The 57,671-nt window shown below is 52.8% G+C and carries 52 protein-coding genes (1 of these 52 running past the window's edge); 23 read left to right on the forward strand and 29 right to left on the reverse strand.

From position 1 onward, the window contains the following. Positions 1–177 precede the first annotated feature (177 nt). Positions 178–486, forward strand: coding sequence for a hypothetical protein (locus tag ACTQ3R_RS09995; protein ID WP_441779102.1), 309 nt, complete (start codon positions 178–180; stop codon positions 484–486). Positions 487–821: 335 nt separating this feature from the next. Here ACTQ3R_RS09995 and ACTQ3R_RS10000 read toward each other — a convergent pair whose 3' ends face one another. Next, positions 822–1,511: a helix-turn-helix transcriptional regulator gene (locus tag ACTQ3R_RS10000; RefSeq protein WP_441779103.1), complete on the reverse strand. Its 690-nt coding sequence runs from the start codon at positions 1,509–1,511 to the stop codon at positions 822–824. Next, on the reverse strand, positions 1,472–2,080 hold the full coding sequence (locus tag ACTQ3R_RS10005) for a hypothetical protein (protein ID WP_441779104.1): 609 nt from the start codon (positions 2,078–2,080) through the stop codon (positions 1,472–1,474). Before ACTQ3R_RS10005 ends, ACTQ3R_RS10000 begins: the two co-directional genes overlap by 40 nt. A 282-nt stretch (positions 2,081–2,362) precedes the next feature. Here ACTQ3R_RS10005 and ACTQ3R_RS10010 point away from each other — a divergent pair, with 282 nt between their 5' ends. The 3 genes from ACTQ3R_RS10010 (at position 2,363) to ACTQ3R_RS10020 (ending at position 7,239) form a co-directional block, all read left to right on the forward strand. Further along, positions 2,363–3,859 (forward strand): alanine/glycine:cation symporter family protein, encoded by a 1,497-nt coding sequence (locus tag ACTQ3R_RS10010; RefSeq protein ID WP_441779105.1) that lies wholly within the window; start codon positions 2,363–2,365, stop codon positions 3,857–3,859. 87 nt (positions 3,860–3,946) lie between these two features. Continuing rightward, positions 3,947–5,911: an oxidoreductase gene (locus ACTQ3R_RS10015; RefSeq protein ID WP_441779106.1), complete on the forward strand. Its 1,965-nt coding sequence runs from the start codon at positions 3,947–3,949 to the stop codon at positions 5,909–5,911. A 119-nt stretch (positions 5,912–6,030) separates the two neighbouring features. Continuing rightward, entirely contained in the window at positions 6,031–7,239 is a 1,209-nt protein-coding gene (locus ACTQ3R_RS10020; protein ID WP_441779107.1) for an MFS transporter, read from the forward strand. A 95-nt stretch (positions 7,240–7,334) separates the two neighbouring features. Here the strand turns inward: ACTQ3R_RS10020 and ACTQ3R_RS10025 are convergent, their stop codons facing one another. Next, positions 7,335–8,018 carry a Crp/Fnr family transcriptional regulator gene (locus ACTQ3R_RS10025; RefSeq protein ID WP_441779108.1) on the reverse strand — a complete coding sequence of 228 codons (684 nt, stop codon included), beginning with the start codon at positions 8,016–8,018 and terminating at the stop codon, positions 7,335–7,337. Between the two features lie 300 nt (positions 8,019–8,318). Between ACTQ3R_RS10025 and ACTQ3R_RS10030 the strand changes: the two genes are divergently transcribed. From ACTQ3R_RS10030 to ACTQ3R_RS10075, 10 genes are all read left to right on the forward strand, one after another. Next, on the forward strand, positions 8,319–9,566 hold the full coding sequence (locus ACTQ3R_RS10030) for an aminotransferase class V-fold PLP-dependent enzyme (protein WP_441779109.1): 1,248 nt from the start codon (positions 8,319–8,321) through the stop codon (positions 9,564–9,566). 13 nt (positions 9,567–9,579) lie between these two features. After that, positions 9,580–9,978 carry a VOC family protein gene (locus ACTQ3R_RS10035; protein WP_441779110.1) on the forward strand — a complete coding sequence of 133 codons (399 nt, stop codon included), beginning with the start codon at positions 9,580–9,582 and terminating at the stop codon, positions 9,976–9,978. A 14-nt stretch (positions 9,979–9,992) separates the two neighbouring features. Continuing rightward, complete coding sequence (locus ACTQ3R_RS10040) at positions 9,993–10,451, forward strand: RidA family protein (protein WP_441779111.1); 459 nt, start codon at positions 9,993–9,995, stop codon at positions 10,449–10,451. Beyond that, positions 10,432–11,178 (forward strand): hypothetical protein, encoded by a 747-nt coding sequence (locus tag ACTQ3R_RS10045; RefSeq protein ID WP_441779112.1) that lies wholly within the window; start codon positions 10,432–10,434, stop codon positions 11,176–11,178. Before ACTQ3R_RS10040 ends, ACTQ3R_RS10045 begins: the two co-directional genes overlap by 20 nt. After that, a complete protein-coding gene (locus ACTQ3R_RS10050) occupies positions 11,159–11,527 on the forward strand; it encodes a hypothetical protein (RefSeq protein WP_441779113.1) in 369 nt (122 codons plus the stop codon). Before ACTQ3R_RS10045 ends, ACTQ3R_RS10050 begins: the two co-directional genes overlap by 20 nt. A 57-nt stretch (positions 11,528–11,584) precedes the next feature. Next, positions 11,585–13,135 carry an ABC transporter substrate-binding protein gene (locus ACTQ3R_RS10055; RefSeq protein ID WP_441779114.1) on the forward strand — a complete coding sequence of 517 codons (1,551 nt, stop codon included), beginning with the start codon at positions 11,585–11,587 and terminating at the stop codon, positions 13,133–13,135. 102 nt (positions 13,136–13,237) lie between these two features. Next, positions 13,238–14,167 carry an ABC transporter permease gene (locus tag ACTQ3R_RS10060; protein WP_441779115.1) on the forward strand — a complete coding sequence of 310 codons (930 nt, stop codon included), beginning with the start codon at positions 13,238–13,240 and terminating at the stop codon, positions 14,165–14,167. A gap of 12 nt (positions 14,168–14,179) precedes the next feature. Next, positions 14,180–15,064, forward strand: a complete 885-nt coding sequence (locus ACTQ3R_RS10065; RefSeq protein WP_441779116.1) for an ABC transporter permease — start codon at positions 14,180–14,182, stop codon at positions 15,062–15,064. 16 nt (positions 15,065–15,080) lie between these two features. Next, positions 15,081–16,160, forward strand: coding sequence for an ABC transporter ATP-binding protein (locus ACTQ3R_RS10070; protein ID WP_441779117.1), 1,080 nt, complete (start codon positions 15,081–15,083; stop codon positions 16,158–16,160). 3 nt (positions 16,161–16,163) lie between these two features. Continuing rightward, on the forward strand, positions 16,164–17,117 hold the full coding sequence (locus ACTQ3R_RS10075; protein ID WP_441779118.1) for an ABC transporter ATP-binding protein: 954 nt from the start codon (positions 16,164–16,166) through the stop codon (positions 17,115–17,117). Positions 17,118–17,271: 154 nt separating this feature from the next. Here the strand turns inward: ACTQ3R_RS10075 and ACTQ3R_RS10080 are convergent, their stop codons facing one another. Further along, positions 17,272–18,504 (reverse strand): aminopeptidase, encoded by a 1,233-nt coding sequence (locus ACTQ3R_RS10080; protein WP_441779119.1) that lies wholly within the window; start codon positions 18,502–18,504, stop codon positions 17,272–17,274. Positions 18,505–18,686: 182 nt separating this feature from the next. Between ACTQ3R_RS10080 and ACTQ3R_RS10085 the strand changes: the two genes are divergently transcribed. From ACTQ3R_RS10085 to ACTQ3R_RS10120, 8 genes are all read left to right on the forward strand, one after another. Then, positions 18,687–20,078, forward strand: a complete 1,392-nt coding sequence (locus ACTQ3R_RS10085; RefSeq protein ID WP_441779120.1) for an MATE family efflux transporter — start codon at positions 18,687–18,689, stop codon at positions 20,076–20,078. Between the two features lie 13 nt (positions 20,079–20,091). After that, positions 20,092–20,469 carry a hypothetical protein gene (locus ACTQ3R_RS10090; RefSeq protein WP_441779121.1) on the forward strand — a complete coding sequence of 126 codons (378 nt, stop codon included), beginning with the start codon at positions 20,092–20,094 and terminating at the stop codon, positions 20,467–20,469. A 522-nt stretch (positions 20,470–20,991) separates the two neighbouring features. After that, on the forward strand, positions 20,992–22,650 hold the full coding sequence (locus ACTQ3R_RS10095) for a peptide ABC transporter substrate-binding protein (RefSeq protein WP_441779122.1): 1,659 nt from the start codon (positions 20,992–20,994) through the stop codon (positions 22,648–22,650). A 79-nt stretch (positions 22,651–22,729) separates the two neighbouring features. Next, a complete protein-coding gene (locus tag ACTQ3R_RS10100; protein ID WP_441779123.1) occupies positions 22,730–23,665 on the forward strand; it encodes an ABC transporter permease in 936 nt (311 codons plus the stop codon). Continuing rightward, complete coding sequence (locus ACTQ3R_RS10105; RefSeq protein ID WP_441779124.1) at positions 23,658–24,713, forward strand: ABC transporter permease; 1,056 nt, start codon at positions 23,658–23,660, stop codon at positions 24,711–24,713. Before ACTQ3R_RS10100 ends, ACTQ3R_RS10105 begins: the two co-directional genes overlap by 8 nt. Before the next feature lie 11 nt (positions 24,714–24,724). Further along, positions 24,725–25,738 carry an ABC transporter ATP-binding protein gene (locus tag ACTQ3R_RS10110; RefSeq protein WP_441779125.1) on the forward strand — a complete coding sequence of 338 codons (1,014 nt, stop codon included), beginning with the start codon at positions 24,725–24,727 and terminating at the stop codon, positions 25,736–25,738. 4 nt (positions 25,739–25,742) lie between these two features. Continuing rightward, positions 25,743–26,684, forward strand: coding sequence for an ABC transporter ATP-binding protein (locus ACTQ3R_RS10115; RefSeq protein ID WP_441779126.1), 942 nt, complete (start codon positions 25,743–25,745; stop codon positions 26,682–26,684). Positions 26,685–26,724: 40 nt separating this feature from the next. Then, on the forward strand, positions 26,725–27,594 hold the full coding sequence (locus ACTQ3R_RS10120) for a DUF4438 domain-containing protein (RefSeq protein ID WP_441779127.1): 870 nt from the start codon (positions 26,725–26,727) through the stop codon (positions 27,592–27,594). Between the two features lie 119 nt (positions 27,595–27,713). Here ACTQ3R_RS10120 and ACTQ3R_RS10125 read toward each other — a convergent pair whose 3' ends face one another. The 10 genes from ACTQ3R_RS10125 to ACTQ3R_RS10170 form a co-directional block, all read right to left on the reverse strand. Next, positions 27,714–29,501, reverse strand: coding sequence for a PrpR N-terminal domain-containing protein (locus ACTQ3R_RS10125; RefSeq protein ID WP_441779128.1), 1,788 nt, complete (start codon positions 29,499–29,501; stop codon positions 27,714–27,716). A gap of 137 nt (positions 29,502–29,638) precedes the next feature. Then, on the reverse strand, positions 29,639–30,844 hold the full coding sequence (locus tag ACTQ3R_RS10130; RefSeq protein ID WP_441779129.1) for an aminotransferase-like domain-containing protein: 1,206 nt from the start codon (positions 30,842–30,844) through the stop codon (positions 29,639–29,641). Between the two features lie 45 nt (positions 30,845–30,889). Continuing rightward, on the reverse strand, positions 30,890–32,188 hold the full coding sequence (locus tag ACTQ3R_RS10135; RefSeq protein ID WP_441779130.1) for a dicarboxylate/amino acid:cation symporter: 1,299 nt from the start codon (positions 32,186–32,188) through the stop codon (positions 30,890–30,892). Between the two features lie 54 nt (positions 32,189–32,242). Then, on the reverse strand, positions 32,243–33,337 hold the full coding sequence (pdxA, locus tag ACTQ3R_RS10140; RefSeq protein ID WP_441779131.1) for a 4-hydroxythreonine-4-phosphate dehydrogenase PdxA: 1,095 nt from the start codon (positions 33,335–33,337) through the stop codon (positions 32,243–32,245). Between the two features lie 50 nt (positions 33,338–33,387). Next, positions 33,388–34,299 (reverse strand): 4-hydroxy-tetrahydrodipicolinate synthase, encoded by a 912-nt coding sequence (dapA, locus tag ACTQ3R_RS10145; RefSeq protein ID WP_441779132.1) that lies wholly within the window; start codon positions 34,297–34,299, stop codon positions 33,388–33,390. A 28-nt stretch (positions 34,300–34,327) separates the two neighbouring features. Continuing rightward, on the reverse strand, positions 34,328–35,488 hold the full coding sequence (locus tag ACTQ3R_RS10150) for an iron-containing alcohol dehydrogenase (RefSeq protein ID WP_441779133.1): 1,161 nt from the start codon (positions 35,486–35,488) through the stop codon (positions 34,328–34,330). Then, entirely contained in the window at positions 35,482–36,756 is a 1,275-nt protein-coding gene (locus tag ACTQ3R_RS10155) for a four-carbon acid sugar kinase family protein (protein WP_441779134.1), read from the reverse strand. The genes ACTQ3R_RS10150 and ACTQ3R_RS10155 overlap by 7 nt, the downstream gene beginning before the upstream one ends. 376 nt (positions 36,757–37,132) lie before the next feature. Further along, positions 37,133–37,819 carry an MgtC/SapB family protein gene (locus ACTQ3R_RS10160; RefSeq protein WP_441779135.1) on the reverse strand — a complete coding sequence of 229 codons (687 nt, stop codon included), beginning with the start codon at positions 37,817–37,819 and terminating at the stop codon, positions 37,133–37,135. A gap of 26 nt (positions 37,820–37,845) precedes the next feature. Continuing rightward, a complete protein-coding gene (locus tag ACTQ3R_RS10165) occupies positions 37,846–38,826 on the reverse strand; it encodes a lipoate--protein ligase (RefSeq protein WP_441779136.1) in 981 nt (326 codons plus the stop codon). 339 nt (positions 38,827–39,165) lie between these two features. Then, positions 39,166–39,765 carry a GDSL-type esterase/lipase family protein gene (locus ACTQ3R_RS10170; protein WP_441779193.1) on the reverse strand — a complete coding sequence of 200 codons (600 nt, stop codon included), beginning with the start codon at positions 39,763–39,765 and terminating at the stop codon, positions 39,166–39,168. A gap of 218 nt (positions 39,766–39,983) precedes the next feature. Between ACTQ3R_RS10170 and ACTQ3R_RS10175 the strand changes: the two genes are divergently transcribed. Further along, on the forward strand, positions 39,984–40,802 hold the full coding sequence (locus ACTQ3R_RS10175; protein ID WP_441779137.1) for a sugar phosphate isomerase/epimerase family protein: 819 nt from the start codon (positions 39,984–39,986) through the stop codon (positions 40,800–40,802). A gap of 64 nt (positions 40,803–40,866) precedes the next feature. Here ACTQ3R_RS10175 and ACTQ3R_RS10180 read toward each other — a convergent pair whose 3' ends face one another. From ACTQ3R_RS10180 to ACTQ3R_RS10250, 15 genes are all read right to left on the reverse strand, one after another. Continuing rightward, complete coding sequence (locus tag ACTQ3R_RS10180) at positions 40,867–41,958, reverse strand: LacI family DNA-binding transcriptional regulator (protein WP_441779138.1); 1,092 nt, start codon at positions 41,956–41,958, stop codon at positions 40,867–40,869. 166 nt (positions 41,959–42,124) lie between these two features. Continuing rightward, positions 42,125–43,447 carry an alkaline phosphatase family protein gene (locus ACTQ3R_RS10185; RefSeq protein WP_441779139.1) on the reverse strand — a complete coding sequence of 441 codons (1,323 nt, stop codon included), beginning with the start codon at positions 43,445–43,447 and terminating at the stop codon, positions 42,125–42,127. Positions 43,448–43,488: 41 nt separating this feature from the next. Beyond that, the gene (locus ACTQ3R_RS10190) at positions 43,489–44,973 is read right to left on the reverse strand and encodes an FGGY family carbohydrate kinase (protein ID WP_441779140.1); all 1,485 of its coding nucleotides are present in this window, start codon (positions 44,971–44,973) and stop codon (positions 43,489–43,491) included. Between the two features lie 32 nt (positions 44,974–45,005). Next, a complete protein-coding gene (locus ACTQ3R_RS10195; protein WP_441779141.1) occupies positions 45,006–45,626 on the reverse strand; it encodes a DUF624 domain-containing protein in 621 nt (206 codons plus the stop codon). A gap of 28 nt (positions 45,627–45,654) precedes the next feature. Continuing rightward, positions 45,655–46,710, reverse strand: a complete 1,056-nt coding sequence (locus tag ACTQ3R_RS10200) for a ComEC/Rec2 family competence protein (protein ID WP_441779142.1) — start codon at positions 46,708–46,710, stop codon at positions 45,655–45,657. A 90-nt stretch (positions 46,711–46,800) separates the two neighbouring features. Further along, positions 46,801–48,210, reverse strand: a complete 1,410-nt coding sequence (locus tag ACTQ3R_RS10205; RefSeq protein ID WP_441779143.1) for an extracellular solute-binding protein — start codon at positions 48,208–48,210, stop codon at positions 46,801–46,803. 87 nt (positions 48,211–48,297) lie between these two features. After that, positions 48,298–49,431 carry a GNAT family N-acetyltransferase gene (locus ACTQ3R_RS10210; RefSeq protein ID WP_441779144.1) on the reverse strand — a complete coding sequence of 378 codons (1,134 nt, stop codon included), beginning with the start codon at positions 49,429–49,431 and terminating at the stop codon, positions 48,298–48,300. A gap of 216 nt (positions 49,432–49,647) precedes the next feature. Beyond that, complete coding sequence (locus ACTQ3R_RS10215; RefSeq protein ID WP_441779145.1) at positions 49,648–50,571, reverse strand: carbohydrate ABC transporter permease; 924 nt, start codon at positions 50,569–50,571, stop codon at positions 49,648–49,650. Beyond that, positions 50,481–51,383, reverse strand: a complete 903-nt coding sequence (locus ACTQ3R_RS10220; protein WP_441779146.1) for a carbohydrate ABC transporter permease — start codon at positions 51,381–51,383, stop codon at positions 50,481–50,483. The genes ACTQ3R_RS10215 and ACTQ3R_RS10220 overlap by 91 nt, the downstream gene beginning before the upstream one ends. Positions 51,384–51,435: 52 nt before the next feature. Further along, complete coding sequence (locus ACTQ3R_RS10225) at positions 51,436–52,572, reverse strand: GNAT family N-acetyltransferase (RefSeq protein WP_441779147.1); 1,137 nt, start codon at positions 52,570–52,572, stop codon at positions 51,436–51,438. A 167-nt stretch (positions 52,573–52,739) separates the two neighbouring features. Further along, entirely contained in the window at positions 52,740–53,489 is a 750-nt protein-coding gene (locus tag ACTQ3R_RS10230) for an SDR family NAD(P)-dependent oxidoreductase (protein WP_441779148.1), read from the reverse strand. A 54-nt stretch (positions 53,490–53,543) separates the two neighbouring features. Further along, positions 53,544–54,914, reverse strand: coding sequence for a dihydrolipoyl dehydrogenase (lpdA, locus tag ACTQ3R_RS10235; protein ID WP_441779149.1), 1,371 nt, complete (start codon positions 54,912–54,914; stop codon positions 53,544–53,546). Between the two features lie 12 nt (positions 54,915–54,926). Next, positions 54,927–56,513, reverse strand: a complete 1,587-nt coding sequence (locus tag ACTQ3R_RS10240) for a 2-oxo acid dehydrogenase subunit E2 (RefSeq protein ID WP_441779150.1) — start codon at positions 56,511–56,513, stop codon at positions 54,927–54,929. Between the two features lie 18 nt (positions 56,514–56,531). Further along, entirely contained in the window at positions 56,532–57,602 is a 1,071-nt protein-coding gene (locus ACTQ3R_RS10245; RefSeq protein WP_441779151.1) for an alpha-ketoacid dehydrogenase subunit beta, read from the reverse strand. Beyond that, on the reverse strand, positions 57,593–57,671 hold the end of the coding sequence (locus ACTQ3R_RS10250; RefSeq protein WP_441779152.1) for a thiamine pyrophosphate-dependent dehydrogenase E1 component subunit alpha. Its footprint extends 911 nt past the window's final position; the window shows 79 of its 990 coding nt (coding positions 912–990); its start codon lies beyond the right edge, outside the window — the gene reads right to left on this strand; it ends in the stop codon at positions 57,593–57,595. The genes ACTQ3R_RS10245 and ACTQ3R_RS10250 overlap by 10 nt, the downstream gene beginning before the upstream one ends.

Here is a 57,671-nt window from a genome sequence, read left to right on the forward strand (position 1 = left end):
GAACGGATGGACGGCGCTTCACGCCGTTTGGAATGGAACGGCTACGCCGTTTGCGTTGGAATGGGCGCACCGTTCCTCCGGAACGGGCGCTCCGTTTGACTGGAATTCGCAGCACTGAAGAAGACTCCCTCTGAATCTCAGCTGAAAACCATCACTTTGATCGTGAATGTCGGCTTTATGTTCACTTCCACCGCTCTGGCCCTTGCCTCCAGCAGTATCCTGGGACTGCTGAACTCCGTGTATGCGTTCCTGGCCGCCTCTTGTTTTGTCCCCTTTGTGGGCGGCGTGCTTTGGAAGCGCGGTAACGCAACGGGTGCAGCTGCCGCCTCCATTGCCGGTGTTGTGACGGTAGTCGTGACGAACCTGGGCGTCGTACTGCCCGGCTCCGGAATCATTCCCGGCGCTATTCTTCCCATCATCCCCTCCGCAATTGTCTATGTAATTGTCAGTCTGTGCACCAAGGCCCCCGCTGCCCAGGAGGTATGATTTCATAGCCCCTCTGTCTGCTCAGCATACCAAACATCAATAAAATGGGCACCGGAAATCAATTCCGGTGCCCATTTCCCCAAATATACAAGAAAGAGCAGCCAATCCTGCGGTCTCCCCCATCAGCCCTCTCATTCGGCTTATCGATGCGGCCAATATGTATTGGATCAGCCGGCACGCCCCTAAGCAAAATAAAGCTTTCAAGATACCATCGCCGCCTGCGCTGCTGTCAGCTTATTTTCTTCCAAACGGACTCTAGTCTCTCCCTGGCCCCTGGGTCCGGCAAACCTACCGTCTGCGGCACACTGGCCGCTCAGAAATCCCCCTGCACATTTTTATCCCGCATGTACCATGCAGGTTCTGTATTCTTTTGGCGTCATCCCCGACAGTTTCTTAAAAATCGTACAAAAATAGCTATAGCTATTAAATCCAACCTCGGCCGCAACCGCTTCCACCGGAAGATTATATTCCAGCAGCAGTTGCTGGCTCTTTTCCACCCGAAATTGGGTTACATACTCGGTCAAAGTCATCCCAAAATGCTTTTTGAACACTTGAGTAAAATAGCTGGAACTGAAATGAAACGTCTCCGCAATATCTTGCAGACGAATATTCTGTCTATAATGCTCCGCAATATAGGCTTTGATAGAAGCTTCCAATTCACAGCTTCCACTTATAGTATACCGCTCCAGACAATAGGACACCTGCTCACAAAAGGCAGAAAATAAGGCTTGTATGCCTAAAAAGAATGGACTGGACAAAATCTCTTCCGAAGCATGGCGGGAAATCCCCTCCACCGTCCCTTCCGGAATGCCGCACTCCAGACAGTGGCTTTCCAGCCGGCAGATCAAGCGAATCACTTCAATGCGAACGCGTTGCGGCAGAAACTGCGCTTCATTCAGATCACGAAACAGAAGATCGACCCGCTGCCGCATTAAGCTGTGGTCATGTTGACTGATGGCAGCCAGCAAACTGCTGTAATGGCTCTTCATATCAATGGGGGCCGCAGAAGCATCGATCGTCTGCACACATAAATCGGCGCCCTGCCCACAATAAAAGCTGCGATTGAGCGCTTGCTCAACCTGGACATACATAGCAGGAAAATGGGACAGTTTGGTACACCGTCCGCTGGTGCTGACCGATAGGGTATATGAAGTATGAAGGTAGACCCTGCGTCGGATTTCCGAGACAAAAAACCCAGAAAGTCTTCCACCGGCTCAAGTGGAAGTTCCTCCAGGCACAGAAAGCAAATGACCCGGTCCGAGTTAATTAAATTTGCCGCAAACCCAGGCACCTGAAGATTTTCCAAGCAGGAGCGGATGGTATTGACCACCAAATCCTTTTGAAAAAATTCCCTTGTAATCTCCAACTGTTTGGAAATGGCCAAATAGTCATCAATCTGAATTAAAATAAAATAATTTGGTAAGGTATCCATACCCACCGTCTGCAGCGCCTCCTGAATCCGGTCTGGGCGGACATTGTCATAGATCAAACTGTACGCCAATTCCCCGGAAAACAGATCCAACGACGTAAAATCCCACTTCCAATAGGAAAGCTGCTGCTCAATTGTGGCCGGGAGGGAAAGTAACGAGCTCACTGATCTTACCTCCAGACAAAAAAGAACAATTTTTTGTCCCATCATACCACAGCAGATCGGTCTCATCAAGATAAACACCGTCAACTTATATAAATTTCTTCGAGATATATTGAGTAAAATTATATTATTTTTCGTTAAATCAAAATATATTATAATTTGACAAAAATTTTTTGAATATTCACCCCCTCCTAAATGCAGTATACTTGCGTCACCGAATTCGGAAAAGTTATACCCCTGTGAACGGAAAACCTAACACCTGCGCAATCATTTAGGAGGGATTTTGTGAACGCTTTTCTGAGTGCATTTGACAACATTACAGGCGCAATTGTCGGTATTGTGTGGCATGACAATATCTGTTGGGTTCTGCTGGCCATCGGTCTGTTTTTTACCATAATGACGCGGGGCGTACAGTTTCGCTGTATCCCGCAAATGTTCAAGCTGCTGTTCCATTCCGACGATTCCAATCAAGAACGAGGCATTTCGAATTTACAGGCTCTTATGTTGGCTGTGGGCGGCCGCGTCGGCACCGGCAACATTGCCGGCACGGCAACGGCGATCTTTATGGGCGGCCCCGGTGCCATTTTCTGGATGTGGATGAGTGCTATTCTGGGCGCTGCCTCCGCTTTTATCGAGTGTACCTTGGCGCAGATCTATAAGACACGCAAAGAGGACGGTACGTACATTGGCGGACAGGCTTATTATGCCGAACGTGCCATGGGGATCAAGTGGTTTGGCACTGCCATGGCGGTAATTCTGGTAATGAGCAACGTATTCGGAAACCCCTGTGTCCAGTCCAACACCATATCCACCGCAGTAGCAAACGCCTTTCATATCCCGGCATGGATCGTGGGTCTCATGATTGCCGTGGCCATGGCGCTGATTATCTTCGGCGGTATCCGCCGTCTGGCTGATTTGGCGGGCAAAATTGTTCCGGTGATGTGCATTGTTTATCTGGTCATTGCGGTAATCCTCATTGGCGCCAATCTTTCCCGGCTGCCTGGCACCATTGGCCTCATTTTCTCTTCCGCCTTTAATCCCCGCTCCGCATTCGGCGGCATGATGGGCACCGCCCTGGTCTGGGGCGTGCGCCGGGGCATTTATTCCAACGAAGCCGGTCAGGGCACCGGCACCGCTCCCGCCGCCGCGGTGGATGCGGATCATCCCTGTGATCAGGGTCTTGTTCAGGCCCTGTCCGTCTACATTGATACCCTGGTGGTGTGCACCATTTCCGCCCTTTGCATGCTGTGCACAAACTGCTACAACGTCCTTGGTTTAGACGGAAACATGATGGTGGAGTACCTCCCCGGCCTGCCTGATGGCATTCCATATGTCCAGAGCGCCATCGCCTCTGTCCTCCCCCTGGGCGAAATCATCGTGGCCTTCCTCATCACCACCTTTGCCTTTACCTCTCTTATGAGCTATTACCTGGAAGCCGAGATCCATATCACCTATTTGGCTTCCAAGCTGCCCAGCGCCGTTCAAAAGACCATTTTGAATGTTCTGCGTCTGTGTTTCCTCTTCATGGTGTTTATTTCCAGTTCCTGGCCCATTACCAGAGTCTGGAATATTACGGATATCGGCGGCGGTATTCTGACCTGGGCGCACCTCACATTGATCGTCATCATCTGCGGACCCGCGGTAAAGGCTCTGCGAAGCTATGATAAGCAGCGCAAAGCGGGCATTGAACATCCCGTTTTCGACCCAGTGGCTCTGAACATCAAAAACGCCGATTTGTGGGTACAAATCAACAAGGAAAAGGGTCGCTCCCTTCAGCAGTAACCATACCTTGCTTTTCTGCGCGTTTCCTACATAACTTGCGGGTTTGGCCCAATCCCAAGGCACAGCATATTCAGGAGGATTTTTGTTATGAACACCTACTTTCCACATTTGTTTTCTCCCTTGAGAATCCGAAATGTGTATATTAAAAACAGAATCGAGTCCGCTCCCATTGACCACAGCGGCGTGTCTCCCTTTTACACCCGCGAGGCCTTTGAGCACTATGGCCGAATCGCACGAGGGGGGGCAGCCATAGTAACCCTGGGTGAGGCAGGCGTCCACAGTCTCACTGACCATGCACACCCCACCATGCCCCACCTGGACGACACCAATACCCTGTCCTCTTTGATCCAGGCCATTGATTCTGTCCATCGCGGAGGCGCCCTGGCGGCAGTGGAACTGACCCACGCCGGTTGTCGGGCCAAGGGGGAATTTTTGGCCCCCGGCGGCTATGTCATCGGCCCCAGTGCCATGGAGGCAAACCTCTATGGCGATCCGGTCATCGAGATGGACGAGGACATGATGAACATGATCGCGGATGCCTACGCCGACGCAGCTTTTATGGCACAATTTGCCGGCTGCGACGTTATCAACATCCACGGCGGACATGGCTGGCTTCTCAATCAGTTCCTCTCTGATTTGAATAATCACCGCACGGACAACTACGGCGGCTCCCTTGAGAACAAGGCCCGCTTCCCTCTGATGGTGGTAGACCGGGTACACCAAAAATGTCCTAACTTAATTTTGGAGTATCGTCTCAGCAGCGAAGAGGACACCCCAGGCGGCATGAACATTGACGAGGTTGTGGAATTCTGCAAATTGCTGGACGGCAAGGTGGACATCATCCACGTCTCTGCCGCTACCTTCCACGACACCAATACCGCGGCCCGCATGTTCCCAACGGTCTTTTATCCCAGAGGCTGCAACGTAGAAAACGCGGCCAAAATCAAAGCTGTTTTGAAGCATTCCCTGGTTTCTGTGGTCGGTGGTTTAAACGATCCTGCCCACATGGAACAGATTTTGCGGGAGAAAAAGGCGGACCTGGTGTTGGCTGCCCGCCAAATGCTTGCCGATCCTGAGTGGCCCAGAAAGGCCAAAGAGGGAAACGCAGATAAAATCATCAAGTGCATCCGCTGTGAGGAGTGCATCAGTGCCGGCTTTATCCCCCATGTTCCCTTTGACATCGGCGTACTGCGCTGCACCGTCAATCCAATCCTGGGCCGGGAATATGAAACGACCCGCTCCGAAGCCCCCATCCGCCGCAGCAAGAAATTTTTAATTGCCGGCGGAGGCCCTGCCGGTATGGAAGCGGCGATCACCGCTGCTCGCCGGGGGCATCAGGTGGTTTTGTGTGAGATGAGCGGAGAATTGGGGGCCAACCTGGGATACGCTAAAGAGATCTCCTTCAAAAAAGATATTGTGGAATTTTTGGACGGAATGCGCGCCAATGTGGCAGGCGAAGCAAATATCGAAGTTCGCCTTCATACCGAGGTAACAGAGCAGCTCATCCGCTCCGAAGCACCTGACGTGCTGATCGTAGCCTGTGGTGCTGAGCCCATTATCCCCCCCATCCCCGGCATTGACCGGCCAAATGTACATCACATCACAGATCTATTCAAAAAGGATCTTTCCGTGGGCCAGAAGGTGGTCATCATTGGCGGCGGGCTGGCCGGCTGTGAAGAGGGGCTGGGCCTGGCACTGGGCGGCAAAGATGTGTCCATTGTGGAAATGAAGGATGCTCTGGCCAAGGACGCACCTTACATCCACTGGCGCCATCTCCTGCAGAAGCTGGAGGAATCGGTCCACTCCTATTGTTCCGCCAAAGTACTCTGCGTGGAGGAGCGCGGTGTGAAAATTCAAAACGCCCACGGAGAAGAGCAGCTGTTGGAAGCGGATACCGTTCTCATTGCTGCAGGTATGAAAGCAAACAGCGCCAAATACGATCCTTGGAGTGAACTGGTGGATGAAATGATATTTGTCGGTGACAGCCGAAAGGCCGGCAAAATTTTGGAAGCCATGCGCACCGGTTATTGCGCAGCCGCGTGTATCCCCTAATGAAATAGTTTGGGAACCCTCTTTCCAAGTTTATTTATTTGGCAAAGCAGTCTCTCATTCCCTCTTCTGAGAGCTGCTTTGCCACCTTATTTTGACGTTTCAATCAGGAGGAATCGTATATGAATCGCCCGTGGTTGGTAACCATTACCTCCATTTTGGCGGGAATTTCCATTGCTGCGGCACAAAACAAAGTCGTTCCCTGTCTGGGAGTGCTCCAGGATGTCTTTGCCATTGATAAAGCTTCTGCGGGCTGGCTATCCTCTGTGTTCAGTGTCATGGGAATTCTGATGGCGTTTCCAACAGCTATGCTCACCCGCTGGTTGGGCGCCAAACGCGCCTGTGTCCTCTCTTTGTCCGCGGCCATAACCGGCGGAATCATCGGCCTGTGGGCCAGCACGTTCCCGCTCCTTCTCATCAGCCGCATGATAGAAGGATTTGGCGCTGGAATGATCGCTGTGGCAGTCCCGACCATCATCGCCCACTGTTTTCCCATAGAAAAGCGCGGACTTCCCACCGGGATCTGGTCCTCTTGGCAGTTCGTGGCCCAGGCACTGTGCTTTTTTTTCGCCCCAGCCATTCTCCAGCGTTGGGACTGGCACGGCGTCTGGTGGGCGGGGATAATATTCTGTGGAGCCATGGGCATTGCCAGCCAGCTCATCATTCATCTGCCCCAGGAGGGCACCCAAAATACCCCGCAGCGCACGCAGGAACCTCCTGCCGCTTCCATCCGCCGGGTGATGGTCCAGCTCCCCGTTTTAGCCACATGTATGGCTATGTTCTGCTTCTGCTTTGCATGCTTTGGATTTGTTACCTGGGCCCCCAGCTGCTGGACGGAACAGCTGGGCTTCACCTCCACACAGGCAAACTGGCTCATCAGCCTGTTTGCCATGATCTCCATTCCCGCTGTCATCATTGCCGGTGGGCTTATCGACCGGGTATCTCGCAAAAAGATGGGCGTTATTTCCTGCTGGGGATATGGGATCATGGCCGGCGCCGCATTTTTTATGCCAAGCCCCATTGCTATGCTTCCATTCGCCCTCATCTATCCGTTTTTCGAGGGCGCTGCTTCCACCTGCCTATGGACCATGATCTCACAGGCACCCCGCAATGCTCAGGACCTCCCAACCGCCATCGCGCTTTTTAACCTGGCCAGCAACTGCGGCATGCTCCTGGGCCCTCCGGCCGCCGGCAGCATCATTCAGTGTCTGGGGTGGCACGCACTGTCTGCAGTTCTGATTTTTGTTATGCTGGCAGGCGGTCTATGTTTTACTTACATACAAAGCGCGTCCTCTTCCTGTCCTCAAACTGATGGGACAAACTCCCAGTAACTCTCCTTTTTTGCGTATGATAAAAATCGTGGATCGGGCCACAGCACATCTGCCGCCCGATCCACATCAGCATTTTCTTTTCTGTTTTGCTCCCCTTATGGCTGCCAGCTGTCCGCCGTCAGCTTGCACAGTGCGTCCATATCACAGATCACAACATGGCTTTTTTTCCTCATAATAATGCCCTTTTGGCTTAAAAACTGAAAGGCTTTGGTAACCGTGACGCGGCTGGTATGAAGAAGGTTTGCCACATCCTGATGGCTGAACCGAATGGAAATTTCTACTCCCTCGGCAGATGGAATCCCATACTCCTGGGAAATATCCAGCAAGGCCTGGGCAATGCGCTGCAGGGAGTCATAAGAAGATTGTGATAACAGCCGCTTGATCAGTAAGGAATTCTTTCTGGAAATGATTTGCAGGACACATTTGGTCAATTCCGGAAACTGTTCCAGCTTCGCCTGAAATTCGTGCAGAGGAATGGCATAGATTGTAGAATCTACAATTGAGACCGCAGAAGTTGTATGAGGAATTTCCAACAAACTGGAATGCTCTCCAAACAGTGCCCCCTGTTCTGCGATATAGAGCTGCTGCTCAATGCCGGACTGTGAATATGTAGTGATGCATACACGTCCCTCTTTTACCACATAAACGCTGCGCGGCATATCCCCTTGATAGAAAATCGGCTGCTTCCTGCGCAGATGAACCACAGCCTGATTTTCCACTAATGGGTGCAGTAAATTGGGGTCCAGGCGAAGCCATGGAGAAAAACCGTCAAAATTCATAAACTTACTCCTATCACAGTCGCGTTCCGGCTATATGCACGGAACATCCAAATGAGGAAAGTTGTATAATTTCTAATTCATGTCGTATATAATATCACACTAAACTATAAATAAGAAGAGTTTTTTTCACCTGTAATTTTAAATAAATTCGCCCTTTGACGAAAAAATATTTTGTGCACAAAGCTGAAAACTGTAAATTATTTTACAGAACCCAAACCTGATCTATGCTATTTTAAATCCACAGACGACAAGAGAGGTTGAACACCACTGATTTCAAAAAAATTACAGGAGGAAACGAATATGTCTGTAGATTTTGAGGCAATCAGAAAGCGCGAGTGGCCCGTATTGGAGACCATGACATTTTTGGATGCAGCCTGCGTCAGCTTCGCTCCCCAGCGCACGGTACAGGCACTGAAAGATCTGGCGGACTTCTCCGCTCGCCAGGACGAGGCAAACTCCAGTGCCCACCATATCGCTATGGATGCCAAGCGGCACAAGGCCTATGAAGAGGCCCGCAAGCTCCTGAACGCAGACCCCGAGGAGATTGCTCTGGTGGAAAGCACCTCTCACGGCCTGAACATCGCTGCCAACGGTATTGAGCTTCAGGACGGTGACAACATCATCACCACCAATCTGGAGTTTATCCAGGTGGCCCTTCCCTGGTGCGTTATGCGCAAGGAGAAGAACATTGAGATCCGCGTAGCCAAAACCGCTGACACCCGCTTCACCGCCGAGGACTTTGCAAAGCTGTGTGATGACCGCACCCGGCTGATCGTCCTGTCCACCGTAGAGTGGTGCAACGGCTGGCGGATGGATTTGAAGGAAATCGGTGATTTCTGCAAGTCCAGAGGCATTTTCCTGGTGGTGGACGCCGTCCAGGAGCTGGGCGTCAACAAGCTGGATACCAAACAGTTCCATGTGGATATTCTCACGGCCGGCGGACATAAGTGGCTCAACTCCCCCTTCGGCACCGGCGTGCTGTACATCAACAAGGAGACGCTGCCCAAGCTGAAGAGCGTGTATCACGGTTACCTGAACACCAAGGAGCCCCCCGAGGGCTGGGGCGGCTATTGGGAGAATCCCGCTGCCTCCTCCGTCAACGACTGGGAGTTTGACATGACCGCCCGCAAGTTTGAGATCGGCGGCACCTCCAACTATCCCGGCGCTGTGGCTCTGGGCGAGTCTCTGGCTCTGGTCAATGAGATCGGCATTGAGAACATCCAGGCCCGTGTGGAGGAGCTGAGCGCATACTGCATGGAGCAGCTGGAGGCCATCGGAGCCACCATTATCACCCACAAGGATCCCGGACGCCGGGCCGGCATTGTAATTGCCCGGATCTTTGAGGATCTGGATACCGAGCGGGCCATTCTGAAGAAGCTTCACGCCCAGAACATTTTTGTGGCCCACCGCTTCACCGATTATGTGGGCGGCTTCCGTATTTCCTGCCAGTACTTCAACAATCATCAGGATATCGACAACCTGGCCGCCGTCCTGAAGAAGCTGATTGCGGAAGTAGGCCGCGCCCCCGATTACAAAAAGCCCTGGTAAAGGAGGACTTTCAATGGCAAAGCTGGATTTAACATCCAATATTACGTTCCTGTACTTTAACGACCTTCCCAAGGCCAAGGAATTCTTTTCCGAGACGCTGGGACTGAGCGTAGCCTATGATCCAGGATGGGCCTGCGTCTATCATCTGAAGGATAAATCCTTCCTGGGCGCGGTGGACAACGCTTCCGGTTCCATCCAGGTGGATTCCACCAGCAGCGTGCTCATCAGCCTCACCGTCAGCAACATCCATGACGTGCACAAGGCTCTGGAGGGCGCAAAGGGTGTGGAAGGCCTGTCCCCCATTAAGCAGGTGAAGGACATGGCTCTGGAGTCGTTTTTCTTCACCGGCCCCGAGGGCTACCACTTTGAGGTGGAACAGTTCACCTCCGGCGAGCTGCAAAAGCTCTTTTGAGGAGGTCGGCAAACATGTACGAAGACAAGGTAAAGCAGCTGGGGTTTGAGGTTCCTCAGCTCGCCGCTCCGGTTGCCAACTATGCCCCCAGTGTCGTGGAAGACGGCTGGATTTATATTTCCGGCCAGCTGCCCATGGTAGACGGGAAACTGGCCTACACCGGCAAGGTGGGGCAGGACCTGGACCTGGAGCAGGGCTACGCGGCCGCTCAGGTCTGTGCGCTGAACTGCCTGGGCGCCATCAAGCAGGCCCTGGGGTCCCTGGACCGCATTGAGCGGATCGTCAAAATCAGCGGCTTTGTAAACAGCGCGCCCGATTTTACCGATCAGCCCAAGGTGGTAAACGGAGCTTCCGATCTGCTGGGGAAGGTATTTGGCAGCTGTGGTGTACATGCCCGCAGTGCAGTGGGCGTCGCGGCCCTCCCCCTGGGTGCCTGCTGCGAGGTGGAACTGATTGCAAAGATCAAGGCCTGATGCATCGGCCCCCATCGGGGTTTTGATGTTCGAAAGCGCCGGAGACCGCATCGTCGGCGATCCGGGCATGCCCGGAACCTTCCCCTTTCCCATTCGCTATGGGATGGTTCCGGGAAGCTACCGGGATCTGATCCACGGATCTCCCCAGGCGCGTGACCACCTGTGCATGGCGGCTCAAAAGCTGGAACAGGAAGGCGTAGCCGCCATCGCCGGAGACTGTGGCCTGATGGCACTCTATCAGGCCGATCTGGCCCAGAGCGTAAGCGTTCCCATTATTTCCTCTAGTCTGGTGCTGCTTCCTTTGGCGCAATGTCTCATTGGGAAGAACCGAAAAATCGGTATTATCACCGGTCACTCCCAGCTGCTGAGCACACAGCATTTACTGGGCGCCAACGCAGATCCCTCCCGCCTGGTCATTCAGGGCATGGAAGACCAGCCTCATTTCCGCCAGGTCGTGCTGGAGGGAACCTGTCCCCAGGATTACCAGTTGATGGCCCAGGATGTATGCAACGCAGCCAAGCTTTTGCTGGAGCGGGATGAAACCATCGGCGCAATCCTGCTGGAGTGCAGCAATTTGACCACATTCGCCCGTGAAATATCAAATCTTTACCATATCCCCGTCCTTGATGTAAATCTCGCCATTCAAATGTTATATCTGGGAAGAAACCATACGGATTATCAAACGACAAATTTAGGAGGAATTGAACATGCGGTTTTTAGAGTATGAGACTTGGCGTCTGAAGAAGGACATTGATCCCGCTGCTTATGACCAGATCATCCGGGATTGGTTCCAGTTCCTGAAGGACAATTACAAGGAGCTGTTCCCCGAGTGGGTCAGCGCCAAGTATTACCGTCAGACCGACCGGGAGGGCAATCCCACCGGCGTGTTTATCATGATCTTTGAGTATGACTCCCTGGAAGGCCATCACGCCTACAAGGAGCGCCGCAAAAATTGGGACGGTCCCTATGAGGCCTATAAGAAGGTCGATCCCTACCAGGAGTTCTTCGATCTGGAGACCGTTACCACCGAGTACTGGCAGCCTCTGGAGACGGAGCAGTGGGCACAGTTTAAGTAATTCTCAATTGCAGCCAACCGGGTTGTACGTTTAAAAAAAATTGGAGGAGGTACCACAATGAAAAAACTAATCTCATTGCTTTTAGCCGCAGCAATGACCTTGTCTCTTGCCGCTTGCGGCGGAGGCGGTGACAATACCAGCAAGAGCTCCGGTGCAAGCGCCTCCGGAACTACCGCAAAGGACACCTTGATCATCGGTCACTATGGCGATACTCCCAATTTTGACACGCACAACAATCTGAATGACAACGGCATGCGCATCAACCTGTCCATCTACGACCCCCTGGTTCGCATGGACAGCGAGACCTATGAAATCAACCCCTGCATCGCCGAGAGCTGGACCATCTCTGAGGACGGAACCGAGTATACCTTTAAAATTAAGTCCGGCGTGAAGTTCTCTGACGGCACCGACATGACGGTGGATGACGTTGTGTTCTCCCTCCAGCGCGGCATGGAGATGCCCATGGCTGTCCCCAGCTTTGCCCGTGTAGTGGGTGTGGAGAAGGTGGATGACAGCAACGTAAAGGTAAAGCTGGACGGTCCCTATCCCGAGTTCCTGTTTGCCATGGCGCTGCCCACTGCCGGTATTATCTCCAAGGCGGCCTTTGAGTCCATGGGCGAGGAAGCCTACGCCCAGCGGCCCGTTACCACCGGTCCCTACTATGTGGAGGACTGGAAGGTTGGCGAGCAGGTCATTCTGAAGGCCAATGAGTATTACCACATGGGCGAGGTGCCCATCAAGAATGTGGTGTACCAGGTCATCACCGATGCCAACTCCGCTGTGCTCAGCCTGGAGTCCGGCGACATCGACGCCTATGTGGACGTACAGCAGAGCAGCTTCAAGCGCATCGAAGAAAACGAGAATCTGGTGCTGCACAAGGGCCAGGCTTTCGGCATGAACTTCATCCAGCTCAACTGCTCGATCGCTCCCTTTGACAGTCTGGAGGCCAGACAGGCTATGGCCTATGCCACCGACAAGGAATCCATGCTGTATGGTATTATGGACGGCGACGGCACCATTGTGGATACCTTCGCCACTCCTGAGTACCTGGGCTATACCGACGATGTGACCAAGTATCCTTATGATCTGGAAAAGGCCAAGGAGCTCTTTGACAAGGCCGGCGTCGATGGAAATACCCCCATTAAGATCATCCTCTACAATACCAAGGCGTCTAAACTGGCTCAGGTGCTTCAGAATTCTCTGAAGGAGATCGGCATCAACGCCGAGATCAGCCAGCTGGAGCGCTCCGCATTTGACGATGCTGCCGTCTCCGGAACTGCCAACATTATTGTAGACGGCGGTACCTTCACCGCGCCCACCATCGACGAGGTGCTGTACACTGCGGTCCACTCTTCCCAGATGGAAATCCGCAATTACAGCAAATACAACAATCCTAAGGTCGACGAACTGCTGGAGACCGCCCGTGTGACTCTGGATGAGAACGAGCGCGCCGCGATCTATCAGGAGCTTCTGATCCTGCTCAGCAATGAAGTGCCTATGATTCCCACCATTTGGAATACGAAAAACATCGCCGCCAACAAGGATCTCAAGGGTGTTACTGCGAATCCCTGGTCTTTCTACAATCTGTACGAATTTAGCTGGGAATAAGCATTCCAGCCGGGCGATGGTACTTTTTAAGTACCATCGCCTATTTTAAAACAGAAAGTTCTCGGCAGCCTAGCAACGGGGTGCCTTAGGAGGGACGCCTATATGTATAAATACATACTCAAGCGCTTGGCGCTGATGATACCAGTTATCATTGGTGTGTCATTTGTCATTTTCACCATCATGAGTTTTATGCCCGGAAACCCCGCCCGACTGCTGCTGGGAGAAAAAGCAACTCCAGAAGCGATTGAACAGCTCAACGAGGAACTGGGACTAAACGATCCGATCCCCATCCGGTACTTAAACTACATGGGAGATGCCCTGCACGGGGATTTCGGAACCTCCTATACCAGCAAACAGCCCGTGGTGGACGAGATCATCGCCCGCTTCCCCACCACATTGAAGCTGGCTTTGCTGAGCGTACTGTTTGCCACCATCATCGGCCTTCCGCTGGGCATTTTGTCGGCGGTGAAGCAGTACTCCTGGATCGATAATCTGACCACGGTGTTGGGACTGGGATTCATTTCCGTGCCGCCCTTCTGGCTGGGTCTTATGCTGATCATCTTGTTCTCCGCACAGCTGGGCTGGCTTCCGTCCTACGGCTCGGATACCTTCGCCTGCTTTATCCTGCCCGCCATTACCAGCTCGGCCTCTACCTTCGCCACTTTGCTGCGTATGACCCGCTCCACCATGCTGGAAGTCATCCGGCAGGACTATGTCACCACCGCATACGCAAAGGGCGCTTCCAAGCAGCGCATCATCTTCCGCCACTGCCTGCCCAACGCGCTGATCCCCCTGATCACCGTGGTAGGTGTGAACTTCGGCGGAATGCTGGCCGGGTCTGTGATTACGGAATCTGTGTTTGGTATGTCCGGCATCGGCAGCCTGCTGATCAACTCCATCCGCTCTCAAAACGTGCCTACGGTAATGGCATGTACCCTGCTGCTGGCCATTCTGTTTGGCCTTGTAAACCTGGCCGTTGATATTATTTACGCCTATGTGGACCCCCGCATCAAGGCCCAGTATCAGAAGTGAGGAGGTGGTATCATGGCAAGAAAGTCTTTGGAAAACACACATGCAATGCCCAAAAAGCGTTCTCAGCTGGGCATGATCTGGCATCAGCTGCTGAAAAACAAGCTGGCCGTCTGTGGTCTGATCATTATCTTGGGAATCATCTTGGCCTCCCTGCTGGTGGGTCTGGTGGTGGACTATGATACTATCATCATCCACGACCTGATGAACAAAAATCAGGGTCCCAGCCTGCAGCACTGGTTTGGAACGGACAGCTACGGCCGTGACCTGCTGCTGCGCATCATTTATGGTGCCCGGATCTCCCTGTTTATCGGCTTTGTGTCGGTACTGGGCGCTATGGTGGCCGGTGGCGCCGTGGGCGCGATTTCCGGCTTTTACGGTGGAAAGACCGACATCATCGTCATGCGGTTTATGGACGTACTGATGGCCATTCCCTCTACCTTGATGGCCATCTGCGTGGTGTCTGCCCTGGGCCAGGGCGTTATGAATTTGCTGCTGGCCATTATGATCTCACTGATTCCTCAGTTCGCCATGATCGTCCGCTCCTCTGTGCTGACCATTAAGAACAGCGAGTTTATCGAAGCGGCCCGCTGCGGCGGCACCTCTACCGCCCGCATTATCATCCGGCATATCCTGCCCAACGCAATGGGCCCCATCATTGTGCAGGCCACCCTGGCCTTGGGCGGCGTAATTCTGACCGCAGCCTCCATGAGCTTTATCGGCCTGGGCGTTCAGCCCCCGGAACCCGAGTGGGGCTCCATTCTGACGGAAGGTCAGGAGTTCATGCGGGATTATCCCCATCTGGTTCTGTTCCCAGGCCTGACCATCATGCTGGCCGTATTGGCCTGTAACTTCTTGGGCGATGGACTTCGTGACGCCCTCGACCCGAAGCTGAAATAAAGGAAGGGGGAGCATCATGAACGACATCTTACTGGACATCCGCAATCTGGAAGTCAGCTATGACACCGAAGAAGGTATTGTCCGTGCCGTAAACGGCATTGATCTTCAGGTGCGCCGGGGCAAAACCCTGGGAATTGTAGGTGAGACAGGCGCCGGAAAAACCACCACGGCAAAAAGCATTCTGCGCCTGCTCCCGGAGCGCACCGGAAACATCCGCTCCGGCAGCATCGTCTTTGACGGCGAGGATCTGCTGCGCCTGTCTCTGGAGGAAATGCAGCTGCGCATTCGCGGTGAAAAGATTTCGATGATTTTCCAAGACCCCATGAGCAGCTTGAACCCGGTCATTACCATCGGCGATCAGATCGCCGAGGTTCTGGAGCTCCACCAGGCGCTGGAAAAGGGAAAGCCGGGCAAACCGGGAAAGCCCGGAAAAAAGCACGGCCGTAAGCGCGATCCGGAAATTGACCGGCGTGTGGATCAGATCCTGGACATGGTGGGCATCCCCACCGAGCGCAAAAATGAGTATCCCCACCAGTTTTCCGGCGGTATGAAGCAGCGCGTGGTCATCGCTATGGCGCTGGTGTGTGAGCCCGCTCTGGTCATCGCAGACGAGCCCACCACAGCGTTGGACGTGACCATTCAGGCCCAGGTGCTGGACATGATGGAGGATTTGAAGCAGCGGTTCAACACCTCCATGCTGCTGATCACCCACGATCTGGGCGTGGTGGCTCAGACCTGTGATGACGTGGCCATCATGTACGCCGGTGAGATCATTGAGTACGGGACTGTGGAGGACATCTTTGATCCCTCCAAGCCCCATCATCCCTATACGGTGGGTCTGTTCAACTCGGTGCCCCGCCTGGACGACGAGGCAGAGCGGCTTAAGCCCATTCCCGGCTTGATGCCCGACCCCACTGATTTGCCCGCAGGGTGTAAGTTCCACCCCAGATGTCCTCAATGCATGGAGCGGTGCAAGCAGGAGTGCAGCCCCACCTATCAGGAGGGCACACACCAGATCTGCTGCCATCTCATGGAGGGGAAAATGGCCCTGCGTCCCCAGCAGGCGGACGATTCCACTCCGGGACAGGAGGTATAAGTTATGGCTGAGGCTTTTATTCAGGCAAACCACTTAAAGAAATATTTCAAAACGCCCCGCGGCATGCTCCATGCGGTGGATGATGTGAGCCTTTCCATCCAAAAGGGCAAGACGCTGGGCATCGTAGGGGAATCAGGCTGCGGAAAGTCCACCCTGGGCCGGCTGATGCTGAACCTGCTGGAGCCCACCTCCGGTGAAATGCTGCTGGATGGGCAGGACATCTATAAGCTGCGCCCGGCGCAGATGAAAAAGATGCGCCTGCGCGCCCAGATGATTTTTCAGGACCCCTACTCCTCTCTGAATCCCCGCATGTCGGTCAGTGAGATCATTGCAGAGCCCATTATTGCCAACGGCTTGATGAAAAACCGGCAGGAAATTCAGAAAAAGGTCAAGGACCTGATGGATACCGTGGGCCTGGCCCAGCGCTTCATCAACTCCTACCCCCACGAGCTGGACGGCGGCCGCCGGCAGCGCATCGGCGTGGCCCGAGCGCTGGCGGTAAATCCCGACTTCATCGTCTGTGACGAGCCGGTGTCCGCTCTGGACGTGTCTATTCAGGCGCAGATCCTGAACCTGATGATGGATCTTCAGGACGAGCTGGGACTGACCTATGTGTTTATCACCCACGACCTGTCTGTGGTAAAGCATATCTCCGACGAGATCGCTGTGATGTACCTGGGTCAATGTGTGGAGCGCGTACCCAGCAAGGAGCTGTTCCACAATCCCATGCACCCCTATACCAAGGCGCTTTTGTCCGCCATTCCCATTCCCGACCTGTCTGCCCGAAACGCCAAGCGGCAGATCCTGACCGGCGAAGTGCGAAGCCCCATCGAGCCAAAGCCCGGCTGCCGCTTTGCAGCGCGCTGCCCCAACGCCACAGCCGCTTGCGCGCAGCATGTCTGCTCCCTGCGCGAGGTGGAGAAAGACCACTTTGTCTCCTGTGTTCTGTACGAATAAGAAGTATAGAACCCTCCTTGTTTTCCACAAAGATCCTGGAACGAAACCGTTCCATCATTCCCCCGATGAAGGAACGTATCCCCTTTTTCCTCTGAAAAAAGCTATGAAGGATAACCACTGGTTATCCTTCATAGCTTTCATATATCACCATATATCACGAAATGACCCAATCTCCGCCGCGCATAATTGGAATTCTTTGATTGTCGCGGGTAAGCCCGTCCACATCCATTTGATCCGAGCCGATCATAAAGTCCACATGGAGCTTGCTTACATTGATACCGATTTTGTCCCGCTGTTCCGCGTTCATCTGGGTGCCTCCCGCCACTACGCCGGCCGGGGCATTTCCCAGGGCGATGTGGCATACCGCGTTTTCGTCCAGCAGCGTATCATAAAACACTCTTCCAATCTGGTAAATGGGAGACTGTACTGTAACCAACGCGATTTCCCCAAAATAGCAGGAGCCTGAATCGGTCTCCAGAATGTTTTTCAGGGCGTGCAGGCCTTCTTCGGCATGATATTCCATGACCCGGCCGTCCTTCACCACCATATGGAAATCACGAATGATGGTACCGTGATAGTTCAGCGGGAGGGTGGCTGTGACGGTGCCGTTAATTTTGTACTTGTGCGGCACGTAAAAGATTTCTTCGGTAGGAATGTTGGGGATGTACTCAGACTGGTCTTTTTCATTGATGTCATATCCGCCGACCCACGTTCCGTTGTCCACCAGCCCGATCTCCAGATCAGTACCGGGGCCGTGGAAAAATAGCTTGGTCAGGTTCAGCCGGTTGAGCGCTTCCTTTTTGGCCCGAATGTTGTTTTTGTGATCGATCCAGGCCTGGACGGGGTCCGGCGCATCCAGGCGCACAATTTTAATCATATCCTCCCAGAGCTTGGTCAGCGCCTGGTCGGGCTCCAGCTCGGGATAGACCTTTTGCGCCCATTCCGGACAGGGAACGCAGGTTTTGACCCAGCTCACATGGCCGTCGGAACGGGCCTTTGCAAAGGGCACTTTCCCGGTTAACTCCGCCCGCTCCATCCGTATGACCCGCTCCGGGTCCAGTCCGGCGTTTTGATCCGGATTTGGATTGGCCAGCGACAAAATACATACATTGTCCCGCGCACTGTCCCCCAGATAATTGGACAGCCACTGGGGATAGAAGTCCAGATATTCTTCCTCAGAATACTGACACCGCAAGACATTCGCAGAATCATCGAAAAAATCGGTTTTTACATATTTGGCTCCCATCTGATATGCCACCTTGGTGATCTCACGCACGAAGAGATAGTCTCTGGGGGAAGCGTTGATCATGAGAATTTCACCGGGCTTCAGATTGCCGCCTACTTTTAACAGTACCTGAGCAAAATTGCGATAGATTTTCTCGTTCATCAGCCGAACCGCCTTTCCTAATAGTATGGACTGCGATGATTCTATCATAGCCTTTTCACCAGAAAAAGCTATAAACTGCTTTACAAATTTCCTCACAATACACATCTGCAATGGTCTATATATAAAATTTTTTGTGCATAAAGCGGCAATCCCTAGAGACAACAGAGATCGGAGATGAGAAAATGGCTGCTGACGTAAAACTGGGAGGCGTCACCGACATGACGGTGGGAACGCCATGGAAAGTCATTCTTCGGTTTTCCATCCCGCTGCTGCTTGGAAATCTGTTTCAGCAAATGTATAATACCGTAGATGCCGCGGTGGTAGGACGCTATATGGGCAGCGAGGCACTGGCGGCCGTGGGAACCAGCGGGCCCATTATCAATCTCATGGTGGGACTGTTTATTGGCTTTTCCGTAGGCGCAGGCATTTTGATCTCACAATTCTTTGGGGCGAAAAATGAACAGGCCATTCGGCGGGCCATCAATACCGCGTGGTTTTTGACTCTGGTCACCGGTTTTCTGGTGACCGTTGTGGGAATCCAGGCAACACCGTGGATTTTGCAGCGCCTGCATACGCCGGAAGAAATCTATCCCATGGCTTGCAGCTACCTGTGGGTCATTTTTTTGGGGGTCACCATCTCCATGTATTACAACATGGCGGCCTCTGTGCTCAGAGCCCTGGGAGACAGCTGGACCCCCCTGTTGGCGCTGGGCATCGCAAGTATCTGCAACATTATTTTAGATCTGTTTTTTGTGGTAGTGCTCAAGCGGGGTGTGGCTGGTGTGGCCTGGGCCACCATAACGGCTCAGCTCATCTCCGTACTGTTCAGCGCCTGGCGGATGAACCGCATCAAAAACTACACAAAGATCACCCGTGACTCTCTGCACCCAGACCGCCATATGGTGGGAGGGATGATCAAAACCGGCCTGCCCGCGGCTGTGCAGCAGACGGCCTTTTCCCTGGGCATGATTTTGATCCAAACGGTCATCAATGACTTCGGAAAATATGTCATGGCGGCCTATGTGGTGGTCATGAAAGTGGACGCTCTTTGTATTTTGCCCATCACCACGTTGGGACTGGCCATGACCAGCTACAGCGGTCAGAACATTGGAGCAGGTGATCTCAAACGGGTGGAAGCGGGAACCCACCAGGGCATTGTGCTCAGCATGTCCATTACCCTATGCCTATCGGTTTTGCTCTTCTTCGCAGGCAAATATCCGTTGATGTTATTCACCGATGAGGCCGCATTGATTCAGGAAAGCACGCATCTCTTGCGGATCCTATGTCCCTTCTATTGGATGCTCAGCGTGATCGATGTGCTGGCCGGTGTCATGCGCGGAGCCGGCAATACCATCATTCCCATGCTCAATTCCATGCTCTGCCAGTGTTTTATCCGCATACCGCTGCTGTTTTTCTTAATGGAGATCTTTCAAACCTCAGACGTTCTGTACTGGTCCATGGTCATTGGATGGGCCTGCGGTTTTGTCTTTATTACGGCATACTATAAGAGCGGATGGTGGAAACGCCGCGTTGGCACCTTTGCGGCACTGGCCCAGGAAAAGCGGGAGGACTAAGGAGGACCCTGATATGATTTGGGTGTTAAACATTGGAAAATACATACTGGCCCAGTGGGCCATTGGATTGGTCATCGCACTGGTTCAGGGATTTCACCTGGTAAACTGGATGAATGCCACGTTTCTGGTGGGGCTGGTCATCTTTATCCTGTCAGGCATCTACTATTTAAAATGCCAAAATGCCTACGGCGGGTTTTCCCGCTCCATGAAAAAATTTGTTTTCGCAATCGTGGAACTGTTTACCCACACCGACCACACCCAGCAGCGGAAAAAGCTGAATGAATCAAACACCGCACAGCCTGACCTGCGGAAAGGGAGTGAGGCGTTGGTTGCCTCCATCATCACCATGGCAGTGATTTATCTGATGGTCGGACTGTTTTATTCCGTATGATGCACGTGCGGCCTTTGCCATTGGGAGCGATCCCCATGTTCCGTGGGCCAGAATGTTCCCGGCTTGGCCTCAGGTCCAGGGGTACCATGATTCCAATGGGAACCTCCATGCTTTTGGGCATTATGGATATTGCAGCATACTTGTCCGATCGGCACTCTGCGGCCCTCCTGTGGAGGGCCGCAGTTTTTTATCCGCGCAAAATCTCCCAAACAAAAGGGCCTGCAGACGAAGATTTGGGGCTGTAAGGCTACGGCATAGCAAGGAACACGGCAGAAAACAGCTGCAAACACCCGAACCATCCATACAGCAGTCAATTCTTTGGTGTTTCTGCCACAACAACAATATTTATCAGCTTGTCCATTTGTCTATTTTTGTTCCAGTTGTAAACTAGTTTACAGATTTTTTTTGCTGGAATAAAGTACAATATAGAAAACACGATTCTTTATTTGACTGACTTAGGAAAATAAAAGCGTGTTCAATCCCAGAGAAGAGAATAGGGCTCAAACGAAAGGGAGGATCAGAATGAGAAAAGTTTTATCGATGGCCTTGGCTGCTGCAATGCTGCTGACGGTCCTGGCTGGATGCGGAGGCGGCAATCAAACCGCTGGCGGATCCTCATCCGGCGCGCAGAGCAATGCCTCCAGTGGGGAAAAGGTGCTCACCCTGTCCTACACCGGAGATATTTCCACGCTGGATATGAACTTGTGCTATAACTCCAACACCGCCGAAGTGCTGAGCAATACGGTGGCCACCTTGTTTAAACACGATCAGGAAGGCAAATTGACCAACGAAATTTGTAAGGACTACACCGTCAGCGAGGACGGCATGGTTTATACCTTTAACCTGCGGGATGACTTTAAGTGGAGCAACGGCGACCCCGTTACCGCCCACGACTTTGTATACTCCTGGCAGAGGCTGGGCAACCCCAACACCGGCTCCACCTATGCCAACTATCTGTCCAAAGCGCACATCATCAACGCCGAAGGCGTGGTCAACGGCGATCTGGATGGCAGCGAGCTGGGGGTCACCGCCCTGAACGACTATACGCTGGAGGTCCGCCTGGACCGTCCCGTCCCCTATCTGCTGACCTTCCTGTGTGAGGCTGCGTTCCTTCCCATTAACCAGAAGTTCCAGGAGTCTGTGGGAGACAAATTCGGCACTTCTGTAGAGAACGCCCTGTTCAGCGGCGCCTATGTGGTAGCCGATTGGCAGACCGAGTATGAGATCCGTCTGGAGAAGAACCCGGATTATCCCCTGGCTGATCAGGTGGCCATTGACACGGTGATCATCAAGATCGTCAAGGACGCCAACACCGCAGTGAACCTGTTTGAGACCGGTGAGCTGGATATCTTTGAGCTGGATGGCGAGCAGGCTGTTATGTATAAGGACGATCCTCATGCCCATGCCTACGCCACCACCCAGATGAACTTCCTGGTCATGAACGAGCAAAACCCCATTCTGGCCAACGTAAACGCACGCCGGGCCATTTCCTGCGTGCTGGATAAGCAGTTCATCACCGATGAAATCTACGCCAATGGTTCCACTCCTGCTGACTACATCATTCCGGCCGGACTGGACTATGATGAAAACGGAAACGATTTCCGCACCACCACCAACATTCCTCCCGCTACCGATATTGAAAAGGGCAAGGAATATTGGGCCAAGGCAAAAGAAGAGCTGAATCTCCCCCAGTATGAGATCCGGCTGATGATCGGCGACAGCACCAAGAGCAAGCGCCTTGCCGAGTTCTTCCAGTCTCAGCTGGAAAAGAATCTGGAGGGCTTAACGGTTACCTTTGATTATGCTACTTCGAAAACTGCCATTGACAAGGAAATCTCCGGAGATTTTGATACCACGTTCTCCACTTGGGGCGTAGATTATCTTGACTTGTCCTTCTTTATTGATATGTTCACCACTGATTTCTATGCCAATACCGGCCATTTCAGCAACGCCGAGTATGACGAACTGGCGCAGCTGGCCAGCGGCGAGTACTTAAATGACAAAGAAAAGCGCTGGGAAGCCCTGCGCAGAGCGGAGGAAATCCTGGTCGTGGAGGAAATGGGAACTGTACCTATTTTCCAGGGCGCCAGAATGTATCTTGTCGCGGATCAGGTTGAGGGGTATCACTATTCTGATGTTACACCCCAGCGCTTCTTCGCCCTTATGGATGTCGTAGCGTAATTGTGGTTTCGGAAGTCTGTGGCTCCTGGGAGGGGGCCACAGACTTTCCACTAAACGGGACGGATAAGGAGGCCGCTTTGTGAAAAAGTATATCCTGGTCAGACTTTTGTATATGGTAATTGCCATTGCACTCATTGTTTCCATTACATTCCTGCTGCTTCAATTCATGCCGGGATCTCCGTTCAATGATTTGCAGTTGACGCCGGAACAACGGGTGCTGCTGGATGAAAAATATGGGCTGAACGATCCAATTCCTGTGAAGTACGCACGCTATGTGTCGAATCTGTTTCATGGAGAATTGGGGACGTCATTTATTTTCAACAACCAAGATGTCAGCGACATGATCGCAGCGCGTATGTCTTCGTCCGTTCGGGTGGGCCTGCAGGCCCTGGTATGCGGCAGCGTGATCGGCGTGCTTTTGGGCATTGTGGCGGCCCTGAAACGCAATTCCTTCTGGGACCATCTGACCACCATCATTGCTGTCATCGGCGTATCGATCCCCGCTTTTGTGATTGGTTCTCTGATGCAGTACTATTTCGGTGTTAAGATGGCAATCCTCCCGGTCATCTATGATAAAGGGAACGCCGTCTCGACCATCATGCCTACCATTGCACTGGCGTTTTCCGTCATTGCCACCACCGCAAAGTACATGCGGAATGAATTGGTGGATATTATCAACTCCGATTACATCCTCTTTGCCCGCTCCAAAGGCCTGACCGGCAGTGAGGTCATTATAAAGCATGCTGTGCGCAATGCTTTGATCCCGGTGGTGACTATTTTGGGCCCCATGACCATCAGTCTGATCACCGGATCTACCGTGGTAGAGCGAATTTTCAGTGTGCCCGGCCTGGGGAATTTGTTGGTCACTTCCATCCAAAACAATGACTACTTTGTCATTTTGGGAGAAGGACTGGTATTTAGCTTGATGTTCTTATCTGTGGTGTTGGTAGTCGATATTCTGTACGGACTGATCGATCCACGGATTCGGCTCGCCGGAGGTAACCACAATGAATGATATGACAACTTCTGTTCCCAACGGTTCCAGCTCATGTGACACGCTGGATCCTTCCAAATTTGTATTTGTCCACAATGATGGAGACGGGTTAAACCGTATGGAGCGGCCCAGCTTCACCTTCTGGAAAGACGTTAAAATTCGTCTGATGAAAAACAAAATGGCCATGGCAAGCCTGGTCGTACTGATTCTCTTGGCTTTCACCGCTGTGATCGCGCCATTTTGCAGTCCCCATCAATATTACGAACAGATTGAGCCCATGCGGACCTACATCAAGCTCCCGCCCAGAATTCCCGTGCTTGAGAATTTCGGCATTTTTGACGGTACCGACAGCGCAGGCGTGGACGTGTATGCCGAGCGGGGAATTGAAGACGAATACTTCTTCTTCGGGACCGATAACCTGGCCCGTGACCAGTGGAGCCGCACTTGGTATGGCGTACGGATCTCCATCTACATCGGCCTTTTGGCGGCGGCCATCAACCTGTTTATCGGGGTGACCTATGGCGGAATTGCCGGCTACTATGGAGGCCAGATCGATAACCTTATGATGCGCTTTACGGAAATTCTGGGCAGTATTCCGGATCTGGTGGTCATGATCTTGTTCCTGCTGGTCTTTAAACCGGGCATCTTTACCATGTCACTGGCCATGGTGATTACCTCATGGATCGGCATGGCCCGCGTGACGCGCGGCCAGGTGCTGAAAATCAAAAACCAGGAATATGTCATGGTAGCCCGGACCCTGGGGGCAACGCCGCGGCAAATTATTGTCAAGCATATGCTGCCCAATATTTTGCCCACCATCGTAGTTGCCATCACCTTCAATATCCCCAACGCCATTTTCTATGAGGCGTTTTTGGCGTTTATCGGTTTGGGTCTGCCCGCTCCGGCGGCATCTCTGGGTGTTCTCATCAACGACGGATATACCTCGCTGCGCACCTATCCCTACATGATGCTCTACCCCACCCTGGTGCTCAGCATTCTGATGCTATGTCTGAATTTGTTTGCAAATGGTCTGCGTGACGCTATTGACCCCACAATGCGGGATAAATAGGGAGGATCGCAATGGAAAAGATTTTGGAAGTGAAGGGTCTGAAAGTCAACTTCAAGACGCAGGGCGGAACGGTACAGGCCGTGCGTGGAGTAGACTTTGATCTCTGTGCAGGCGAGACCTTGGCCATCGTAGGAGAGTCTGGCTCTGGAAAATCGGTTACCAGCAAAGCGATGATGGGTCTTTTAGCCTCCAATGGCTCGATCGTAGGTGGTTCCATCCGATATAACGGCAAAGAGATTACCACCATGAAAGAAAAGGAATTTGAACACCTGCGCGGCAGAGACATTGCCATGATTTTTCAGGACCCCATGACCTCGCTCAATCCCTGTATGACCATCGGCCATCAGATTTCAGAAAGCATGATCAAACACCAAAAGCTAAGCCGCAAGCAGGCGCGGGAACAGACCATCGAGCTCATGCGCCTGGTGGAAATCAAGGATGCGGAAAAGCGCTATAAGCAATATCCCCACCAATTTTCCGGCGGCATGCGCCAGCGGATCGTCACCGCGGCCGCGCTGGCCTGCCACCCCAAAATTCTGATCTGTGATGAGCCTACTACGGCCCTGGACGTGACCATTCAGGCCCAGATCATCGACCTGATCAAAAGCCTGCAGAAGAAGCTGGACATCGGGATCATCTTCATTACCCATGACCTTGGTGTGGTGGCCAATGTGGCCGACCGCGTAGCCGTCATGTATGCGGGCAAGATCGTGGAAATCGGTACGGCCGATGAAGTGTTTTACCAGCCTGCCCACCCCTATACCTGGGGGCTGTTGGCCTCGATGCCGTCCATGAGCGATTCGAAGGACGAATTGTGGTCCATACCGGGTTCCCCGCCGGATCTGATCAATCCGCCAAAGGGCGATGCGTTTGCCCCGCGCAACCGCTTTGCCATGCAGATTGACTTTGAAGAGGAACCGCCCATGTTCCGCATTTCGGATACACACTCTGCCGCAACCTGGCTCCTTCATGAATACGCTCCTAAAATCCAGTCTCCGCTGGCTGAACTGAGACAGAGGAGGTAAGCAAATGGCTGTGACGGAAGACAACATTCTGCTCCGGGTAGAGCACCTGACCAAAAGCTTTAAGGTAGGGAAAAACTCCTCCTTTAAGGCCGTCAACGACATCTCATTCCATATCTACAAGGGCGAGACCTTTGGCCTGGTGGGGCAATCGGGGTCCGGAAAATCCACCACCGGCAAGGTGATCATCGGCCTCAACGAGCCCACGGCCGGGACCATAACCTTTATGGGTACCACCATCGACCGGTCGCTGCCCAAGCAGCAGCATCGCGCTTTGTGCAGCAAAATCCAAATGATCTTTCAGGACCCCTATGCGTGTCTTGATCCGAGAATGACCGTTCTGGATATTATCGCGGAAGGCATCTTGTATAACCAGCCCAAAATGAGCCGGGATCAAATCAAGAGCAAGGTGTATGAGCTTCTGGAAACGGTTGGACTGAGCCGCGAGCATGCAAACCGCTATCCCCATGAGTTTTCCGGCGGCCAGAGACAGCGCATCGGCATCGCCCGCGCCTTGGCGGTAGAGCCGGAATTCATCATCGCGGATGAGCCCATCTCCGCCCTGGACGTGTCCATTCAGGCCCAGATTGTCAACCTGCTCAAGCGCTTGCAGCGGGAAAAGAATCTGACGTTCCTGTTTATTGCCCACGACCTCTCCATGGTCAAATACATCAGCGACCGGGTGGCGGTCATGGAGAGCGGGCGTATTGTGGAATTGGCAAAGAGCGACGAGCTGTACCGAAACCCCATTCACCCCTATACCAAATCTCTGCTGTCCGCCATTCCCCTCCCCGATCCCAGAACGGAACGGAACCGGAGACGGATCCATTATAACGCGGCCGATTACCGAAACGAAAATGAGCCGCTGATTTGGCACCTGATTTCCGATGAGCACTGGGTTTTGCTGACACAACGAGAAATCGACGCGCTGCAGCCAAGCAACGCATAACAAGATAATTCAAGATCATGGAAAAGGAGATTTAGTGAACATGAGAACCAATCGTGATAAGCTTGTAAAGATGTCTGTACAGGGTGCCGCCCATCACCCCTCCGGTTCTGAGATCCGGGTAAATTCCGAAGGAGAAGCCTTTGTGGTACCTGCCATTGGCGGAATTACCTATAATGTCAAGGTGGGCGATTGTGCATACGGGCTGGCCGGCGACCATGTCGAGCCCGGCGTATCCATGCAGAACGCAGACAAAAACAGCAACAACGCTTTTATGGTATTCTCTTGCCTGGGAAATAAAGCCCGCGTTGTCTCCGGCGATGCAAAGGGAGCTGTGGGCTATGTGACCGGCAAGCATGGCGGCATCGAGCATGTGATCGCTGACTTTGACCAGGAAGACCTGTATAAGATGGCAATTGGAGACAACATTCTGGTGGAGGCCTATGGCCAGGGTCTCAAGCTTCTGGACTATCCGGATGTGCAGGTGCAAAGCCTTGATCCCGATATTTTGGAGGCCATGGACATCGAGGAAAAAGACGGCAAGCTGGTCGTCCCCGTGGTCGCGGTGGTCCCCTCTTACCTGATGGGCTCCGGCGTGGGAAGCGGAAACTGCTACACCGGAGATTACGACCTGATGACTGCAGATCGGGAGGAGATCGCAAAACTGGGTCTGGATAAACTGCGCTTTGGCGATCTGGTCCTGATGGAGGATTGCGACAACGTTCACGGAAGAGGATTCTACAGAGGTTCCGTCTCCGTGGGTGTTGTCATCCACAGCGACTGCGTGGTCAGCGGACACGGCCCCGGCATCACCACCATCCTGGCCTGCCGAAAGCCCCTGATTGAAGGGAAAATCGACCCCGATGCCAATTTGGCCAAGTACCACGAAAAGGTGGCTGGCTGCGCCAAATAAGTGCAATCGGAACCTATCCAAAAAGCGAACAGGAGTGACACAGGGAATCTGTGTCACTCCTGTTTTCTTTGGGTGGATCGCCTAGGCCCCTTCGCCGCAGAACCGGAATGAGAAAACCATCACCGGCCGCTGAGCAGACGCCAGAGCGTCGTTCGGCTGATTCCCAGCCGCCGGGCCGTTCGGCTCTGATTTCCGTTTTCCTCTTCCAGTACGCAGCGAATGATTTCACTGTTGATCTGCTCCAATGTGCCCTCCAAATTCAGCCGCTGCCCGCCGCATTCCGCCCTCTGGCCTGCAATCGCTACGGTGCGCTCCCGCTGCAGGATCTGGGCTGTATCCTCTTGTGTGATGTAGGGGCCGTCCGTCATAATGGCCAGCTCCCGCAAAATCCGTTGGAACTGTGCATGGTTGCCGGGCCAATCAAAATCATGCAGCAGCTGCACCGCGCCAGGCTCCAGCCCCAGCAATTGTTTGGTCAATTCGATGTTCAGATTGCTCAGGCATATATTGGCCGCTGCAGAAATCTGCGATGCATATTCCCGCATGGGGGGAAGATATAAAACCAAGCAGCCCAGATGCTCCACAAACGCCTTTCCTGCCTCGGTAACCGATTCCCCTACCTGGCATACGCAGGAAAATACCACCCGGTTGCGCTTGCAGATGTCCATCGCCAGCATATTGGCCAATATCTGCCGGCGCCGTTCGGGCGAAAGAACATCCACACTTTTCAAAAAAATCGTACACCCGCTCTGCGCCAGAGGGGAGTTATAGTGATTCACCAGATAATTCCACGCCTTATCGTTAAGCAAAAAGCAGTCAATGATGACCAGGGGGCAGTTATGCCGGCTGCTTGTCATGTAAAGGTAATTTACCACCTGCTCTTTCAGGCACCCCGCCTCTCCGCAGACCATAATTGGCTGCGAGGACTGGTTCAGGTGGGCGCAGGAGGCCTGCAAGTCACGCATTAAACCGGCCATGCCATAGAGGCTTCCGTTATATTCCTGCTCCGCGTCCTGCTGGCTCACCAGGCGGATGCCCCGCTGCAGCTCTGCGGAGGGCACCCGGCTCTCAGAAAAATAACAGGCCACATAGGGGTGGTCATTCAAGACCTCCCGGTGCATGCGCACATCATATTGAATGTTGTTGATCCGCTTGAGAATACGCTTCTCTTCCGAATCGGGCACATTGTTCCGCTCCTCCCGCAGACTGTCCACAATGGGAAGGGCGTTATTTTCCAGTGTGGAGAAAAAGATCTCTCCCCAATCATCAAAGACCAAAGTGTGGTTGATCTGGTTCCAGATAATGCTGCGCAGAAAGCGGTTTTCCTCCCGCAAATTGTCGTAGCAGCGGCACAGCCGCACCGCGTCATCAAAGGCGGCCTGAATGCTCTCTGGGCCAGAGGTGATCAGCACTACATTCAGCCCCAGGCGCATTGCAGTGCGGTTGGTGACCATATCGCATAAAATGGCCCCTGTCCCCTTCTGTCTCAATTCCAAAAGAGTTTTCTCCGCCTGCTCCTCGTTCTGAATGGTATGGATATCGATCCGGTACTGCATCAATTGACACAACTGTTTCGCACTGGCCGTAACGCCTGGAAATCCTACAATGGCATACTGGTCCGAGACGCTTTCTGCCAGTTTCATCGCCCGCATGATATCAAACGGGGTCACAGCAATTTCAACGACTGGCAGGTCCAGCTCCTTTTGCAGCAGCTGGGCTGTTCCGCCGCGGGATACAATGGCGTCATAATCGTTATAAAAATTCCGTTTGGCCAGCTCAACCCCCTGCTGCAAATCCCCTACAAACACGGTCAGCTCCACGTCGTCCCGCTCCTGCGCCAGGTTGAGCATCAACGCTTTCATGTTATCATACGGAGCAATTCCCAACACGCGAACCTTTCGATGCACCTGTCTTCCCTCCCGTTCTTTTCCGTGCCTCCCAGTAAATTTTAGTGTAATATGCATTTTGCAATTTGTCTACTCTTACCACGATTTCCATCCAATAAAATAGCCGGTTGAGGCATTGCACTCAACCGGCTGATCCATTATTTTTTCTGAATATATTCCTTGATCATCTGACCCAAAATGGGAATACATTCCCGAATCTTATCTTCTCCCGTGGTTGAGAAGTTGAGCCGCATGGCGTTCTTGCCGCTGCCGTCAGGACAGAAGAACACGCCGGGCACATAGGCAATATTCTTCTGGAACACATAATCAAACATCTCCAGCGTATCATTGCCTTCCGGAAGCTCCACCCAGAGGAAGAGTCCGCCCCCGGAGGGAACAATACGGGTCCCCTCTGGGAAACTGGCCTTTACCTGCTCGATCATGACTTCCTTGCGCCGCTTATATACCTCCACAACCTGGCGGAGATGCCCGTCAAAATCGCAATCCCGCAGATAGTGCAGCACTTGGCGCTGTGCCATATTGTTGACCTGAAGATCGTCCCGCATCTTCATATAAACCAGCTTCTGGATGCTGGCCTCATCGGCAACCAGCCATCCGATCCGCAGGCCGGGGGCGATCGTCTTGGAGGTGGACCCGGAATAGATCACCCGGCCGTACTTGTCAAAGCTCTTGATGGCGGGCATGACCGTTCCGTCAAAGGAAATCAGGCTGTACGGGGCATCCTCCACCACAAAGGTGTCATAGCGCTCCGCCAGTTCTACCAGCTGCTTGCGGCGGGGGATGGACATGCTGGCTCCCATGGGATTCTGGAAATCGGCAATGGTGTAAATGAAGGCTACCTTTTCATGCTCCTTCAGTGCCCGCTCCAGTTCCTCCATGGACATGCCTTCGTCGTCCATCTTAATTCCCACAATTTTTGCACCGCAGGAACGGAAGGTCTCCAGCGCCCCCGGATAGGAGGGATTCTCCGTGATCACCACAGAGCCGGGCGTGATCAGTCCTTTGGAGAGATAGGCCAGTCCCTGCTGGGCGCCGCTGGTAATCAAAAAGTTTTTGTAGTTGAGGCCGGTAACCTGGAAGCGCTCCATAAACGTGACCAAATATTCTCTGAGGGGATCGTAGCCATCCGAAGCTGCATACTGGATGGCCTCGCCAGCCTCCTCATCAAAAATCTGTTCGTTGATCTTTCTCAGGTCGTCTACGGGGAAGAATTCCGCACTGGGCAGTCCTCCGGCAAAGGATACTACTTTTTCACCCTGTTTTGCTTTATCACGAATTTTTGCCGTGATGCTGCGAATGGCAGAGGGAGTGAGTGAGTCTAAATATTCGCTGTGAATAACCATGGTATAGTCCTCCAATTAAACTCAAATACGGATCATTTGAGATGATCAGCCCATCAGGCTGACGTCAACGTCGGCCGTCTTCTTATCGTTAAACATATCCTCGTCAAATTCCTTCTCGCTCTTGGCCACGATAATGGTGCAGATGGAGTCACCCAAAACATTCAGGACCGTCTTGAACATATCGGGGAACTTGTCAATGGCCACAATGATGGCAATGACCTCCAGGGGGAAGCCAACGGACTGAAGCACCAGGGTCAGCGTTACCATAACCACGCCGGGCATGCCAGGAGAACCCACCGTCGCCAGAGTGATCGTAATGATCAGGGTGATCAGCATGGTAAAGGTCAAATCGATGTTATAGAGCTGAGAAACGAATACCACGGTCATGCCCTGCATGATAGCGGTACCGTCCATGTTCAGCGTCGCGCCCAGGGGGATCGTAAAGGCTGCCACTTTCTCCGAGACGCCCACGCTGCGGCAGAACTGGATGGAATAGGGAATGGTGGCATTGGAAGAAGAGGTAGAGAAGGGAACCAGCGCGATCTTCGCATACTTTTTCAGCAGCTTAAAGAAATTCTGCTTGGTGAAGAAGGTAAACAGCAGGCCATAGACCACAAAGCCATACAGGAAGAACAGCGAGATCTCGCACACACAATACTTGGCCAGGGTAATGATGATATCAAAGCCCAGGTTGGCCACCGTGGTCGCCATCAGTGCACACACGCCGTAGGGGGTCAGGCTCATTACCATGTTCACGATCTTTAACATGACATTGCCAAAGGCCTCGTTAAACTGCCGAACCGGCTCAGCCTTGGCACCGAGCAGGCTCATTGCAATGCCCACAAATACGGCAAACAGCACAATGTGGATCATATCACCATCGGCGAAGGAAGCAACAATATTCGTGGGAATAAAGTCCAAAATAACATCGGCGAAGGAAGTCTCCACCTGAGAATATTCGCTGCTTAAATCAAAGGAACCAAGATTGACTCCGGCTCCGGGCTTCAGGATCATGCCGCCCGCAATGCCTACTGCCGAGGCCACCACCGTGGTGCACATATAAATCAGCAGGATTTTAGAGCCGATACGGCCAACTTGCTTTACATCGGTGGCAGAGGAGATGCCCATGACCAGCGATGCAAACACAAAGGGAACAATTGTCATTTTGATCAGGTTCAGGTAACCGGTACCTACAATTTTCAAAACTGTGTTGATCAGGAAGTCATCCCGAATCACACTTGGCGGAACAAAGCATAAAATGCCGCCCAGAATTAGTCCACAAATCAGGCCGATAATTGATTTTTTACCCAAAGACATTGCTTTTTTCGATTCCTTTGTTTCCATTGTTTTCTCCCTTTCATCATTTATTTTCCTACCAGGGGAATACAGCCTTGCCTCTTACTCTCCTCCTTTGCGATTTGCATGACACGCTAACTGGATGGCATAATCCATCGCGTTAATAAGACTGAGCTCATTGGCGTGGCCGCTGCCCGCATGGCCAAAGCCAGTACCGTGGTCCACACTGGCCCGGATAATGGGCAGACCCAGGGTGACATTTACGCCAGCCACCGCCTCCCAGTGTTTTTCCTCTTTGTTATAGACAAATCCCTTCACCTTCAAGGGAATATGGCCCTGATCGTGATACATGACTACCACAATGTCGTACCAGCCGCCCAGTGCCTTGGAGAAAACGGTATCCGGCGGGGTGGGCTTTTTCTCTGGGATATTGATCCCCTCGGCCAGGGCCTCGTCGATGGCGGGCTGAATCTCCTCAATTTCCTCCCGGCCAAACATACCATTCTCACCGCAGTGGGGGTTGAGGCCCGCCACGCCGATTTTGGGATTGTCAATTCCAAGGGCCTTGCAGCCCTCGTTGGCGATATGGATACACTCCAGCACCCGCGCCTTCTTCACCCGGTCGCAGGCCTCCCGCAGGGAGACATGGGTGGAGACGTGGACCACCCGCAGGCTCTCGTGGGCCAGCATCATGGTGTACTTGTCTGTGTGGGTATAATCGGCATAGATCTCGGTGTGACCGGAGTAGTGATGGCCGGCCATATTGATCGCCTCCTTGGCCAGAGCATTGGTCACCGTAGCGTCCACCTCACCGGCCATGGCCATCTCAATGACCTTCTTCACATACTGGAAGGATGCCTCCCCGCCAAGGGCACAGGCCCCGATCCCAAAGGGCTTGGGTTCCTCCTCATGGGAGGTATCGGGAATCTGGTCCGCAGGCACCAGGCCCAGATCCAGCACATCAATGGTGCCATAAGTAAACTTGGCGTCCTTCACGTTCTTCACCGGATTGAGGTTCAGATGGATACCGGACACCTTTTGGGCCACCTTCAGGGCGTATTCCATGCTGCTCACATCCCCTATCACCAGGGGGCGGCAGCGGTCATAGATGGTCTTGTCATTCAGCGCCCGAACCGTGATCTCAGGGCCGTTGCCGAAGGGATCGCCCATGGTGATACCGAGAATGGGTTTGCTCATATTGTCTGCCTCCTAATTGATCATCGGATTTCCATGTTCAGAGCGGCTTCTCAGCACAGCCCCTTTGCTTCATTTTCCTTCAGCACAGCCTTGAGTTCCGCAATTCCTTCCTCACACAGATCGTTGAAGGGCCTGCGGCAGTCACCCACCGGATAGCCCAGCAGGTTCACCGCCTTTTTAATGACCGTGTTGGGATTGCCGAACTTGAATACCCGCTGGAGGGTGGCCACCGCGTCCTGCATCTCCTGTGCCTTTTCCAGCTCCCCTGCCACGAAGTAATTGTAAATGGAAGCCAGAGCTTTGGGATACAAGTTGGCCCGGCCGGCGATACCGCCCGCACCTCCTTCTTTCAGACAGGTGAGGATAGAACCGTCATTACCAGCCAGTACGGCAAAGTTTTTGCCGATGTCCCGCGTCTGTTGGATATATGCCTTTAGGTTGTCAATGTCACCGCTGGAGTCCTTAGCCCCCATGATCACATCCACATCCTTGGCCAGCTTAGCTACCGTCTCCGGCAAAAGCTTGTTTCCGGTACGGGGCGGGATGTTGTAGAGGACAATGGGGATGTCCACATGCTTGGCCACCTCCGCATAGTGGTCATAAAGCTCCTTTTGGCTGGCCAGAGCGAAGCTCGGAGTAATGATGGACAGCACATCCGCCCCCATCTGTTCGGCCCGCTTGCTCATGTAAATGGTATCCCGTGTGGAGATGCAGCCCGTGCCGGCGTAGACAGGAACCCGGCCTTTTACTTGGTCGATGGTGGCCTCAAGAATCTCTTCCTTTTCCTTCATGCTCAGGATATAACCCTCGCCGTTGGTCCCGAAGGTGAACAAGCCGTGCACACCACCGGCAATCTGACGTTCAATTTGGTTACGCAGCTGGGAAAGGTTGACGCTCTCATCTTCCGGATTCATCGGTGTTACGATGGGAACCACAATCCCTTTTAGCTCTACTTGCTTCATGCTTCTTTCTCCTCTCGCTCCGCTGAACTTACAGGATCTGCTGATAAATTGCTCGGGCATCCTCCGGAGTGACTTCCCGCATGTTGTTGACCAGCAGGCGGGTCACCTCCATACCGGCTGCCACCAGGCCCTCCAGGTCTTCTCCCGATACGCCGAACTCCTTCAGACTGGTGGGGATGTCCAGGTGCTTTACGATCTTCTCCATCCACCCGATCATGTAAGCACTCTTTTCGTTCACCGTGGTGCAGGTGTGCTCTCCGTGGACACAGCGGTCATAGGCCTGAGCAAATTTTTCCCGGCACACAGGCTCATTAAATTTCATCACCGGCACCAGCAAGATGGCATTGGATACCCCGTGCGCAATGTGGTATTTGCCTCCCAGGGGGTAACTCAGCGCGTGAACAGCGGTAGTGCCCGAGGCCGTGATGGCTACTCCGGCCAGAAAACTGGCGATCTGCATCTTGTTTTTGGCATCCATCGCCTCAGGAGCATCACAGGCCGGTTCAATGTGGTTCAGGATCAGGTCCAGAGCCTCCATGGCAAACAGATCGCTGAAAGGATTGGCTTTGTTGCTGGTCCAGCACTCAATGGCGTGACACAGCGCGTCCACTCCAGTGGCAGCGGCAATCTTCCGGGGCAGCTTCTTGATCATGACTGCATCCAAAATGACATAGTCGGCAATCATTTCCTCGTTTACGATGCCTACCTTCAGTTCCTTTTCCGGCACAGCCACAATGGCATTGGGCGTGGCCTCGGCACCGGTGCCGGCAGTGGTGGGGATCATCAGGGTCTTGACATGCTTCTTGCCCAGAGAGGGGTCGTCCAGAAGATCCTTGATGGTATATTCCTCTGTGGCCAAAATACTGGAAAGCTTTGCCGTGTCCATGACGCTGCCGCCGCCTACCGCCACGATAAAGTCCGCGCCGCTGGCCTTGTAGGCGTCTACCAACGCCTGTGCCTGGGCATAGGTGGGTTCTGGAGGCAGGTCGTTTAAAATGACGCTCTCCACTTCGGCGGCCTGGATCTTTGCCATGGGATAATCCAATAATCCCGCGCTCTGGATGCCCTTATCCGTAAAGACGGCTACTTTCTTTACACCGTTTTTTTGCAGAATCACCTTTAGATTTTCCAGGGCGTCCTCGCCGCTGAAAATTTCATGGGGCATTTTCAGATTATACTTGGTCAGCATACCTCTTCCTCCTCCGTTTTCTGCAAACTCAATTTATCTTTGAGGTCCAAGAGCAGGCGGTCCGATCCGAATCCCCCGGACTTGGAGAGAATGGCATATTTTTTTCTTCGGTATTCGATCTGCGACAGGACTACGCCAGGGGCCAGTTCCCCCAGGGGGACCAGCTTATCCTGGCCGATCTGCTGCATGAAGGCAAGCAGCGTATCTCCACCCGTAACCAGTACCGTGGCCTCCAGTCCCAGGGACAGCAGCCGCTCCAGTACACCGCCCAGGGTGCGGGAAATCTGAGAACGGATCTGTTCCAAATTCATTCCCATTCCCTCGGCGCAGCGCCGGGTCCTGTCCTCCTCCCCAGTCTGGTTTCCTTCCACAACGGCCAGCGGAGCGTCTTTCAGCTGGTTCATCCACTCTGCGGTGACCCGCATTCCCTCCGAGCTGGATAGCCAGCCCTCGTCCAGCTTCTGCTCCGGCGTGAGCTGAATGCGGGGAGCTCCTGTACGCTGCACCTCGTCCAGCTGGCGCAGGGTAATGGGATTGATGCTGCCGCAGACAACCAGCAGCTTTTGGGGAATCGGCGGAAGCCGGGGTGGTGTTCCCTCCAGTTCCAGCAGGTCGGACAGCACGGATGCAAACCCTGCACAGCCCGCCATTATTTTCAGTTCTCCCCGAGCCTTTAGTTCCCTGGCAATTTCCTTCAGATTTTCATCGGTCGCCGAATCGTAAACCAAGATCCCCTGGGGGAAGCTCTTTGGTACGGTGGCTCCCATCAAAAAGGTGTGCACGGAACTCTGACTATGGATAATTTCTTCCAATTGGGAGCTGTGCACCGGCTCAAAAGGATCTTTCCCAAAAACGCTCTGTGCCACAGGTTCTCCCTCAATGTAATGCACTCCATTTACGGTGATGCGCCCCAGGAGAGGAAAGGCCGGAATAAAATGGAGGCTCTTTTGGCCGGAGGCATCCAACGCGGCAGTCAATTCACTTCCTATGTTGCCCCGCAGCCCAGAATCTGTCTTTTTGTAGATATAGGGTATTCCTGCCTCTACCGCAGCCCGGACGATTCCATAGACTGTCTGGTAGGCATCCTCCGCCGTCATATGCCTTGTTTCCGCATCTACAATCAAAACCTGGAGGTTGGGATCCATTTTTTCCAGCGTCTCAAAACAATGATCCGAGGCGATCTGAATCAGGGGCCCATTTGCTTTAAACTGTACACCCGTATCCATTGCTCCGGTAAAGTCATCTGCGATCACCAGCAGTTTGATCATAGCGGCACCTTCCAATAATGTTTCATTTTAGAACATATCAGGTAGCACGAAGGTTGTGCGATTTTAACTCATTTCCCAATAAAATGCTCTCTTTTTTTGTTATAATAAATATATAGCACTGGTTGCCCTCTTTTGCAACACTTTGTAAGATAAGAATAGTTTAAAAATGAAACAATTTTAAGGGAACGCCGCTCACTCGGGCTGGCAAGCAAAGGAAAGAAGGCCTCCGCACCCTTGCTGCAGTGCGGAGGCCTTCCTCTCCTGGTTGATGTGATTTGACAATCATACTGTCGTCACGCTGCGTTGGTTCTCTACAGGCCGCAGACAGGAAAGCAGTTCATTTCCCTTGACGTCCCTGCCATACACATGGTTTTCATCATACCGAAAACGAAATGATCTCTTCATTGCGGTCCATCATTTCCTGAAGCTCCTGCGGATGAATCGGATCTTTGATGCGGATATTGACCGTATATGCCACTTCTCCATCCCCTGACTTGCTGACAGAACAGTTACAGATGATTCCGCCTCTTGCCTCTAAGGAATGAAAAAGGTACTCCCGAAATTGCTTAGAATCCTGAAATCGCACCTTGATTTCCTGCAATGTAAAAGCGTCGTTTCCAATGTGAAAGCGGTGCATTAGAAATTGCTCGATCACAATTAAAGCGGTTCCGGAAATGCCGATGATATACATTCCGCTTCCAAGTGCCAATCCCACCGCGGCCGTTGTCCACAGTCCGGCCGCCGTTGTCAGCCCCTTGATGGATAGTCCGGTACGAAAAATAACGCCCGCCCCCAAAAAGCCAACTCCGCTGACCACCTGAGAAGCAATTCGCGAAGCATCTGCGCCATTTGTTCCAAAGAGATATCCCTCTGCCCCCTGCAAATCTGAAAATCCATATTTCGACACAATCATGATCAGCGCAGCTCCGCAGGCCACCATGCAGTGCGTGCGTACCCCCGCTTCTTTCAGCCTTTTGGACCGTTCAAATCCGATCAAGATGCCACAGATACTTGCCAAAACAATACGCAGAAAAAATTCCGCTTCCAGTATGTAGGGTATCACCCAATCTCACTCCTCTCGTACCGTCTTTACCCGCATAGCATCTCAAGCAATAAATCCCAGTTTAGTCCAGAAACATATGGTTCCAACTCTATCCGCCTTAACGATTCCATGTCTTCCCGCAGCAATCGCTTTCCCCGAAAGGCTTCCTCCAACGAGCCCAGCTCTTTCCTTCCGAAAAAATCCCCCGACAGCTTCAGATTTTGGATCCTCCCCTTTTCCATGGCAATCTCAATCCGAAGTATTCCAAAATCAAAGCGCTTTTCCTTCCTGATATCACACTTGGGAGAAGCTCCGTAATTCCAGTCCCATACCGCATAGCGGTTATCCCGCAGCTGCTGAATTGCCGCCAAATCTTCCGCGCTCAGCTGTACCGGCTGGGGAGCCGAGGCAAAGATCTCTTCTCGAACCGCAGCTTTAAACTGTGCCATAGTGATCGGCTGTGACAATTGCTCATTGATGGAAGTCACCCGGCTTCGTACCGACTTGATCCCCTTCGACACAATTTTGCTGTCCGGAACCAGGAGTACACGCGCCATGGTTTCTCTGTCGCAGTCGAGCAAAATACATCCGTGATGGAGCAGCCGCCCATCCCGAAGATACTGCGAGCTGCCCGAAATCTTTTGCCCCCGAATGGTCAGATCATTTCGCCCGGAGCTCTCCGCTGTCACACCCAGTTTCTTTAACGCGTTCAGCATCGGCCTGGTAAATGCCTCAAACCGAAATGCCTCCGCCCGGTCCTCATCCACAATAAAGGTATAGTTTAAATTTCCCAGATCATGATAGACCGCACCGCCTCCGGACAGGCGGCGCGCCACTCGAATTCCCTCTTTCTCCGCAAAGGACTGGTTCACTTCTTCCAGTGTATTTTGATACTTCCCTACAATCACCGCTTTGTCATTCTGCCAGAGAAGAAAATATTCTTTTTTCCTGTCCATATGAGAAAAAAAGTATTCTTCCATCGCCAAATTATAATAGGGGTCCACGCTCTTGCTTTCGTAAAACTCCATTGCGCCAACCCCCCAGTTCTTTATATTTATTACTAATATTATTGTGTATTTTGTGATATCATCATTATAGTTTTCCCTATATTATTTGTCAATGCTTAACATTATTTTTGATTTTCTAAATATCTTAAATAATTTATCGTTATATTTTAACTTTTAATATTACTAATATTTTATCTTTGTTTTTCTGCGTGTCCGCTTGTCCGTATGTCAAAGCAGCTGTTCCTCCGCTTCACACACCGGTCTTTTGCTGCGCCCCCCTGCCGCCGCACCAATCTCCGCCAGATCAAAACCCTCTCCCCCGTATTCAGGCAATAAAAAAACGCGGGCATTCGCCCGCGTTCACCACTTTTCCATCTGCAGCGTTTCTTTCAATCTCCGTGCCATTTCTTCATGGCCACGCCAATTGGGATGAACACCATCCAAATACAATTCATGCCGGATATGTCCATCCTCATCCAAAAAATCCCTGTAAAAGTCTACCGTCGCCACCCCAGCGCCTTTTGCAAAACAACGCAGCCATGTTTGATACTCCACCATCTTTGCCGCACTGTCTCGAAAATCAATCACGCCTTCCCATTTATCCGGCGCTCCAGCCCAGTCTACCGGCAGAGGGATCCCCACCAGCGGAGCAATTCCCTCCGCCTTCAGTTGATAACAAATCGCAGCCATGTTTGCTCTGGCTAGGGAATCTGTCCCCGAAAAAAATATGTCATTGCTGCCGCCCATCACCAAAACAGTACACGATCCGCCCGCCCCCCACTCCTCATGTACCGCTTCCAAAACGTCCCGGCGCAATCGCGCCAGCATTCCGCCTGTGGTGTCCCCACTGATCCCCCGGTTCACCACTGTCCAACCGCTCTCTTGCCGGAACAGAGTTGACCAGCACCTGGCGCTCTCTACCCCCGCGCCAAAGGTCAAACTGTCCCCCAAACAAATCATTTTCACAGTCTCAGCCCCCTTTCAGCGTTTTCAAAAGTATATCATACCTCCCCCTCTCTTTTCAATAATTAGTAATAAATATAACTGCAATATAAGCTTGACATTTTATATTTTAAATAATAAAATTTAAATATCGCAAAATATTCTTTATATTATGCAATTTTACAAGTAATAAATTTATAATAAAACGAAAGGGCAAAAGGGTCAGGTGCACAGAAATGAAAAATCTATATCTGTCTACATTTTGCGTAGGATTTCACGATTACGCTCAATTGGAACAGTGCATTCGTACCTTCACAGACTTTCCGGTCGGGGTAGAATTTGCCACCAGTTGGACCACCCCAAACTTTGACCAGGAACTGCTTCAGCAGATCCCGGTTTTTTCTCACCTGCCCATCACTCTCCACGCGCCCTTCGTGGAAGAATGCACCGCCCCAGGCAGCGCCGAAGAGGCCTTGATGGAGCAGGAATACACAAAAGCCTGCCGTCTCTACCACCAGTTCGGCGCCTCTTCCATGGTCATGCATACCCACGAAGGCAGCTTTCCCGCTGACCAGCACGCCTACTGGCGCGCCCGTTGCCTGGAGGTATTGTTGGACTGGACCGGCAGAATGCGGGAGCAAAACATCAACGTCACCGTGGAAAACGTGGGCTACCCCAAAAAGGACAACGTTCTATTTGATCAAGAACAGTTCCTGGACTTGTTTGACCATCTTCCCCAAGAGGTAGGCTGCCTAATCGACACCGGCCACGCCATTCTGAACCACTGGGACATCCCTGGCTTAATCCGAAGGATGGGGTCCCGCATAAAAGGCTATCACTTGAACAACAACGACGGCATCCACGACAGCCACTACCCCCTATATGATCCAGACGGGGTGTATTCCGCCAGCCAAATCGATGAAATCCTCCAAACCATCGCACAATATACCCCAGACGCCCATCTAATTTTGGAATACGCCCCCAATGGCCGCGCCACCACAGCGGTCATCCACCACGATCTTCAGCGGGTGGCGCACGTGACCGGGTCATTATAACCTCAACACAGCATTTACCCCGGCATCCGTTTCACCACGAAACAGATGCCGGGGTATTACTTTCTTATTTCCATACCGACCGGTTTTTTTCCGGCGGATTTCCCGTACTTCCTCGAACCACCAGCTGAGGATGGCATTCCACCTTATACCGCGGCATCACCCCAGAGATCAGTTCACTCCCCTGGGGCGGCTTAATCTTTTGGAACAGCACTTCCACTGCACTCCTGGCCAAAAGCTCCGTATGCTGATCCACAGTGGTCAGGGAAACGCCCGAAAGCCGGGAATAGAACAGGTTGTCAAACCCCAGAACCGACACATCCTCCGGCACCGAGATCCCCTGTTCCCGCAGGGAGTCCATCACGCCATAGGCAAGCATGTCATTGATGCACACGACCGCCGTGACCTCTTGGTCGCGGAGCTTCTCATTTCGTGCCAAAAGGTAACCAGCATGATAGTCGTTGAGCCGTTCTGCCAGCTTATCCGCTTCCGAATTGCTTTCAATGCACAGCACCAAATCATTTTCCGGCAGGTGCTGAGAAAAATAGCTCCGAAGGCCATTCAGCCGCTCTGTCCGGGCCGTATTCCGCTCCAAAGAGCTTGTCAGTACTGCAATCCGCTGGTGTCCCAGTTTATGCAGGTATTCCGCCGCCATCTGCCCCGCCAAGCGGTTATTCAGCTCCACAATATCCGTTGCCAGATCGGAGGTTCTGTCGCAAATTGTCACCATCGGAATTTTGGACGATACCTCTGCGAATGTCTTAGGATCATCTGGAGGCGACAGAAGGATGACCCCCGGATAATTGTTGCTGATCGCCATTTCCAGATACATCTTTTCCGCTTCGGCATTGTGATAGGTACAGCAGGAGATCACCTGGCACCCTCGTCCATAGCACACATCCTCAATGCTGCTCAGCATGGCAGTATAATAGGGGTTTGTCACGTTAGCCATCAGGACCATGATTGCCTTCGACCGCGGCTCTTGGCCCCCCGCCCGCTTTACTTTATAGTTCAATTGGGCAGCCGCCGCATAAACCCGGTTCATTGTCTCCTGTGAAAAAGTAGTGTTCCCACTCTGGTTCAAAATCAAGGAAACCGTAGTCTGAGAAACGCCAGCCAAACGCGCTACATCGTGCATGGTAACCGTTACTTTTTTCATCCTTCCACACCCTGTTCAACTTATCGTAATGTCCTTTTTCGGAAGGCGCGCTGAAAACCGCCGTTAAATATCGAATCAATTATACCATGTAATCAGACCGCTGTACAGATTGTGTGTCAGTTTTTGCCGTTTTCCCCTCATTTTCCCCTTTTATGTTATATATTTTTTACTTCAAAAAAGCATCCATCGGCTTTCCGTCGGCTTGGGGCAGCTGGATCCCCAACATCTTCGCGTAGGTGGGAGCTTCATCCACTACCAATCCCCGGTCCAACACCTTATTCTCCTGAAAATCCGGCCCCTTGGCTACAAAAACAGGCTGAGCCCCCAAATCCGGAAGATATCCATGGGTGGCTCTGCCAAAGCGGTAATCGCTTACGTCAAAATTCTGAACCAAAGGCCGCACCGCCCGGTCTCCAAAGGACGTGTAACCATCGCTTTCAATCACAAAGCTAAATTCACCTCTGAGATGCTCTTCCTCCCAGGCCTCCTCAGCCGTGAATACACGGCCAATCCCATACACACCTTCTTCCCGGAGTTCATTGAGAAGGCCATAGACTCTTTCCTTCAGTGCCGCATCCTCTGGATGTTTCAGATAGACATTGGAAGACATGGCATTGGAAAAACAATAGGCCTGCCAGTCTATTACCTTCCCATCCTCATCCACACGAATCAGGCCATGGTCTGCCAGCAGCACATTCAAATTGATCGCACGGCAAATATCCCGCTGTCCATGGTCACTGACCAAAACGAAATTGGTCTCCTGCTCCACGCCCGCAGCCCGGCATGCGTCCATCAGCTCTCCAATATAGCGGTCCAAATTCGCCCTGGCCTCATCCAAATAAGAGCTAAACACGCCGTGTGCATGCCGGTAAGAATCAAAGGTCCCCGTGTGTACAAACATAACCTGAGGCGCGTGCTCCCGAATCACATCCGCAGCCACATGAATAATAAAATCATCCACAACAGGCCACTGCATGAAGTTCTTTTTCCCGCCCTTTTCATAGCCTTTCGGCAAATATCGGGCATTGGCTTCAATAATGTCCAGCATTTCAGGGCTGGAACCGGCATCTGCGAAACTACTGCGCAATGTGTCACCCGGATTGGGCATCCAGTATTCCGCCATCAGCCAATCCACATTTTCATTTCCTGCCGTCACCGGCCATGAGATCGCCCCAGTGGTATACCCCGCCTTTTTTGCCGCAGAAAAAATATCTTCCACCTGAATCGGCTGACTGAACCACAGCCACTTGTCGTCCTTGTTGGTCGTGGTAAAGGAAAAATTACTGGTGATCCCATGTTTTCCCGCATAGCAGCCCGTCATCATCGACACATGGGCCGGATACGTCACCGACGGATATACCGTACGCATCCCGCCCGTCACCTCGCAGCCTCCAGCCAAATATTTCTGGAAGTTCGGCATTTTCCGCAAGGCCTCCACATCTTCACAAACCATAGCGTCCACAGAATAGACCAAAATACGCTTTTTCATACCGCTATCTCCCCGTGTATAAATTCACCAAACATATCCTGTCAGCGTCCCAAAGCCTTCGCCACCGCTTCCGACCAGCCTGCAAGCCGAGCATTTCGCTCGCTCTCATTCATTCTAGGCAAAAACCGCTGGGTTTCTCTGCGGCTTTCCAGCTCGTTCCAATCATACAACCCCATGGACACGCCCGCAAGCTGCCCCGCGCCCACGGCCACCAGTTCCTCATACCGGCCCAAAACCACCGGCAGATTCATAATATCGCTTTGGAACTGCACAAGATACCGATTCTTCGTAGGGCCGCCGGCCATACGTATCTCTTTTGCTCTTCCTCCAGCGTCCCGCTCCATAGCCCGAACGATATCCGCCACCTGATAGCCTATGCTCTCGATCCCAGCCCGGACCAATTCCGCCCGGCCCGTCAAGCGGCTCATTCCCACAAAGCAAGCAGCAGCCTTGTCATCCCAATACGGCGCTCCAATCCCCGTAAAAGCCGGGATCAAGTACGTTTTATCTTCCGGATTTGCCCGATTGGACAGCTCCTCCGTCTCTTCCGGCGTAGACACCAATCCCAGTCCATCCTTCAACCACGTGGTCACCGCCCCCGCATAATTGACGACGCCCTCCAGCGCATAAACGGTTTTGCCGTCTATCCTCCAGGCCACAGTGGTATTCAGGCCATTTTGGGACCAAAGAAGTGTATCCCCTACGTTCATCATAACGCAGGTGCCCGTACCATGCCCCGCCATACAATCTCCACGTTTCAAACAGCCATGTGCAAACAAAGCCGCATGGGAGTCCCCAATCACGCCACGAATGGGTACCGGGTTGTCCAAAAGTCCCCCCAAGTCCGTTTCCCCATACCCGTCATCCGAATCACAGACTTCAGGCAGCATCGACAAGGGCACGTGGAAAATGCGGCACAGCTCCGGGTCCCACTGCATACTGCGGATGTTAAACAGTTGGGTACGGGATGCATTGCTGCAGTCCGTTTTGTGCACCTTTCCTCCTGTCAGCTGCCAGATGGTCCAGCTGTCCATGGTCCCGGCACACAGTTCCCCTCTCTCCGCCTGTTCTCTGGCCCCTTCCACATGTTCCAACACCCAGGCAATTTTACCCGCTGAGAAAAATGGCGAGGGCACCAGCCCCGTCCGCATTCGGATCTCCGGATTATGTCCCTGCTCTCCAATACGGCGGCACAGCTGGGCAGCACGGTTGCACTGCCATACAATGGACTCACAAATGGGCTTGCCCGTTTTTCGATTCCAGAAAGCCACACTTTCCCGCTGGTTGGTAACCGCAACGCCAGCCAATTCCTTGGTATCAATCCCACTGTCCCGCACCACAGTTTGTGAGACTCGGATCACATTGCTGCCAATTTCCTCCGCGTCATGTCCGACCCACCCCTCAGAGCCAATAAGCTGTTTATGCGGCAGATCTCTTCGGATCACAAGCTGTCCCCATTTATCCAGCAAAACCGCTTTGGTCCCCTGTGTGCTCTGGTCAATGGCCAAAATATACGGTCCTTCCACAATGCGCTCCTTTCCCGTATCGGTCAAACGTCTCACAGCGTCTTAAAAATCAATTCATTGACGGCCGGCCACACCACCGCCGTGGATATTGCAGCCGCCACCGCCAGCACCAGCATCGCATAAGGCAGTACAGAAACAGGATACAGCAAAACAAACAAATAAAGCAGACCATACACTGCAGCCATCGCCAGCAATGTTCTGGGCAGCCGAACAAAAGAGAGCAGCACCCCGTTCCAAAGGCATCGAAAGAACGGAAGGTCACTGTCCGCCAGCAAAGGAACCAGGTAAACACTGACCATGGCAGCCAAAAAGACCGAGAGGCTCAAGCACAGCCACATTGCCGTCTGTCCCGCCGTATCCAGCCGCTGCGCTACAGCCCCGCTCCACAGCACAGTGAACAGATAAGCTCCCCCGATGACCTCCAGCTGAATCCCCCGCCAAAACTTGGCTTTGAATACATTCCAGAATTCCGCCCAGCACGCACAACCGCTTCGATCATCCGCCACTCTGGTCAGCACTCCGTTCATAGCCAGCAAGGCCGGCCCCACGGTAATAATCGGCAGAGAAGCTATTGTAAACAAAACATTGACCATCAGCAGGGTCTTCCATTCTTCCAGAAAGAGCCTTTTCAGCCGTGCAATCGTCTGCTCCATAATGGTTCTCCTTTTCTTTGCTCTGTCTTTAGGAGACTACAACATGCCCCAACGCAGGCCCTTCCGGAAGCACCGTAACCTCCCGAATTTTTTGGGTTTGGACATCATATGTGCCGTCTCCTGTCGTGGACACCCGAATCGCCCCATCGGCACAATTATAAAACACTTCAGCTCCCTGCGCCACATACCGCATTGCCACTGTACGGCTGCCCACGCTGTCAAACATTCCTACCGCAATTTTAGGAGACATCGTCTGGACATAATCCTTGCAATTGGAAGTATCTTTTCCGTGATGATTTATTTTTACCACATCACTGGCAATGTCAGTGCCGTATTTTTCCACCAAAGCCTGTTCCCCCGGAACGTACAAGTCCCCGCTGGTCCAAAAGCTGGACGCTCCATAGGTCAGGCGCATTGCAATGGAGGCATCATTGGCATCCAGATATCCTCCCGCCACCTGTTCGGTATCCCCCGGTGCCGGGCCATATACCCGAACCTCCACTTCCTGCCCCAGCGAAAAGCAGTCGCCTTCCGCAAGCGTCTGGCACGGGATCTCAAGCTCCTCTATCGTTTCTTTTACGTTCTGATAAGTGGCACTGTCATAGTCATGACCATTCAGATAGACCTGGCCAATGGGGAAATTTTCCGCCACCGTGGCAAAGCCCCCTACATGGTCCGCATGAGGATGGGACAGCACAAGAACATCAATCTTCTCCACTCCCATGGCTTTCAGCTGATCGGTCACTTCCTGTCCGCCATAGACATTTCCGCAATCCACCAACATCAAAGCGCCATCCGGAGCGGTATATACCGCACTATCCCCCGTGGTAACCGCATCCTCGCCCTCATCAAAAACCGCCCGAAGGTAAAGATACCGGGCCGTAAGCTTTCCCTCATCCTGTTGTGTGTCAAACACCAAATCGTAGTAGTCAGCCTCCTCCGCATGATCCGGATTTACTTCTTCCCGCAGAGAAGACGCCGTTTCCGGGGCAGATGCCGCATGTTCTTCCTCCTGGCCCACATCCCCGCAGGACACCAGAAGGGACCCAGCCAAAAGCAGAGCAGCCAATCCGATTCTTTTCACATCAGGAGCCTCCTTCCCATCTAAGAATTGAGGGCAGGGCTAAGCCCTGCCCTCAACTGGAAGCAATCAAATCTTCTTTTCCCTCTCGGATTACGGGTTGGAAATATTATATAGATCAATCGCTTCCTGAATGGCTTCTTCAGCCGTTTTCAGCGCTTCCTCCACATCTGCGTTGGGATCGCTGGCCACGGTCTCGATCGCAAGCTTATTCGCCGCCTCCATCTCGTTGGCAACGCCAATAAACGGGTTTCTGGCAGAGTCATCGGAAACCGCCAAGCTGTCATACACGGCAGAAACCGCCGGGAACGTCTCTTCCATATACTTCTGGTATCCCGCATCCTCGAACGCGTCGCTGTTGGGGGCCAAATATCCAGTGGAATAGGCAAAGTCAGCAGAATACTCGCCCTTGCTCATGAACTTTATAAATTCATAGGCTCCCTGCATTTTCCACTTATCGCCATTGTTTCCAATGAAAATACCCGTGCCGCCCGCAGGCTCACCAGTGCGCTTGCCCTCAGCAGTCACAGAGGGAAGAGGCATAATGCCAACTTCAAACTGTCCATCTACCGCAGTGAGAATCTTTGTGGTCATAGACACCACGCCCATGAACATGGCGCAGTCGCCAGAAGCAAACTGAGGAATGATCTCCGCCTGATAATCAGAACCATAGGGGATGGCCATCTTATTGGCATACAGCTCCTGATAGAAATTCAGCATAGACGCCACGGTATCATGTGCTGTTTGATCCTCTGAATACAGGCACTGGGTGATCCGCCCGGAATATCCATTATCATTGTCATAGAGCTGGACACCCTCGCGTCCCACCACAGCGTTGAAATAGAAGCCGCTGGGATGGAAGCCGATGCCGTAGGTGGTCCGTCCCTCGCTAATCAGCTTCTCGCTGACTGCGTAGACATCTTCCAGGCTCTTAATGTCCGCAGGATCGATCCCCGCTTCCTTCATCATAGTGGCATTGTAATAAACTCCGCCATAGCTGTACCCGTTGGGATAGCCAATCAGGTTTCCATCACCATCGCTGTATGCAGCTTTCAGGGATCCATAGGTATCTTCCAGCTCGGGCCAGCCTTCCTCATCCTTGTCAATAAACTCCTGGATGGGAATGCAATATTCCGCATCTGCGGCAACGCCTACCCGCTGGACGGCCAGGTTAAACAAAGAGGGCAAATCTGCAGGCGCCGTGGACTGGATCTTTGCATTCAGCTCGCTCTCATTCCCCTGGTAAATGATCGACACCTTATAGTCCGACTGGCTGGCATTAAACGCATCAATCGTTCTTTGCAGATATTCCACATTGGCCTTTCCGTAGTTGGTCCACCAGACTACCTCTACCACACCATCCGGTTTTTCCTCCTGCTGATTCGACTGTGCCTGACTTGAGGAGGCAGAACTCGTAGCACTTCCAGATTCGCTCGATCCTCCGCATCCAACGAGACCCAGCAGCAACGCAAGTGACAACGCAGCGGCAATCATCTTTTTCATACAGTCGCCCTTCCTTCCTAAAAAGTTGTTGTTTTGAGTGGAAAATTTATGGTTGCGTGGTTCTGTTTATCCTTCCTCACCCGATCCTTAAGCTAAGACCGGGTAAGGACATGGGCTGCAAAAAAGTTTGGAGACACGATATTCCGGCTGTCCGTTCAGATCATGAAACACAAACCGCTCAGACACCAGGCGTTCCTCATCAGAGCAATTCTTTTCCATGGCAACCGCAGTAACGGCTCTTGTATACCGCAGATCATGTACTATATGGCCAAACAGCTGCTCTCCATAACCAGCGCCCTGAAGCTGCGGCAGCACAAAGATCCGGCTCACAAGCGCAATCTGCGCCGGCAGTTCCTCCGCTTGTCCCAGCCGGACAAACCCACAGGGCTTTCCGTGCAGGAATCCTATGGCCGCAGCTTTGGGCCACTTCTCAAGCAGTGCTTCCATTTCCCGGAAAAACGTTTCCCGGCAAAAAGGGACCCCTCTCTGCAAAGAATCCATTTCTTCCAGCTCTGCAAGCACTTCTCCTTGATCAGAGAGCCGTACCGGATAGATCGCCATATTCAAATCCTCGGCCCGCCGCCCCATCCAGGTATTATGCAATCGCTCCGGCAAATGCGAGAAATCATTTAGAAAGAGGATGTGCACCTCTCCGTCTGTCCCAATCTCCAACAGACTGACCGATGTATTCTCCCCCAGCTTCAGACTTCTCATCTGCTGGATGGGTCTGCCCAAGAGCAGGCATTGGGCGGCCCGAATCGCAGAGGAATGGGACACGACCAAGGCAGTTGCCTTTTCACCCACGTCATCCGCAATTCGTTTTAACCCTTCAATAAGCCTGCGTCCCGTATCCGCAAAGCTGCTTGCTCCCGGCGTATCCAGATCCCACGGTGTCTCCCTCCAGCGGCGATACTGTTCCGGATAATCCTGAGCAATGTTACCCCAGGCCATATCTTCCCAGATCCCCGTTGTAATTTCTCTCAGCAAGATGCTGACTCGAACCGTCAGGCCATGGTCGCATGCAATGGGCTCCGCTGTCTTCAGCGCCCGAAACGCATCGCTGGAATACACCGCATCAAGAGGTACGTCCCGAAATCTGCGCCGCAGCATTTCGCTTTGTTCATAGCCTCTTACGGTCACCAGCGCTTCCACAAGACCTTGCGTCCGCCTGCAAGCGTTTCCCTCTGACTCGCAATGCCTCACCAGGTAAATTCTTGCCACACGGCTTCCTCCGTTTCAAGCCGCACATCCGCGGCTTCTCTATCGGCAGTCTTCCTTCTCACCCTCCCTCTTCTTCCACCAGATGCAAGAAATAAACTACGCATCCCACAGCTTGCCTGTCACGTCCGCGCCACAGCCAATCCATCGGCCAGGGCGCATTTTGCCTCAGCTTTCATTCTACCCGCAATTTCCTTCCCTTCACCTCTTTCAAATTTCTTAGCCCTTCAGGCCACCGGATGTCATGCCTTTGATGATATAATCCTGTCCGAAAATATAAATCAACACACTGGGTACAATGGCAATCACGGCGCCCGCCAAAATGTGGCCATAATTTACTACATCTGCCGTGACCAGATAAGAAATCCCAATCTGAATGGTCCGCATTTCATCTTCACTGGTTACCAGCATCGGCCAGAAGTATTGATTATAGATCTGCACGAACAGATAGATCGCCAGAGAAAAAATCGTGGGAATCGACAAAGGCACTGCGATCCGGAACAGAAACCCCATATCACCACAGCCATCCAGCACTGCCGCTTCCTTGTAATCCTTGGGAAGCGTCATAAAATATTGCCGCATCAAAAAGATCGCAGTACCAGAAATCAAAGACGGCAGCACCAGTCCCAGGTAGGTATCAACCAGCTTCATATTCTGGATGGTCACGTAATTGGTGATCACTACGACTTCGCCCGGGATCATGGTTGTGATCAAAATCAGCGTAAACAGCAAGTTTTTCCCAGGAAATTTAAAAAATACAAATCCATAGGCCGCCAGGCAGGAGATAATGATCTGTGCAAAAATGCAAACCAGGCAAACCACAGCGGAATTTTTCAAATAATGCAGGATCGGTATTTCCCGAAACACTTGGAGATAGCTTTCAAAGGTGGGGTTGGTGGTAATCAATTTTAAGGGATAGGTCATCAGCTCCTGGTCCGTCTGGAGCGAAAAGCACACTCCAATGATCAGCGGAGATATAAACAGCACACCAACGATGGTCTTAACGAAAAAAATGGCGATCTCTTTTGCTCTCTTCTTTTGATGAAGCGTCATCACTGATAATGCACCACCTTTTTCTCCAGGGCAAACTGAATTCTTGTAAAGAAGAAAATCATCCCGAACAAGAACAGTGCCTGGACACATGCTGTTTCAAACCGCCCATTGATAATTGCATTTTCATAAATGTAGTAAATCAGCGTTTTCGTCTGATTGGCCGGACCGCCCTGCGTCAGCAGCCGGATCTGAGCAAAGCTTTTGAAGGAGCTTCCAATATTCAGAAACAGTACAAAGAATATCTGCGGTGAGGCCATCGGGATGATAATATCCTTGATCCGCCGGAAGGGGCCCGCGCCATCCAGCAGGGCACTCTCCAGCAGATCTTCCGGGACATTCCGGAATCCCACCAGCAAAAAGATGAAACTGACGCCAATGTGCATCCAGATCGTCATGGCACACACCGACCACACCGCATAAGGCATCTCATTTGTCCAAGCAATCTCCGGACCACCCAGCAGATTGTTCAGCAGGCCATTTTTCTGCCGATAAATAAACAAAAAGATCGCGGCAGCGGGAGAAGACGCTATGGCCATCGGCAAGGCATACATGGTCTGATATACCTTGGAAAACCGCACGCGTTTGGTCGCCATAAGTGCAAAGATCATTGCGATGCAGAAGGTAAACACCAAATTGATGGCTGCCATTTTCAGCGTAACCACTACTACATCCCAAAAAGAATCTTTGGTCAGCACTCTCGTCCAATTCCCAAGTCCCACCCACTGTGTAAAGTTACCCTGTTTATTGGTCAGTGCAAAGGACAGCACGATGGTCTTAATAAACGGGTAAAATGTAAACAAGGTAAACAGGGCCATCGCCGGAAAGATCAGCAAATAAGGCAGCGGTTTGACCCGCTTCAGCCTTCTTTCCTCCCCCGACTTCAGCTGGTATCTCTTCAACAAGTCTTACCCCTCCTCTTTGAGCAACTAGTTTCCACGGACAAACGCTCCATCCTCAAGCCAGGATGGGGTAAGGACACGGAGGCGAAAACAATTCCAACACCATTCGGTCCTGGAAGCCCCTCATGGGGACAAAGGTAAAACGCTCCATCACGCGCTGCTCCTCCGCCGTCCGGGGAATCTGGATCGTCAACCGGCGTTTCCCCTGGTACCGGAACACGTGGGCAGCATAGCCAAACAGCTGCTCGGTATAGCCTCTGTTCTGCAATTCCGGGAGCACAAACATCGTCCGAATATGGCCGCAATCACAGGGCATCTCCGCTTCCTTCTCCATCCAGACAAACCCCACAGGCTTCCCCTTCAAGCGGCAGAGCGCCAGATATTCCGGATTGCTTTTGATCAATTCCTCCGCCTCAGCCAACCAGGTCTTTTCGTCAAACACAGCACCAGAAGCGTTTGATTGGCTTGCCCAGCTCCGGGCCAGGTCAAGCAGGCACTGCGTTTCTTGCGAAAGATCTACGGGATCCACCGCCATATTCACGTCGTCCCCAGCCACACCGCTCCAGGCCCGGCACAGTTCCGGCGGAAGGTGGGAACAATCGTTCATGTACTCCACCGAAAATCGTCCGTCTTCGTCCACATGGATCAGGCTCACCGAGGTATTATCTCCGTGCCCCACCACCTTCACATCGGACAAAGGCCGTCCCAATATGGAGCACAGCCCCGCTTTGATCGTGCAGGAATGGGACACGCACAGGGCGGTTCCTTCCCCCACCTCCCTGGCAATACGCCGCAGGCCAAAGACCAGCCGGTCCGCAGCTTGCTGAAACGTGCTGGCTCCAGGCGTTGTGTGGGCCCACGGGTGTTCCTCCCAATCCCGGCTGGCCTGAGGATATTCCTGTGCAATATTGCCCCAGGCCATATCCTCCCACACTCCAGTGGTAATCTCTCTCAAATGAATCCGGACCCGAATGGGCAGCCCTCTTTCTTTCGCAATGGGTTCCAAGGTCAGGATCGAACGATAGGCATCGCTGGAATAAAGCCCATCAATGGCAATCCCCTGAAAGCGGCGGCGGAGCGCTTCGCTTTGCAAATAACCTTTTGTGGTAACCAGCGCATCTGTCTGGGCCTGCGTACGGCGGCACGCGTTTCCTTCCGATTCACAATGCCGGATCAAATAAATCTTCGCCATGGAAGCGCTCCCCCCTCCGTCTTTAAATATTACTAATATTTTTTCGTTTTATTTCACTAATGTACCTCGTATTTTACACAATACCGTCGGATTAGTCAAGGTTTTCGTGCAAATTATATAATAAAGTCCTTGTAAAATTTTTTGTATATTACTAATTTAACAAAACTTTACATGTAAAGTCCGCCGTTTACATTCATGGCATCTCCCGTGACATAATCCGACAGATCGCTGGCATAGAACAGCACCGCGTTGGCAATGTCTTCTGCTGTCCCATAGCGCCCCAGAGGAATGTAGGTTTTGGGATCCTTGTGGGACCAGGACAGGCTCTCTCCCATGGGGGTCAAAATATTACCAGGGCATACCGCATTCGACGTGATATGATAAGCCGCACCGTGAAGCGCGAAGCATTTGCTCAGATTTAAAATTCCCGCCTTTGCTGCAGCATAGGAGGCATCCGAGCTCCGGCCTCCCCGCAGCGCAGCCAGCGAGGACATATGTACCAGCTTTCCATAGTTTTGTTCTTTCATAATTCCAAACACGGCCTGGGTACAAAAAAACATCGCCTTCAAGTCAATGTTCATAATTTTGTCCCAGCCCTCCGGTACAATTTCCTCAATGGGAGTGGAGCCTGTGATCCCCGCATTGTTGACCCACACGTCAATCCGGCCAAACAATCCGCAGATCTCCGCCACCGTTTCTTTGATGTGGTCAAAATCGGCCACATTAAACCGGTACCCTCTGGCTTCCCCGCCCTGGGCTTTGATGTCCTCTACCACCTTCCGGACCGCTTCCATATCAATATCCGTGACAATCACCTTAGCTCCAAACTCCGCAAGCCGACGGGCAACCGCCTCACCGATCCCTCGTCCAGAACCGGTCACGACAGCCACCTTGTCTCTCATCAACAGATGGTCCATGTAACACTCTCCTTTCTCAAACGAATGGGGTCCGCGCAAGCTGCCGTCTGGCATTCAGCCTTTATGCACGGCAGCGCCAAAGGCATCCAGCGCAGCCTCCCGCACCATCTCCGCCAAAGACGGGTGAGCCACGATCATTTGCCGCCACTGCTCCACAGTCAGCCTCTGATCCACCGCCAGCGCGCCAAACGCAATTAGCTCAGAAGCATTTTCCCCCACAATTGTCACGCCCAGCGTTTGTTTGGTTGCCTTGTCCATCACCACAAACACCTTGCCGGAGGCTCCCTCCGCCAGCGCCATTCCGTTTGCGGAATAATCAAACGTCCCCAGCACCGGTTCAAACCCCTGCCGCTCCGCTTCCACGGTGTTTAACCCCACCGAAGCAAAGCAAGGAATGGTATAGATACAGCTGGGAACAGAAGGCAACTGTTCCGGCAGTTTTCCGGTCAAAATGTGAGTCAGAGCGGTCTCTCCCTCCGCATAAGCCACATGCGCCAGCTGGATGCCACCCGTCACATCGCCAATGGCATAGACGCCTTCCAAATTGGTACGTTGGGCTTTATCCACCTGAATATAATTCTTTTCATCAAGCTTCAGCCCAATTGCCTGTGCATCGATTCCGCTCAGATTGGCTTTTCGTCCCACCGCCATCAGGACTTGGTCTGCTTCCACATCGCCGCGGCTTCCATCCCGTTCATAGACGACTCGAAACGCAGTGCCCCTTTTTTCCACCTGAAGCACCTTGCCCCCCGTTATGATGCGGACGCCCGCTTTTTGCAGCGCAGCCGCCACCAGCGCGACTGCCTCCGTTTGCTCTCGGGGCAGCAGAGCCGGCAGCATTTCAATAACAGTCACTTCCGTGCCATACATGGCAAATGTGCAGGCAATCTCCAGTCCGATCACTCCGCCGCCCACAATCACCATCCGGCGGGGAAGCTGCTTAAAACTAAGCACCTCTCTGCTGCCAATGGTCCATTCATGGCCCGGAAAGGGGATGGTCGCCGGAACTGACCCAGTGGCTATTACCACATTTTTTCCCTGATAAACCTGCCCGTTACAGCGAACCGTCCGGTTTTCTCCCAAAACCGCCTCCCCCGTCACAATGGAAACTCCATGCTTTTTCAGAAGAAACTGCACGCCGCCCACAAGCTTTTGTACTACTTGTGCTTTTCCGTTCTGGATCTTCTGGAAGCTAAAAAGACCTGGATCCCGGAAAATTTCTCGTTCCGTCAACGACCGGACCTTTTCCAAGGCCACCGCTTTGTCCACCAGATACTTTGTGGGAATGCATCCTTCATTCAGGCAAACGCCCCCCAGATGTTCCTTTTCAAACAAAGCCACCTTGAGCCCATTTTTGGCCGCGGCAATCGCCAGAGAATACCCCCCTGGGCCACCGCCCACTACCAAAACGTCATATGTTTCCACAGCATGTCCTCCTCAGCCCAACATGAGCACCGGATTTTCCATCAGCAGCTTGAGCTCCCTCAGGAACTTCGCCCCATAGGCGCCATCGATCATGCGATGATCAAAGGACCCGGTCACGATCATCGTATGAACCGGTACAAACTTCTCTCCATCCCATACCGGCCGCACCAGGATACTGCCTACCGCCAAAATGCAGCTCTCCGGGGGATTTACGATTGCCGTAAACCGCTCCACATCGAACATTCCCAAATTGGAAATGGTCACGCTTCCGCACCCCATATCGCCGGGAGCCAACCGGCCGCCTCGGGCTTTCTCAACCATTTGATGATACTGCTGTGCGATCTGTTCCAGCCCCATCGTGTCAATTCCCTTGACCACCGGCACCAGCAGCGCATCCTCCAGGCCTACAGCAAGTCCGATATTGGTATGCCGATAAATCCGGATCTCGCCCTGCTCATAGCGGGCTCTGACCAGGCGGAATTTTTGGGCCGCTGCCGCAATCGCTTTGGCCATGATGTCGTTGTAGGATACCTTAATGCCCCGTTTTTCCTGGTAATCCTTTTTCAGGGCCATGCAGGCCTCCATATTGATCTCAACTGTACACTGCCAGGCGGGAATATTCTGCGTGGATTCCAGCATCCGCCGTCCAATCACTTCCCGAACCTTCGTCATGTCCAGAACTTCATATTCAGCCTCAGGTATCCGGTCCTGCCGCACAGTCTCAGGGGCAGAAGCCGGGACAGCACCCTTCGCTTCAGCAGCACGTACATCCCGCCGGGTAATGATTTTCCCGTTAGCCGGAGTGATTTCCGCCAAATTCACTCCCAGCTCTCGGGCCAGCATCTTGGCATTTGGCATAGCAGGCCATTTGTGCCTGGTTTCGCAGGGGGCTGTGCCATTTCGCAGGATCGGTACATACTCTTCCTCGTCCGGCTCTTGACCGGCAGCTGCAGCGGTCTCCGCGGCCGCCGCACGTTCCAGGGGAGCTGGCCCGGCAGCAGCACGGCTTTCTCCCGTATCGACCAGCACCAGCACATCGCCCGAGCGCACGTCATCGCCCGCCTTAACCTTGATCTCTTGTACCACTCCTGCCAAATAACTTTCCACCGGAAGCACCGCTTTGTCCGTTTCCACTTCCAGCAGCAGGTCGCCCCGTTTGATTCGGTCGCCTACCTTTACCCGCACATCGGTCACCCGCGCGGCATCGGTGGTCTGTCCGGCCGCCGGCATCTTGATCGCGCGAGCGGTCTGTTCCGCCTGGGAAGAGCACTGCGCCCCCTCAGTCTTTGCCACAGGGTCAGCGGCGGCAGCATCTTTTTTTACCGCAGGACCACCGTCTCGTACATAGGCCCCCCGATCCGCCTCAGAGCCAACCACAACCAGCACATCGCCCGAGCGTACGTCATCGCCTTCTTCCACCAGTACGTCCAGGATCACACCTGCAGCATAACTCTCCACGGGCAAAATCGCTTTATCTGTCTCAGCTTCTATCAAAACATCGCCTCGTTTGACCGAGTCCCCAGTCTTCACTTTTATGCTGGTAATCCGGGCCTCATCGGTGGTCTGCCCGGCAGCCGGCATTTTGATCCGCTGAATCATAGTCAATTCCCCCCCTATTTATAATTTCGCCAATTTGCGGGCCCGCTCAATGAGCCGCTGGACGGAGGGAATGACAAACTGTTCCAGGGGCGGAGAGAAGGGAATGGGGGTATCTGCAGCTCCCAGCCGTTCAATGGGCGCATCCAATAGTGTAATGGCATGTTCCGCCACATACGATCCCAACTGCGCACCCCAGCCGCAATTATAGTGGTCCTCATGAACAATCATAAGTTTTCCGGTCTTTTCCAGAGAAGTCAGCACCGTATCATAGTCAAAGGGGACCAAACTTCTGGGGTCAATAATTTCACAACTGATCCCCTCTTTTTCCAGAACCTCGGCCGCCTCCATCGCCCGGTACCACATCAGCAAGTTGGCTACAATGGTGATATCCTTTCCTTCCCGACGGATCGCAGCTTTCCCAAAGGGAACGGTATAATCCCCATCAGGCACTTCCCCCGCAGAACTCAGCTGCCCGGCTTCCTTTCGCGCTCCGCCATAGAGCAGCTTATGTTCAAAGACCAATACCGGGTTGTCATCCCGGATCGCCTGCTTCATCATCCCTTTGGCATCATAGGCCGTAGAGGGGCAGATCACCTTAAGTCCGGGCACATGTACAAAATAACTCTCCAAGCTCTGGGCATGCTGGGCTCCACGGTTCGTAGCGCCGCAAGGAGCCCGCATAACCATAGGAACCGAGACCTGTCCATTGGACATATATCGCATTTTGGCCGCTTGGTTCACCAACTGGTCCATCATGCAAAATAGGAAATCGCCATATTGCAGATCCGCCACCGGACGCATCCCCGCCATGGCCGAGCCCACACAAACGCCGGCAATCATAATTTCGGAAATGGGCGTATTGATCACACGCGCTTCCCCCACCGGAACCGGTTTGCCTCCAAAGCCCTTATCATCCGCAGAACGGACATTGGCTCCGAATTCATCCCCCAGCCCCTTTGTGACAGTAAAAGCACCGCCCATGCCGCCCGGTATATCTTCATCTTCTCCAATACAATATACCGAAGGATCCCTGCGCATCTCTTCCGCAATCGCGCTCTTCAGTGCATCCGCAATCGACATCACAGCCATCTGTCATTCTCCCCCTTAAATACATGAACCAGTGCGTCCTCATTTGCCGGGAAGGGTGCGTTCTTCGCA

Origin of the sequence: Lawsonibacter sp. LCP25S3_E2 (assembly GCF_052117285.1) — a bacterium.
In the GTDB taxonomy this organism is placed as follows: domain Bacteria; phylum Bacillota; class Clostridia; order Oscillospirales; family Oscillospiraceae; genus Lawsonibacter.

Bases quoted from the DNA above. Each gene is read 5' to 3' on its own strand.
- ACTQ3R_RS09995 (WP_441779102.1), top strand. From the start codon at position 178: ATGTTCACTTCCACCGCTCTGGCCCTTGCCTCCAGCAGTATCCTGGGA.
- ACTQ3R_RS10015 (WP_441779106.1), top strand. From the start codon at position 3,947: ATGAACACCTACTTTCCACATTTGTTTTCTCCCTTGAGAATCCGAAAT.
- ACTQ3R_RS10020 (WP_441779107.1), top strand. From the start codon at position 6,031: ATGAATCGCCCGTGGTTGGTAACCATTACCTCCATTTTGGCGGGAATT.
- ACTQ3R_RS10025 (WP_441779108.1), bottom strand. From the start codon at position 8,018: ATGAATTTTGACGGTTTTTCTCCATGGCTTCGCCTGGACCCCAATTTA.
- ACTQ3R_RS10030 (WP_441779109.1), top strand. From the start codon at position 8,319: ATGTCTGTAGATTTTGAGGCAATCAGAAAGCGCGAGTGGCCCGTATTG.
- ACTQ3R_RS10035 (WP_441779110.1), top strand. From the start codon at position 9,580: ATGGCAAAGCTGGATTTAACATCCAATATTACGTTCCTGTACTTTAAC.
- ACTQ3R_RS10040 (WP_441779111.1), top strand. From the start codon at position 9,993: ATGTACGAAGACAAGGTAAAGCAGCTGGGGTTTGAGGTTCCTCAGCTC.
- ACTQ3R_RS10050 (WP_441779113.1), top strand. From the start codon at position 11,159: ATGCGGTTTTTAGAGTATGAGACTTGGCGTCTGAAGAAGGACATTGAT.
- ACTQ3R_RS10055 (WP_441779114.1), top strand. From the start codon at position 11,585: ATGAAAAAACTAATCTCATTGCTTTTAGCCGCAGCAATGACCTTGTCT.
- ACTQ3R_RS10060 (WP_441779115.1), top strand. From the start codon at position 13,238: ATGTATAAATACATACTCAAGCGCTTGGCGCTGATGATACCAGTTATC.
- ACTQ3R_RS10065 (WP_441779116.1), top strand. From the start codon at position 14,180: ATGGCAAGAAAGTCTTTGGAAAACACACATGCAATGCCCAAAAAGCGT.
- ACTQ3R_RS10070 (WP_441779117.1), top strand. From the start codon at position 15,081: ATGAACGACATCTTACTGGACATCCGCAATCTGGAAGTCAGCTATGAC.
- ACTQ3R_RS10075 (WP_441779118.1), top strand. From the start codon at position 16,164: ATGGCTGAGGCTTTTATTCAGGCAAACCACTTAAAGAAATATTTCAAA.
- ACTQ3R_RS10080 (WP_441779119.1), bottom strand. From the start codon at position 18,504: ATGAACGAGAAAATCTATCGCAATTTTGCTCAGGTACTGTTAAAAGTA.
- ACTQ3R_RS10085 (WP_441779120.1), top strand. From the start codon at position 18,687: ATGGCTGCTGACGTAAAACTGGGAGGCGTCACCGACATGACGGTGGGA.
- ACTQ3R_RS10090 (WP_441779121.1), top strand. From the start codon at position 20,092: ATGATTTGGGTGTTAAACATTGGAAAATACATACTGGCCCAGTGGGCC.
- ACTQ3R_RS10095 (WP_441779122.1), top strand. From the start codon at position 20,992: ATGAGAAAAGTTTTATCGATGGCCTTGGCTGCTGCAATGCTGCTGACG.
- ACTQ3R_RS10105 (WP_441779124.1), top strand. From the start codon at position 23,658: ATGAATGATATGACAACTTCTGTTCCCAACGGTTCCAGCTCATGTGAC.
- ACTQ3R_RS10110 (WP_441779125.1), top strand. From the start codon at position 24,725: ATGGAAAAGATTTTGGAAGTGAAGGGTCTGAAAGTCAACTTCAAGACG.
- ACTQ3R_RS10115 (WP_441779126.1), top strand. From the start codon at position 25,743: ATGGCTGTGACGGAAGACAACATTCTGCTCCGGGTAGAGCACCTGACC.
- ACTQ3R_RS10120 (WP_441779127.1), top strand. From the start codon at position 26,725: ATGAGAACCAATCGTGATAAGCTTGTAAAGATGTCTGTACAGGGTGCC.
- ACTQ3R_RS10130 (WP_441779129.1), bottom strand. From the start codon at position 30,844: ATGGTTATTCACAGCGAATATTTAGACTCACTCACTCCCTCTGCCATT.
- ACTQ3R_RS10135 (WP_441779130.1), bottom strand. From the start codon at position 32,188: ATGGAAACAAAGGAATCGAAAAAAGCAATGTCTTTGGGTAAAAAATCA.
- pdxA (WP_441779131.1), bottom strand. From the start codon at position 33,337: ATGAGCAAACCCATTCTCGGTATCACCATGGGCGATCCCTTCGGCAAC.
- dapA (WP_441779132.1), bottom strand. From the start codon at position 34,299: ATGAAGCAAGTAGAGCTAAAAGGGATTGTGGTTCCCATCGTAACACCG.
- ACTQ3R_RS10150 (WP_441779133.1), bottom strand. From the start codon at position 35,488: ATGCTGACCAAGTATAATCTGAAAATGCCCCATGAAATTTTCAGCGGC.
- ACTQ3R_RS10155 (WP_441779134.1), bottom strand. From the start codon at position 36,756: ATGATCAAACTGCTGGTGATCGCAGATGACTTTACCGGAGCAATGGAT.
- ACTQ3R_RS10165 (WP_441779136.1), bottom strand. From the start codon at position 38,826: ATGGAGTTTTACGAAAGCAAGAGCGTGGACCCCTATTATAATTTGGCG.
- ACTQ3R_RS10170 (WP_441779193.1), bottom strand. From the start codon at position 39,765: ATGATTTGTTTGGGGGACAGTTTGACCTTTGGCGCGGGGGTAGAGAGC.
- ACTQ3R_RS10175 (WP_441779137.1), top strand. From the start codon at position 39,984: ATGAAAAATCTATATCTGTCTACATTTTGCGTAGGATTTCACGATTAC.
- ACTQ3R_RS10180 (WP_441779138.1), bottom strand. From the start codon at position 41,958: ATGAAAAAAGTAACGGTTACCATGCACGATGTAGCGCGTTTGGCTGGC.
- ACTQ3R_RS10185 (WP_441779139.1), bottom strand. From the start codon at position 43,447: ATGAAAAAGCGTATTTTGGTCTATTCTGTGGACGCTATGGTTTGTGAA.
- ACTQ3R_RS10195 (WP_441779141.1), bottom strand. From the start codon at position 45,626: ATGGAGCAGACGATTGCACGGCTGAAAAGGCTCTTTCTGGAAGAATGG.
- ACTQ3R_RS10205 (WP_441779143.1), bottom strand. From the start codon at position 48,210: ATGAAAAAGATGATTGCCGCTGCGTTGTCACTTGCGTTGCTGCTGGGT.
- ACTQ3R_RS10215 (WP_441779145.1), bottom strand. From the start codon at position 50,571: ATGTGTCCAGGCACTGTTCTTGTTCGGGATGATTTTCTTCTTTACAAG.
- ACTQ3R_RS10225 (WP_441779147.1), bottom strand. From the start codon at position 52,572: ATGGCGAAGATTTATTTGATCCGGCATTGTGAATCGGAAGGAAACGCG.
- ACTQ3R_RS10230 (WP_441779148.1), bottom strand. From the start codon at position 53,489: ATGGACCATCTGTTGATGAGAGACAAGGTGGCTGTCGTGACCGGTTCT.
- ACTQ3R_RS10240 (WP_441779150.1), bottom strand. From the start codon at position 56,513: ATGATTCAGCGGATCAAAATGCCGGCTGCCGGGCAGACCACCGATGAG.
- ACTQ3R_RS10245 (WP_441779151.1), bottom strand. From the start codon at position 57,602: ATGGCTGTGATGTCGATTGCGGATGCACTGAAGAGCGCGATTGCGGAA.